The organism is Streptomyces sp. NPDC057623, assembly GCF_042800355.1.
In the GTDB taxonomy this organism is placed as follows: domain Bacteria; phylum Actinomycetota; class Actinomycetes; order Streptomycetales; family Streptomycetaceae; genus Streptomyces.
The window spans coordinates 1-57,671 of record NZ_JBHVGZ010000051.1 but is presented as its reverse complement, the minus strand read 5'-3'; the positions used below and the strand labels follow the sequence as shown (position 1 = coordinate 57,671).

Below are 57,671 nucleotides of genomic sequence, written 5' to 3'. Positions count from 1 at the left end.
CCGCAACGGCTATGGCTACCCCATGGGCCCGTTCGCCCTCCTCGACACGATCGGTCTCGACGTCTCGCTGGCCATCCAGCACCAGCTGTACGACCAACTCGCCCAGCCGGAACTGAAACCGGCCCCCCTCCTGGAAGCCCTCGTCGCCACCGGCGCACTCGGCCGCAAGAACAGGAGAGGCTTCCGCACCGCGGGTCGGCGTTGATCCGCCACGGCGGAGCCGGTCCGGGCGTCGGTCGGCTTCTCGATGAACGACGCGGTCGGCGAGCACCCGTGCACGGACCGTGCCTCCCGCCCGTGGACCACTGCTGCGGCCACAGCCCGCTGTCGCCACGACCAGTTGGATAGGAAGAGACGCGATGAACAAACAGCTCGCACGGGGATCCCGTCCCGGGCACGCCGCCCTGACCGACGTGGTCGTCGTCCACGCCGACGTGGCGGCCCGATGAGCACGCCGCGTCAGACCGTGACGGTCGGGGCCGGGCCGCTCTCCTTCACTCATGTCGCCGCCGTCGCCAGGGACGGCGCGACGGTCTCTCTCGGCGACGACGCCTTCTCGGCGCTGGACAAGGGCAGGGCCGTGGTGGAGGAACTCGCCTCGGCGTCGAAACCGTCGTACGGGATCTCGACCGGATTCGGCGCGCTGGCCACCCAGCACATCCAGCCGGAGCTGCGGGCCCAGCTCCAGCGGTCCCTGGTCCGCTCCCACGCGGTCGGCTCCGGGCAGGAGGTCGAACGGGAGGTCGTCCGCGCGATGATGCTGCTGCGGCTCTCCACGCTCGCGACCGGGCACACCGGCGTGCGCGCCGAGACCGCGGCACGGCTCGCCGCCATGCTGTCGGCCGGGATCACCCCGGTGGTCCGTGAGTACGGCTCCCTCGGCTGCTCCGGCGACCTGGCACCGCTGGCCCACTGCGCGCTGGCGCTGATGGGGGAGGGCGAGGTGCGCGACGCGGCGGGCTTACTCGTCCCCGCCTCCCAGGCGCTCGCCGCCGTCGGCCTCGCCCCGGTCGAGCTGTGCGAGAAGGAGGGCCTCGCCCTCATCAACGGCACCGACGGCATGCTGGCCCAGCTCGTCCTCGCGATCACCGATCTGCGGCGGCTGCTCAAGACCCTGGACGTCGCCGCCGCCATGTCCGTCGAAGCGCTGCTCGGGACCGACAAGGCGTTCGCGCCCGAGATCCAGGCCCTGCGCCCCCACCCCGGCCAGGCCGCCTCCGCGGCCAACCTGGTCGCGATCCTGGCCGGTTCGGATGTGGTCGCCTCCCACCGGGGGCCGCACTGCACCCGCGTGCAGGACGCCTACTCCCTGCGCTGCTCGCCCCAGGTGCACGGCGCCGCCCGCGACACCGTCGAGCACGCCGCCACGGTGGCCGGGCGCGAGCTGGCCGCGGCCGTCGACAACCCGGCCGTGCTCCACAGCGACGGACGCGTGGCGTCGAACGGCAACTTCCACGGCGCACCCGTCGCCTACGCACTCGACTTCCTGGCCATCGCGACCGCTGACGTCGCCTCGATCAGCGAACGCCGCACGGACCGGTTCCTGGACACCGCCCGCAACCACGGCCTGCCGGCGTTCCTCGCCGACGACCCCGGCGTGGACAGCGGCTACATGATCGTCCAGTACACCCAGGCGGCGATCGTCGCCGAGCTCAAGCGCCTGGCCGCACCCGCGTCGGTCGACTCCATACCGACGAGCGCCATGGCGGAGGACCACGTGTCCATGGGCTGGGGCGCCGCCCGCAAACTCCGGCGTGCCGTCGACGGCCTCACCCGCGTCGTCGCCATCGAGATCCTCACCGCCGCCCGCGCACTCGACCTGCGCGCCCCGCTGGCACCGGCGGCCGCCACCGGCGCGGTCGTGGCGCTGCTGAGGTCCTCCGGCGCGGGCGGCCCCGGACCGGACCGGTATCTGGCGCCCGAGGTCGACCGTGCCGTCGAACTCGTCGGCTCGGGCGCGGTTCTCGACGCCGTCGAGCCGGTGACGGGAGCGCTCTCATGACCGCATCGCGAGAAGGGGCGGACATGTCCGCGACCGACCGTGCCGACCTGATACGACCGCTGCCCGAGCTGCTGCGCACCCACGCGGCGCTGCGCGGCACCAAGGTCGCCTACTCCGACGTACGGCGGGAGGTGACCTACACGGAGCTGGAACGGCGGACCGCCCGGCTCGGCGGCCACCTGGTCGCCCTCGGCCTGCCCCGGGGCGCCCGGGTGGCGATCCTGCTGGGCAACCGTGTGGAGATGGTCGAGAGCTACCTGGCCGTCAACCGCGCCGGCGGCGTCGGGGTGCCGGTCAACCCGCACTCCTCCGACGCGGAACTGCTGTACGTGCTCACCGACAGCGACGCCCACGTGGTGATCACCGACGCCGCGCACGCCGAGCAGGTGCGCGCGCTGCTGCCGCCCGGACCACGCCACCTCGTCGTGGCCGGCGACGCCCGGGGCACGCTGTCGTACGAGGACCTGGCCACCCGCGAGCCGGACGTCCCGGCCCGCGACGATCTCGGCGTGGACGAGCCGGCGTTCCTGCTCTACACCTCGGGCACCACGGGCCGCCCCAAGGGCGTGCTGTCCACCCAGCGCGCCGCACTGTGGAACGTCGCCAACTGCTACGTCCCGATGGTCGAGCTGTCCCCGGCGGACACGCTGCTGTTTCCGCTGCCGCTGTTCCACACCCTCGGCCACCACCTGTGCGTGGTCGGCGTGACCGCGGTCGGCGCCACGGCGCACCTGATGCCGGGACTCTCCGCCGCCGAGGTCCTCGACGAACTGCGCTCCCAGCCCTACACCTTCCTGGTCGGTGTGCCGACGATCTACCACAACCTGGTTCAGGCCGCCGGTGCGGAGGGACTCACGCTGCCCGCGCTGCGCGTGTGCTTCATCGCGGGCGCGGTCAGCACGCCCGCGCTCGCCGAGGCGTTCGAGGCCGCCTTCGGGGTCCGGCTCAGCGACAGCTACGGCAGCACCGAGACCAGCGGGACGATGACGGCCACCCGGCCGGACGGCGAGCGGGTGCCCGGCTCGTGCGGTCAGCCGGTGCCCGGCCTCGACCTGCGGGTGACGGACCCGGACACCGGCGCCGAGGTGCCCGTCGGCGAGGAGGGCGAAGTCTGGGTCAGCGGCCCGAACGTGATGCTGGGCTACCACAACCAGCCGGAGGCCACCGCGGAGGTCCTGCGCGACGGCTGGTACCGCACCGGTGACCTGGCTCGCCGCAACGACGCCGGCTACCTCTGGATCACCGGCCGGCGCAACGACGTCATCATCCGGGGAGGGGAGAACGTCCACCCCACCGAGATCGAGGCGGTGCTCACCCGGGTGCCGGGCGTGCGTGACGTGGCGGTGACGGCGGCGGCGGACGAGGAGTTCGGCCAGGTCCCGGTGGCGCTGGTCGTCCCCGAAGGCGACGGCCTCGACTGCGCGGAGCTGTTCGCCCGGTGCCGCCGGGACCTCGCCTACTTCAAGGTGCCGGTGGAGGTCCGGGCCGTGGCCGCCGTGCCGAGGACGGCCACGGGCAAGATCGCGCGCAAGGCGCTCGCCGAACTGCCCGGCCGGCTGCTCGCGGTCGCCGGCCCCCACCCCGGCCTGCACCTCATGGGCGCCGGCGGTGCACTGAACCCGGTTCCGGGTACGGCGGCGCCCGCCGGAGCCGGCCCGCTCGCCGACCGTGACGTGGTCCTGGCGGGAGATGCCGGGGACCTCGCGGACCTGATAGCCCGTCACCTCTTGGCCGGTCACGGGGCCCGGCTCGGGGACCTGACCGGCTCGGAGCCCGGCGCCACCGTCACGGTCACCGGTACGACCGTGACGCTCGCCGTCGCCGGGGCCGCCCCCACGACGCTGGTGCTGGCCGAGGGGCTGACCGACCACCGGGTCCGCAACGCCGTGGACGTCGCGCTGACCCGGCCGGGCAGCACCCTGGTCGCGGCCGGGTGGTCCGAACCCGCCGCCCCGTCGGACCGGCTGCCGGCCAGGGCGGATCTCGCCGGGATCACCGGCAGCGACCTCTCCAGAACGCTCGTCGACCTCGTCGCGGGCGAGGTCGGCGAGGTCATGGGCGGTATCGACGGCGTCGAGCCGGACCGGGCCCTGCGCGACCACGGGCTCACCTCGGCGGACGCGGTCCGGCTGCGGGACCGGATCGCCGCCGCCGTGGGGCTGCGCCTTCCCACGACCCTCGCCTTCGAGTACCCGTCGGTGCGGGCGATCGCCGGGTACCTGCAAGCCGAACTCACCGGTCGCCACGAGCTCACCGGCTCGTCCGAGCCGCGGGCGACGAGCACCGACGACGACCCCGTCGTGGTGGTGGGCATGGGATGCCGTTATCCCGGCGGGGTCACCTCCCCCGACGAACTGTGGCGGCTGGTCGCCGACGGCGTCGACGCCACCTCCGAGTTCCCCGACGACCGCGGATGGGACCTCGACCGACTGTTCGACCCCGATCCCGGCCGACGGGGCACCTCCCGCACCCGGCGGGGCGGATTCCTCCGCGACATGGCCGACTTCGACCCCGAGTTCTTCGGGATCTCGCCGCGCGAGGCGCTGGCAATGGACCCGCAGCACCGGCTGCTGCTGGAGACCTCCTGGGAAGCTCTGGAGCGAGCCGGCATCGACCCGGCCTCCCTGCGCGGCGCGCGAGCCGGGGTGTACGCGGGGCTGATCCACCACGACTACGTCACCGATCCGGACCGGGTGCCCCCCGAGTTGGAGGGCTACCTCGGCACCGGCACGGTCGGCGCCGCCGCCTCCGGGCGGATCTCCTATGTGCTGGGGCTGCGTGGTCCCGCGCTCACCGTCGACACCGCGTGCTCCTCCTCCCTGGTGGCCCTTCACCTCGCGGCGCAGTCGATCCGCCGGGGCGAGTGCGAACTCGCGCTGGCCGGTGGAGTGGCCGTCATGGCGACGCCGCAGACGTTCGTGGAGTACAGCAGGCAGGGCGCGCTGTCCGTGGACGGCCGGGCCAAGGCGTTCGCCGCGACAGCGGACGGCACCGGCTGGGCGGAGGGCGTCGGGATGGTCGTACTGGAACGGCTGTCCGCCGCCCGTCGCGCCGGGCACCCGGTGCTGGCCGTGCTGCGGGGCTCCGCGGTGAACCAGGACGGCGCGTCCAACGGCCTGACGGCGCCCAGCGGTACGGCACAGCAGCAGGTGATCAGGCTCGCCCTCCAGGACGCCGGTCTGACCCCGTCCGACGTGGACGCGGTCGAGGCCCACGGCACCGGCACCCGGCTCGGCGACCCGATCGAGGCCGGCGCTCTGCTGGCCACCTACGGGCAGCGCCGCGAGACACCGCTGTGGCTCGGCTCGCTGAAGTCCAACATCGGACACACCCAGGCCGCCGCCGGGGTCGGTGGCGTCATCAAGATCGTCCAGGCCATGCGGCACCGCACCCTGCCGAAGACCCTGCACGTGGACGAGCCGTCGCCGCACGTCGACTGGGCGTCGGGAGACGTCCGGCTGCTCACCGAGAGCATGCCGTGGCCGGAGCTGAGACGGCCGCGGCGCGCGGCCGTCTCCTCCTTCGGGGTCAGCGGCACCAACGCCCACCTGATCCTGGAGGCGCCGCCGGAGGAACCCGCACCGGCGCCCGCCACCGCATCGCCCGCCGTCGCCTGGACGCTGTCCGGCAAGACCCCCGAGCGGCTGCGGGACTGGGCGGCCCGGCTGCTCCCGGTCGCCCAGGACGCGGCACCCGCGGACCTCGCGCACGCGCTCGCGACCACCCGCGGCCACTTCGCCCACCGTGCCGTCGTGGTCGGCGGCGACCGCGACGAACTGCTCGCCGGGCTGCGGGCCGTCGCCGAGGGGAAGCCCGCGCAGAACGTCGTCGCTGGAATGTCCGAGGTGGACGGGAAAGTGGCGTTCGTCTTCCCCGGGCAGGGCACGCAGTGGGTGGGTATGGCCGCTCAGCTGATGGGCGAACCCGTGTTCGCCGAATCCGTCCAGGCCTGCGAACGAGCGCTCAAACCCCACGTGGACTGGTCACTCACCGAGCTGCTGGCCGGTGACGACCCGCTGGAAGGGCCGGACCGCATCCATCCCGCGCTGTTCTCGGTGATGGTGTCGCTGGCCGCCCTGTGGCGCTCCCGCGGCGTCGAACCCGACGTGGTACTCGGCCACTCCATGGGCGAGGTGGCCGCCGCGTACGTCGCGGGCGCGCTGTCGCTGGAGGAGGCCGCCCGCGTCGTCGTGGTGCGCAGCCAGGTCATCGCCGAACTCGCCCCCGGGGCTGGCATGGCGTCGGTGTCCGCGTCGCGCGCACAGCTGGAGTGGCTGCTGGAGCGCTGGCCGGACCGGCTCTGGATCTCCGCGCTCAACGGTCCGTCGTCCAGCGTGGTCTCCGGTGACGACCTGGCGGTCAGGGGACTGCTCACCGAGTGCGCGCTGGACGGTCTGCACGCCCGCCGCATCCGCGTCGACGTCGCCTCGCACTGCCCGATGATGGAGCCGCTGCGCGAGGAGCTGGTGGCCCGCCTCGGAGAGGTGCGCACCGGCGCGCCGTCGGTGCCGATGTACTCCACCGTGGACCTGGACTGGGTCGGCGACTCCACGCTGACCGGCGAGTACTGGTTCCGCAACCTCCGCCAGCCCGTGCTCTTCCAGCCGGCCGTCGAGCACCTCGTCGAGCAGGGTGTCCGGGTCTTCGTGGAGCCCAGCCCGCACCCGGTGCTGACCTCGGGGATCGAACAGACGCTGGAGGAGAGCGGCAGGGTCGGGGCCGTCACCGGAACCCTGCGCCGCCACGACGGCGGCCCCGCACGACTCCTGATGTCCGCCGCGGAGCTGTACACGCGCGGTACACACGGCGTGCGCCTCACCACCGGCAGCGGGCGGCCGATGCCCCTGCCGACCACCCCGTTCCAGCGGCGGCGGTTCTGGTTCACGTCCACCGCCACACCCACGGCGGGCACCGGCCACCCGCTCCTCGGCACGGTGGTCGACTCCGCCCGCAGCGGCGAACTCGTGGCCGGCAGCCGCATCTCGCCGGCCGACCAGCCGTGGCTGGCCGACCACGCGGTGAACGGCACCTGCATCCTGCCCGGCACCGCCCTGCTGGACCTCGCGGTGCGCGCCGCGCACGCGGGCGGCGGCACCGGACTCGCCGAACTGGTCATCGAGGCACCCCTGGCCCTGTCCCGGCAGGGCACGACGCAGCTCCAGGTCGTGGCGGACCCGGCCCGGCGCACCGTGGAGGTTTTCAGCAGGCCCGAGCGGGCCGGCAGCCCGTGGCGACGGCACGCACAGGGCACGATCGACGACACGTGCGACGAGCCGTCCGCCGCGGCACCGCGCCCGGCCGACGCCGAGGAGATCGCCGTCGACTACGCGTCCCTGGCCGGGCGCGGCAACGAGTACGGTCCGGCGTTCCAGGCCCTGCGCAGGCTGTGGCGGCGAGACGGTGAACTCTTCGCCGAACTGCGTCTGCCCGAGGAGGCACCGGGCAGGTTCGCCGGCCCCGGACTGCACCCCGTGCTCGGCGACGCCGCCCTGCACGCCCTCGCCCTGACCCAACCGGTCCCGGAGGGCCACACAGCGCTGCCGTTCGTGTGGCGCGACGTGTGGGCCGGCGACCGTCACGCCACCCACGCCCACGCCCACCTGGCACCCGCCGGCCAGGACGAGTTCACCGTGACCCTCACCACGGCCGAGGGCGAACCGCTGTTCCGGGGAACGCTGGGCACCCGCACGGTGGCCCTGCGCGAGCTGTCGGGCACACTGCCGACGGACTCGGTGTACCGGACACGGTGGAGTGACATTTCCGCCACGGCGGCATCCGCACCGGAGTGGGCCCTGCTGGGCACCGACCATCTGGGGGTCACCGCCGACCTGGTCGACCTCGCCGACGCCGACGCCGTCCTGTGCACCCCCGCGCCCGGCGACGTCCGGGAGGCGACGCTGGACGCGCTGTCCCACGTCCAGCACTGGCTGGCGGCCGATCATCCGGCCGACGTCCCCCTCGTCGTGCTGACCCGCAGCGACGACCTGGCGCACGCGGCGGCCCGCGGCCTGGTGCGGTCGGCGCAGTCCGAACACCCCGGACGACTCCTCCAGATCGAGACGGACGACGACCCCCGCTCCTCGGCACGGCTCGCCGACGCGCTGGCAGCCGGACGGCCGTACGTGCGGATCAGCGCGGGGCGGCTCCAGGCACCGGAACTGGAGCGGGTCACCCCGGGGCGCGGCGCCCGGCCGGACCTCAGCTGCGGCACAGTCCTGATCACCGGCGGCACCGGCACGCTCGGCTCGCTCCTGGCACGGCACCTGGTGACCGAATACGGCGTCCGCAGCCTCCTGCTCACCAGCCGCAGGGGCGCCCGCGGCGCCGAGCCGCTCATCGCGGAGCTGACCGGGCTGGGCGCCGAGGTCACCGTCGCCGCCTGTGACGTCGCCGACCGCGGCAGCCTCGCCGACGCCCTCGACCTGGTGCCCGACGCGCACCCCCTGGTCGCCGTCGTGCACGCGGCCGGGGTGCTCGCGGACGGGGTGGTCACCGGGATGACCCCCGACCAGGTGGAAGAGGTGCTGCGCCCCAAACTCGACGGCACGCTGCACCTGCACGAGCTGACGAAGGGCACCGAGCTGGCCGCCTTCGTGCTGTTCTCCTCACTGGCCGGTGTGCTGGGCAGCCCGGGACAGGGCAACTACGCCGCCGCGAACGGGTTCCTGGACGCCTTCGCCGCGCACCGCAGGGCAAGCGGGCTGCCCGCACAGTCGCAGGCGTGGGGCTTGTGGGAGGAGGCGTCCGGCATGACCTCCGTGCTGCGCGAGCGCGACCAGGACGGCACCCTTCCGGACTCCACCGTGCCCATGCCCACCACGTTCGCCCTGGCCCTCTTCGACGAGGCGCTGCGGCAGGACGACGCCGCCCTCGCCCTCACCCGGTTCGACGTCGCCAGGCTGCGCACCCGCGGGGCGCCCCCGCTGCTGCGCGGCCTCGTACCCGCCGGACCGGCCCCCTCCGCACCAGCCCTGCGCCTGCGCGACCTGCCGCCGGCCGACCGGGCCGAGCGGCTGCTGGCCGAAGTGCGCGCGGCAGCCGCCGAACTCCTCGGCCACCAGGGCGCCGAGGCCGTGCCTGCGGACCGGAGCCTGCACGAGGTCGGTCTGGACTCCCTGACCGCGGTCGAACTGCGCAACCGGCTGGGCGCGCTGACCGGTCTACGGCTGCCCGCCAGGCTGGTGTTCGACCACCCCGCGCCGCAGGCCCTGGCCGATCACCTCCACCAGGTGCTGACGGCCCCGGCGGAGCCGGGCGCCTGAAGGCAGGGGCGACGGGTGCGGTCCCCCAGGCGCGGGGCTACCCCCACCACCCCACCGACCGGCGATGCCTCGGCCAAACCCCCAGAAACTCTCCATGGAGGTTGTGATGTCTCAAGACACGATGGACCTGAGCGGCCTGCGGGTCCTGGTGACCGGGGCGGCCGGCGGCCTCGGCCGGGCCCTCGCCGAGGCCGTGCACGCGGCGGGCGCGCACCTCGTGCTCACCACGCGGACCGCCGACTCACTGCCCGGCGCCGCCGCGGGTCTCGACGGGGCACCCGAGGTTGTCACGGCCGTCGCCGACGTCACCAACGACGCCGAACTGGCCGCTGCCGTCAAGCTGGCCACCGAACGGCTCGGCGGCATCGACGTCCTGGTCAACAACGCCGGTGTGCCGGGACCGGTCGGACCGGCCTGGGAGAATGCCCCGGCCGAGTGGCGGCACACCCTGGAGGTCAACCTGGAGGGCCCGCTGGCCGCCTGCCGGGCGGTGCTGCCCGGCATGATCGAGCGCGGCCACGGGCGGGTCGTCACGATCTCCAGCCACGCCGGGCACACGCGCTGGCCGTACGTCAGCGCCTACTCCGTCTCCAAGTCGGCGGTGAACAAGCTCACCGAGAACCTTGCCATCGAGCTGCTGCCGCACGGGATCACCGCGTTCAGCTACCACCCGGGGATCGTGAACGTCGGCCTCGGAGCACCCGCACCCGAGATGCGGGACAGTGACGACCTCTGGCAGCGCCGCCTCTCGTCCTGGTTCGACGCACAGCGCGAGGCCGGCCGCTACGTCCCGCTCGACGAGGCCATCGCCAACCTGCTGCGCCTGATCCGAGGAGACGCCGACCACCTCACCGGCCGCTACCTGACCTACGAGGACGACATCCCGGCCCTGGCGGCAGCCACCGGACACGCCTGAAGCCGTACCGGGCGGCTGCCCCCTCGCCCCAGCCGGTCTGGGGCAGATCCGCACCACCCACCAGGCGTTCACGCCGCCGGAATGTGCACGTCCTTGGTGATCAGCACGGCGCGGCAGCGTGCCTACTCACATTCGGCGGCGAGCGGTGATCATTTGGACGGCCCCCGCTGGAGGTGATGTGGGCCTCGTCGTCCCACCGCCGTACAGCCGGGGGTGCCCGTCCTGGGGGCGCAGAGCAGTCGTCGTGAGTTTCACGCCGCCGCCGAGGACGAACGACGGGTGCGCGACCTGCCCTGGGGCCACGCGGTGCTCGCGACCCTGAACAGCACGCGCGGGGCCGCGCCTTACCGCGCGGACGGCCGCGCCACTGGTGATCACGCGGACCGGGAGGCGCCCCGGAGCCGGGTCCACGCGCGAGTGGCGTCCCGCAGGCAGGAATCGCGTGTCCTCAGTTCAAGCCCGCAGCGTGTCCGAATCCACACCTGCGTTTCTCCTCGCCGCCCGAACCCGTAGAAAGCGATTTCCGGTGCGTGGCTGTTGCATCGAACCAGCGGACCCGGTGCGGTACGGATGCGCTGAAGTGGGCCTGTATTCGATGTTCGCGGACCGGCGCACGCCGGCGGTACGGCTTCTGCCCGGGCCGTCAGAACGCCTGCCCAGGAGTGACGCGGCGGCTGCGCAGTCATTCTTCGGCGTTGTGCGCTCTGTTCATGACGACGCGCTCGGTGACGGAGGCGAAGGGCGGTCCGAGAGGCGGCTCAACGGAGTGTCGGCGACTCAGGGCCGAGGCGTCTGTGTGCAGATGAGTGGCAAGTCCCTTTGCTGCGTACCAGGCGTGGGCAAAGGCGGCTGAGCCCGGGAGGCGGAAAAGCGGAGCATTCCAGCGTGAGCGCTGTCCGGGTGAGGGATCGGTGCCCGTAACGGACAAAGCTCGCGGGCTGTTGCGAAAAATGATTGAGCTCTCAACTCCTGCGCGTGGAAGGGCTGTTGACTTCTCGTCATGCCGCACTCGTCCTGGCGCACTCGACCTGCCTCGCGCGCCGGTCGAACGGGGGCGCATCGTCGCCTCGGCGGGCGACCGTCGTCCAGGCTCCGATCACGCCCGCGTGCGCCTGTTCGGCCGCTCTACCTGCGCCGACTCGTCCCCGCCGTGCCGATCGCGGCCGGCTTCGGCACCTCCGTCGGGGCTTCCCGCGCCTGAGCGACGGCCGCCGTCAAGCGCTCGCCTCCGGCACGTCCGGGAACGCCGTCCGGCGGGACGTAGTCGGGATCGGCTGCGCGCAGAACACGTAATCGAATGGGGCCGATCTCTGCGGTGAACCTCACCCTGGAGTGGCAACGTGGAAAAGGCTCGATCAGTCGAATGACTGAAAACCGCCCTTGCCCGCGGATGTGCACCGACCTGACCATGGATGGATAACCGACATCGCTCCATCGCGTCCAGTATCGAGACAGAGGAAAATTCGCCCGATCGAACTGGCCTTCGGCGTGATCGGCGTGATGGGCCGGTCTGGCGGTGCCCTGCCGGGCACCTTTTGCTCAAGGGGGTGAGCTGCGATGACGTGCGGATGACGAGAGTTGTCCACTACGTTGCCGATGCCCCTTCAAGGGTGCAAGTGACTACTTTTTTGAATTTTTCCAAAATGCGAAAATCGACCAGGGTTTCTCCGTTGAGATCCATTTGGTCGACGCATCTGGTTCGCCGCGCAAATGGCGCGTCGACCTACCGCCGGAGACCGCCGGAATGGCGCCTTCGGCAAGGGCAATGAACACACGGGGTGAAAAATTAAGATGAAGAGCGCAAGAAAGTCTCTTCAGCCAGTGGTAGCCATCCCTGACCCGGTGGCTACCGCTCGGGCTGTGGTCGCCGTCCGGGACCAAGGCACGCTCGATGAGCGTGGCCATCGCGAGGTGTTGGACCTCGCCGCCGGATCGCTCAGTCGACCAGCCGCCTTTTCAGCCAACTGACATGTCCTGTTTCGGACAGCCCGATAGATCGCCCGAGCCGGTGATCCAATCAGGGATTTCTCAGTGACGCCGTCGCGTCGACTGCTCGGGATGAACGCGTAGCAGTCAGCAGACGCCGGCGTTTCAAGATCGTCTCGGCAGGCAGTGTGCCTGAGGTGAGCGGTGGGTGGCCGCGTATCCGGAGCCGGGACGACGCGGGCTCGATCGAGCCCGCCCAGGGGGCGCGCGTGATCGACCGTGCGCTCGTGCACCGCGAGTGAAATGGACGGTCGAGGGAGGCGACCGATTTCGCAGCGAGGCAAAAGGCTGGCTGGAGATCCGGTATTTCCCGGCTACTCGCCGGATGCGAATCCGCAGGAGGGTATCCAGATCCTCCTGAAGGGCTCCATCTCCTCTTTTTCCTCTTTGCAGTGTCAACGGACATGCTGATCGGCACCGGGTCCGCCTTGAAACCCCCACAAGTGGTCGAGGAAGACAGGAAGACGCTCTTCATGCACACCAAGATCGAAGCCGATGTAGAAGTGATCGTGACCTGGCGGAACAAGACCCGCCATCCTGGCGGACCCAGCGCCAAGGAAAGGATCAATCTGAAGGTCGGCGATCGACTGGACTTCGGCATATCAAGCTACACCGGAGAATTCCAGCCCGGCGCTACGCCCAGCATCGGCGCATTCGAGGTTTCCGACCATCATCTCCTCTTCTCGAACTTCACGACGAGTACCACTTTCGTCATCGAGAACTTGGAGGGCGGCACCGAACTGGTCAAGGCACGCCCCCGTCAGCTGGGCATGGTGATCCCGTTCGAGATGTCGCGCGTTCTGATCCCGTCCGGCGCGAGCATCAGCGAACTCACCGTCTTCACTCCGCCGCCGCGCCTGCTCGGGCCCGACGAGGCCGCCACGGTGGCCGAGTCCGCAATGTCGAGGCTGGACCCGGCGAGCAAATACTTCGCCGTTCTCGTCGCGTTGTGCGAGCCGCGTCTGCGCGGTTCCTCCATGGCCGCCGTGCCCTCCGTGCAGGAGGTGGTCGAACGGCTCAAGGGGATCAAGCAGTTCAGGGGTGCGAACCGCAGCAGCATCAATTACCACATCGACTACCTGACGGATCAGAAGCTTCCGGTCAGTCAGTGGGCCAAGTACGTGGACGAAGGCCGCATGCACTCCAAGCGCGAGGCCCTGGTGGCGTTCTCGCTCCGGTTCGACCTGGTGCGGGAGGAACACCTCGGTCTGCTTCCCGACCTCAAGCGTTCGAGGCCGCAGCCTTCGTGACGCGATGGCATCCCGCCGTGCGGCCCCTTCTCCATGGCTGCCGGCGGGTACCAGCCGCCCCGGTCCTATGATCCGCTGTGGGCGAGCCGCTTCGTCTCGGCCCTGCTGAGGACCCCGCCGTACAGGTTCTCGAACACCGCTCCCCGCAACGCCTTCGGTGTCTCCGTCTTGGAGCCGAGACGAATGTGGTCGATCCCTCGAGCCCGCGCGTACTGGATGGGCAGGTGGAAGAGCAGGTTGAGGTACAGCGCAAAGCGCTCGTCGCTCTCTTCGCCGGTCAAGGCGATCTCGTAGACCTCCAACTCGTTGCCCCAGAGCAGGATCGTCTCCACACCGCGCAAGTCGGCCGTCCGGGCCGTGAACGCCATCAGGCCGATATCGGGATTGTCCTGCCAGCCGGAGTACCGGAAACTCACGAACTCGGGGTGTTCGTGTGCTCCCTTTCCGGAGTTGTGCTCGGCGATCAACCCGGAGGCCCAGGCGTCGACTTCGTCCCAGGATTCTTCGCCCACCGTCATCGGTACCGCTGCGATCCTGCGCTGATCCTGGCGGAGCCTGTACCGGGTCTTGGATGACAGAGTGCTCTCCCACCCAGGGTCGGACAAACCGAGAAGGTGGGCTTCACGCGCCAGTTCGGCCCAGATGACGCGGTCATCGGTCGCGGCGGCCAGCGCGCTCTTCGCGTCGGCGTACATGTAGGGGAACGTCAGACACATATCCTCGTCGGCGGCGTACCTGGCTATTTCGACGAGAAGCTTCCGCAACTTGCCGGGCGTCCTTGTTTCCGCGTCGACGTGGAATCCGGTGCGTCGGTCGATGCATCCGCCGACCATCAACGAGGCCCTGGGGGAACACTCGTCAGCGATGCCGCCCGGAAGACCCCATGAACGGGGGTCATATGACGGGTCGGGCCACGATCGCATGCGGTACCGATAGACCGGAATGGCCGCCCTGACCTCGTCGCCGTCGAATTGTCCGAGGTAACGACCGGTCCACCTGGCGTCCTGTTCAAGCTGACGCAGTCGGCTGTAGGAGGACGCGGCACCGGCCGTTGTGTCGAGAGCGTCGAACTGCTTCTGGTCGAAGTCCGCGATGCCCGAGGTGAAACCCATAGCCATGTATCAGCCCTCATGATCTAGTGTCGAACCAGCGAGTGCCGAGGAGCGCCAGACGGTCGCTGAAGCTGTCGGCGCCGCCCCGACTCGCAGGCCGTCGGCCACGAGCCGTTCGCCGGAGCGGGGTTCGGGGCAGCCGAGGTGGTCCTGCTCGCTCCGAAGGCAGCGGCGCGCTCGTCAGAAGGCGCGCCGCAGGTCAGTCGACGACTCCTGTCGGTGACAGAGACTCAGCGCCGATCGTGACCGTGCGAGATCACGTGCTCATCGTCAACCCGCGGTGGTCGGGGGGATGTCGCGCATGTGGCGGAGCGGGGAGAAGAACACGAACCAGCCGGCCGCCCAGGAGCCGATGAAGGCCACCAGGAGGGCGGGGCGTACGCCGATCAGCGTGCCGAGTGTGCCGCCGAGGACGCTGCCGAGCGGCAGCGTGCCCCACACGACCCAGCGGACTGCCGCGTTCATCCGGCCCATCAGCTCGGGCGGCGTGACCGATTGCCGGTAGCTGACCTGGGCGACGTTGTAGACCATGAAGGCGAAGCCCGTGACGCCCCAGCCCAGCGGGAACAGCAGCACTCCCCAGCCCTGCCAGGCGGCCGCCGCGATGACCTGCGGCGCGCTGAAGACCAGCATCGACATCCAGATGACGCGCGCCGAGCCGATCTTCCTGGCGAGCTGGCCGGCGAACAGTCCGCCGGCCATCGCGCCGATCGCGGAGCCCGCCATGATCAGGCCGGTCAGCGCGGGACTCACGTGCAGGACACGGATCAGGAACACCATGGCCAGCGCCGAGGTCATACCGGAGAACAGGTTCCCGGCGCCGGTGCAGATCACGACCCGCCGTAGGATCGAGTGCCCGAAGACGAAGCGCAGGCCCTCGGTGATCCGGCGGCGCAGCGGCTCGTCCGCCGGCGGCGGGGGCGGTGGCTCCTCCCGGCGCCGGATGCCGAGGATCGCCAGCATCGAGACGGCGTACGACAGGGCGTCGGCGATCACCGCACCGGCGGCGCCCACCAGCCCGACCAGGCCGCCGCCCAGGCTCGGTCCGCCGAGCTGCGCGAACGCCTGGGTGGTGCCGAGCTTGCCGTTGGCGGCCATCAGGTCCTCGGTGCGGACCAGGGAGGGAAGGTAGCTCTGGTAGGCGACGTCGAAGAACACGGTGCACACACCGGCCGCGATCGCCACCAGATACAGCTGACTCATCGTCAGGACGTCGAACGCGCCCGCCACCGGGATCGAGCCGAGGATCAGCAGGCGCAGCAGATCACAGACGATCATGATGGACCGCTTGGGGCGGCGGTCCACGATCGCGCCGGCCGGCAGCGCGATCACCGCGAACGCCAGAGTGGTGGCGGCGGTCAGCAACCCGACCTGGAACGTGCTCGCCTTGAGTGCGACGACCGCGACCAGCGGCAAAGCCACCCGCGTGACAGCCGATCCAATCTCACTGACGGTCTGACCACTCCACAGCAGGAGGAAATCCCGCTGCCGCCATAGGCTCGGACCATCTGTCTTCGACTCTACATCCGCTAAATCCCTCGCTACTTCAGTCACGGCGCCAACCTAGCAGGGCCGGTTCAACCGAGTCAGACCTCCGGTCCTGTTACTTGTTAGGACTTCGGAGAGCCAAGGTCCGTGCAAACTGAGTTCAAGTTGCAGCGGGCAGGAGTGTGGTGCTGCGGTTATTCCACCTCCCGTCGTATAACGACAGGCCCGCTGACCGGCCGGTAGTAGTCGGCCGCCTTTCTGGATTCTCAGCATCGAGCCAGTACGAGGCCGCAGAACACGACTCACGGCCGAAACGGGGGGAGACCGTATGACCGACAGGCTTCCCTTGCTGAGCGCACAACTGACCTTCGGCCTGGACGCGCAGCGCGCGGGTCGGAGAGGCACCGTCACCTTGATGTTCCGTGCGTCGCCGGCTCAGCTGTCGACGGCAGACGTACGTCAGGTCCTGCAATCCGTGCTGCTCAGCAACCCGGCACTGTCCTACCGGATCAGGTTCTCCCGCGGCGCCGCCTACCAGGAGTGGTACCCGGGCGAATGCGACTTCGCCGAACTCCACGCAGCGAGCGGGGATGCCGTGCCGGGCTGCGTGGCGGAGGTGATCGAGGAATTCGAGACCTCCCTGGACGGTGCGGCAATGGCGGCGCGTCTCATACGCTCGCCCGAGAGTGACAACCTGCTGCTGGTTCTCGATCACGCGTTGGTCGACGAACAGTCGATGCTGCTCATCAAGCGGCAACTGGCCGCCCCGTCGGCCCCTGACGACAGCCAGCCGGCGCGTTATCAAGCCGCCATCCACGACCGGAAAGCATTCGAGGACGCGGCCGCGAACGGACCCGGAATCAAATTCTGGGCCGCCCGTCTGGAAGCCGCCGGTGAATTCCCCCGGCCGCCTGGGAGGTCCACCCGGGTCATTCCCATCGATACGCTCCCGGGCGTCGCTGTCCCACGTTCCTTTCGCGGCTCCTTGTTCCCCTACGTTCTCTTCTCGATCCATCGCGCCCTGCGAGACGTCGCGGAGCCGGGTCCCAGCGTCATCGGCTACCCGTGGGGCGGAAGGAACGCCGCGTACGCCGACGTTGTCGGGTGTTTCATGAACACCGTCATCTCGCTCGACCCGCCCGGGGCGCGGCGGGCACCGGACGCCGCGGACGACTTCGTCAGGAGCTGGTACCGGGAGATCGACCACGCGGACGTGCCGTTCCCCGCGGTCACCGCTCTCGGCTCCACGTTCTCCGGCTCGGTCACGGCGCTGCTCAGCTACACGCACGCCGCGGAGCGCACGGTGCGCATCGCGGGGGTCCCGGCCGTCGAAGTCACGTCGACCCACAGCCGCCCCCCTGAGGTGTGCTCGTTCATGGCCGCCGCACAGGTCCGCGACGAGGAACTTCAACTCCGGCTCCTCCTCGACGAGAAGACCGCCGGCTACGGAGCCCAGGAATTCGGCACCCGCTGGCGCCACTGGCTCACCACGGCAATCTCGAGCTTTCCCGAGCGGAAATTTTGAAGACCCGACGACTGGTCCCTGGAGAGTTGACACATGCACAGTTCCACTTCAACGAGTTCACTGTGGCGACCTTGGACGCCGATCACCCAGCAGGCGGGCTCGCTGCGGATCGTCGAGGCACGGGGCAACCGCGTCCGCGACGCGGAAGGCAACTGGTACCTGGACGGAATCTCCGGTGTTCTGAACGCGTCCTGCGGGCACGGGCATCCGCGGCTGATAGAAGCCGCGACCCGACAGTTCGAGCAACTGGTCCACTACGACCCCATGGTGTCGAGCCACGATCCCGCTGAGACGCTGGCAACGCGGCTGGCCGAGCTCCTGCCGGGCGAGCTGAACGAGACCTGCCTGCTCAACAGTGGCTCGGAGGCCACCGAGGCGGCCCTCAGGATCGCGCTCCAGTACTGGCGCAACATCGGTGAGGACCGCAACCGGGTCATCACCTTCGAAGCGGCCTACCACGGTACGACCTACCTGGCTCAGCAGCTCTCGGGCCTGCCGTTCACCGCCAGCGAATGGGCCCCGCCCTTCCCGATCGAGCACATCGCCCTGCCCGCCGCACCGCGCGCGATGCGGACCGAGGAGAGCGCGGACGCGTTGATCGCGCTGTTCGCGAAGGCACTTGAGACCGGACCGCCCGCCGCGGCGGTCATGGTCGAGCCGCTCCTCGGCCTCGGCGGCTGCGTCGTGCTTCCGGCAGGATTCCTCGCCAGGCTCCGTCAGCTGTGCGACCGGCACGGAGCGCTGCTCATCCTCGACGAGGTGTTCTGCGGATTCGGCCGCACCGGCCGGATGTTCGGATTCGACCATGACGGGATCACGCCGGACATCGTCACCATGAGCAAGGGAATCAGTGGCGGGTACCTTCCGCTGGCCGCGGTGACGGTCACCTCGTCGATCAAGGAGACGTTCGTCCGGGAGCCCATCGCCCAGGGCCTGCGCTACGGGCACACCACGGGCGGCCACGCCGTCGCGAGCAATGTGGCGAACGCCGTGCTCGACGTCATGGCCGACGAGAAGCTCGTCGAGAACTCCGCGACCCAGGGCGCCACGCTGCTGGAGGGTCTGCGCAAACTCGAGTCGAGCCCGCTGATCACCGATGTCCGCGGTCTCGGACTGGTGGTCGCCGTCGAGGCCGACAGCCCGGAGTCCGCAGCCGCCGTCGCGACGGCCGCGGCCCAGGCGGGAGTGATGACGCGTCACGAGCGCGGGGTGATCCGGATCGCGCCCCCGCTGACGATCACCGACGAGGACACCGCGGAAGCGCTCCAGAAGTTCAGCGACGCCGTCGAGATCGCCGCCGCGGCACATCGCTGAACCGAACGGCTGAAGCGGCGGGCCGCAGGGGCCGGCGGACCTGTGGTGTCGAGCGGGATCTTCCGGCGCGTTCGGACATCGGCCGACGGTCGCCTCACCGGGGTCCCGACAGTCAAGTCAAACAGGAGGAGATCAAGTGAGCGAGACCGTCCCCATGCGGCAGGAAGCGGTCGTCTCTTCCTTCGATGCCCCGGGCGACGCGCCGTTCTCGTGGCTGCACGACATGGCGGCGACCCTTCGTGACCACATGCTGGTCCGGGGAGCGGTTCTCGTCCACGGCCTCCCCCTGGACGGACCGGACAGTCTCGCCAAGGCGCGAGAGGCCCTGGGTATCGCCGGCCACACACCCACCGAGGCGTTCAACAACCGCAGCGACTTCGGAAACGGCATCCTCTCGCCGATCAACTGGCCGAACGACCGGGTCATCTGCCCTTTCCAGGAGAGCTCGTTCAGCAGGACGTTCCCCTCGGTGGTACTCACCGCGTGCATCACCCCGCCGGACGGCGCCGGGCAGTCGTACCTCAGTGATACCCGCCGGATTGCCGACCATCTGCCGGCGCACCTCGCCGATCGTGTCCGGGCGGGCGGCTGGACCATGGCCCGGTCCTTCCACGAGGGGTTCGGCATCACCTGGCAGGAAGCGTTCTCCGTGGCGGACCGCGCGGCACTCGACGAGCTTTTCGAGGCCACGGGAATCGAACCCGAATGGCTCCCCGACGGAACGCTGTACACGGTGCGCCACCGGCCCGGCTTCATCGATCATCCGGCGACCGGGGAGGAGTGCTGGTTCAACCAGATCTCCTTCCTCAACGCCGGCAATCTGGATCCGGTCGAGCGGGACATCATGACCGACGCGTTCGGTGAGTACCTGCCGATGAACACCTTCTTCGGTGACGGATCGCCGCTGTCCGAGGAGGACTTGACCGCCATTCAGCACGCCTACGACTCGGTGCGGACCGGTGTCCCCTGGGATCGCGGCGATCTGCTGATCACCGACAACATCATCATGGCCCAAGGCCGATCGAAGTTCGAAGGCTCCCCTGAATTCCTGATCGCCCTCGGCGGGGAGTAGCCCCGGATCGGTTCGCAGGCCCCCGAAGCAGAAGGCGACCGTCGCACAGGGTCCTGCCTTTCCACACCCACCAAGTCGCTGGATCGCCAGCACCCAGAAAGGGAGACTCAGGTCATGGCGCAGGTTCTAACAGAGGCGACCCTGCAAGAAATCAAGGACCACCTGGAAGTGGTCATGGACAGCGGGCGCGGCACGACTTTCCAGGGGTCGGAGTCGGTGGTCCGCAATCTTGCCGAACCGAAGGAACTCCGGTCCCTGATCGGCCAGATCATCTCTGACGAGGCCGCCCTCGCCGACATAGCCGCCCGCTCGTACTACCACGCCAACAACTTCCTGAAGCTCGTGCTGCTCGCCGGTGACAAGAAGCCCTGGCGGCTGCGCCTGCACATGTGGCACCCGCAGCCGAACGCTTCGGGGACCATCACGGAGGACATCCACTCGCATCGCTGGGACTTCACGACCGCGCTCGTGGTCGGCGAGTACTTTGCCCAGGAGTTCAAGATCGGCCCTGGCACCGAGTACCACCACTTCAAGTACCTGCCGATCGGGCAGGGGAAGACCTTCTCCCTGGAAGCGCAGGGCAAGGAGCAACTGGCCAGCGTGTTCGAGGCGCTTCTGCCGGCCGGAACGGTCTACCACATCGATCACGAGGTGCTGCACTGCATCTCCCGATCCGCCGGCAAGGCGGCGGCGTCGCTCGTCCTGCAGCAGCCCGCCGTGGAGGACTTCACGAATGTCTACCGGACGGCCCCTGTCGGTGAGCGGGCCAAGACCGAGATCGAGGTGCAGCGGCCGTCCGTCGCTCAACTGCGGGAAGAGCTGGAGCACTTCCTGACCTGGCTCGACTGATTCCGGTCGGCCTCACAGCCAAGGACAGGTGTCTAGGAGAGTGCGCAGGTGCGGCAATCTCATGAGGTTTCACCCCTTCCACGCGCGCTTGCTGCCGGTGGATCCGCGGTCCCGGTTCGTGCGAGTACCAGCGAAAACGATCGGGGTGCGATAGAGGAGCTCGGACGGGCGCCTACCGTTGAATCAGCTCGATTGTTCAAGAATGCCGCGCAGCGACGGAACCTCCCCGGAGACGATCTCGCTCTGGTCCGTGCGGCGCGAGAAGAAATCAAGCAGCGCGCACGCGGCGTGGCCGCACTGATCGAGAGGGTGGAATGCCTCTCGCTCACCGCAGACGAGTGTTCCATCCTGCAACCACCCTACGGTCGCGCCAAGCACCTTCCCAGTCCCGATCGACCGTATGTCCATCTGGCCGTTCACACCGGACACGGTGGCGTGAGCGTCACGCCGGTCTGGGCGGCCGCGGTCGGCGGGAACGTGGTCATGAGCACGGTGGAGAACAGGATCAAGGCAAGGGCCACAGCTCTTGATCCGATGGTCGCGCTCTCCGTGCCGGCCGGGATCGGAAGCCAAATATCCTTCGAAGTGGGCGGCTTCGTAAAACAGTCGCCGGACCCCGAGCGCAAACTGATCCGTACTCTGGCCGAGATGTACAGCACGCGAAAGACCGGGGAACAGACAGACGGCAACTATACGAGCTGGGACCAGCGCGAACGGAACGAGCGGATTCGACTGGAGGTCCTGGCCTACCACATTCGTAACGAACTCGGGGATGAGCCCGTATCCCGATCGGCTTCCTACGTCCAGGAGCTGGCACCGAGGTACAGCAGTGACGACCTGCCTCAGCCGTCCGGACGAAACGCGCACGACGGCTTCTGGGGGCCGGACGAGAAGTACACGGAAGACGAGCCGGAGCTGCGCGAGGCCCGTGACGAGCTGGTGATCCTCGGCATGGCGCGGCAGGCCACGAGGAGCGGATATCGCTCTGTGACTGCCACCTACGGACACGTCGCCTGCTTCGGCCACCAAGGTCTCCTGCGCTGTCGCCAGATCGGGTTCGATGTGATCGACATCAAGGGAGAGGCCAGAATTTCGTTTCTTGTCGACAGGCGCGACTGTGATGTGCTCCAGAGGAACCCGACCGCTGCGATGTCCGCGGCAAAGTACCGCAGCGGGAGTGTTTGGCTACAGTCCCAGGGGCTGATTCAGCTGCATGACGATCCTGGTCCGGTCCGGGACGCGATCCGGCGTCTTGAGAGCCGGTACAACCGCGTTCACCATCGATTGGCACTCGACCTGAGCACGGGTGAGCGCACGCCTGGGGACTTTGTGCTGGCGACCCTTTCTCATCAGCGGCTCAGCAGTCGATTCCGTGAGGCAGAGCGATCGTTGCGTTCAGCCAAGACGTCCGGGAAGCGATAAATGACCTCCCTCTCTCCACAGGATGCATTCATGAGCCCTACACTCCTGAAGCTCGCCACCTGGAACATCGGAGGCGGGATCCTCGGGGAGTCTCATCAGCGCGGCCGAAGTCCGTCGCTCGAATACTATGCCTCGCTACTGAAAGAGCACGCGCCCGACGTGGTATGTCTGCAAGAGGCTCATGATTATCACGGACACCGGGAGGGCCAGTCGGAATATCTGGCGCGATGTGCCGGGTATCCGTATGTGGGGTCATTCCCCACCAGTGAGTCACATATGGCCGAGAACGCTTCCCTGTCGCTCGGCATCCTGTCCCGTTTTCCCATCGAGGACATGGTCTACAGGCAGTTTCCCAATCCCCGGCTGGAGGGGGTCAGCCCGAGTGGTGAGCCCTGGAACCTCCACGACAAGGGCTATGTGGTCGCATCGATAGATCTGGGTGATCAGAAGCTCGGTCTCATAAACGGGCACTGCTTCCCCCTGCATCACTTCGGAGCGAGCCCCACCGAACCGGTATTCGCACGGATGTGGGACATGCTCACGGCAGATCTGTTGGAAATCGGCGGCGCCGGTACAGCATGTGCTGCCCTTGACGCGAACCACGGGCGGATAGAAGAGGTACTCAAAGAAGTCCTGCTCACCGGTAGTTATCTGAGTGCGTTCGAGGGAACTCCCACGACGCCCAGGGGTGTTCAGAAGGACCACATCCTCTACGGGCACTCGATGCGGCTGATCACCACGACGGTGGCGGCGACCGAGTCCGACCACTCCTATTGCCAGGTGAGTGTTCTGGTGTAATTCCGCCGGTGTCGGCGAGGGGCAGGAGCGCGTCACGCGAGGGCCGGCCACACGTCCCACTGCCCCACGCTGTGCCGTGGCCGCAGCGGGCGCGGGCATGTCGGCATGATCCTGACCGATGTCAGTACAGGCGCGTCGTGTCGATCGGTAGCTTAAGTTTCCGCCGCAACCTGCACGTTGTCGTACCGGAAAAACGCGAAGAAGTCGTGAGGAGATCCCGACATGAACCTACAGGATCAAAAGGCGCCGGATCGTGTTGAGGTCCTGACCGATATCTGGCGGAAGGTTCTTGGCAAACCGGACCTCGACGAGAACTCTGATCTCTTTGAGAACGACGGGTCGTCGTTGCACGTCCTTCAGATCACCGGCATGATTCATGATGCTCTCGGTGTCGATGTGAAGCTGCGTCACGTTTTTTCCTACACTTCGCCGCGAAGCCTCTCGGATTTCCTGGAAGGTGAGCTGGGGCAGGTGGGCACCGGTGCGGAAGGCGCCAATCGCTGAACCCGGTAAGTGTCGCGTGCCCGGAGGCAGTAAATGACAGCATCCCAGGTCAAGACCTCCCGGGGTCCGACTTCGCTCACGGAAATGGCCCGGCTGACCGGAGAGTTCGCCGACTGGCACAACCTGCATTACATGGCGATGTGGCTCACCGGTGAACTGAATATTTCCGCGGTCCGCGATGCCTGGCGGCGGGTCTGCCTGCGGCACGACGTCCTGCGCCGGACCTACGTTTCGGCGGATGAAGCATGCACGCATGGCGACGCGCTGAGCGAGGTGGAATTCCACACCGCCGAAACGGACGCGGATGCTGTCGAGCTGATGCGCCGGTTCCTCGGCACCCCCTTCAGCCTGGACGGCCCCGGGTTCTCGCGCATCGCCATCGTGCAGCGTGGGGAGCGACGGCATCTCTTCGGGATCGCGATGGACCACATCATCAGCGATCAGGCATCCTGGGCCCGCATCCGGGCGGATTTCACCGAATTCTACGATCGTGCTCTGGCCGGCGATTCCGGAGATGTCGACGACGCCGGCGACGTCGCGAACGTCAGCAGCTACCAGAGTTTCGCCTCGGAGGAGCGCCGGTTGTTCTCCGGCAGGTGGGGGGAGGAGCGCAGAGCGTTCTGGCGCTCCTACGTCGGGGAGTTCGGGACGGCTCCTCCGCCCTTCTCGGTCGGCGCCGAGCACACGGGCGCGTATCGACCCAGGCGAGTCACCCGTGAACTTCCGGCGGACGCGAAGTCGCGAGTGCACAAGTTCTCGCTGGAGGCTCGGGCGACCCCGTTCGCAGTGGTCACCTCCAGTGTGCTCGCCGCCATGCGGGAGGTCACCGGCGCTTCGCCGGCGGGCATCTCCGTGAACCAGCACGGCCGTATGCTGCCGGGCACGTCGGAGACAGCCGGGCTGTTCGTCCAGACCGTCCCGCTGCACCTCGGACGGCAGACCAGGAGCCCGCTAGAAACGGTTCGGGAGGTGTTCCTCCGCACCCATGACGTCTTCGAGTACAGCGTTCCGCTTCTCGTCGCCGGAAGGCACTGGAACGAGACTTTGATGGCGGTGGACCGGCAAGCGGGACTGTACGTCAGTCTCAACGACCAGCCGCCGTCCACGTACAACCTGCGGGCCTTCACCGGAACCGAGGGGGAGTACGTCGAGCTGGACTTCCCCGGCGGGAAGCGTTTTGTGGAGACCGTGGTCGTCGCGTGGAACCTGTACGAGACGGGGCCGGAACTCGTCGCGCACTGCAACGAGAACTACTTCCCCGGCGCCGCCGTGGAAAAGCTTCTCGAGGCGGCCGAACGGTTCGCGCTGTCGGCAGACAGCTAGAGAAGCCATCGGACCGGGGCCGACGGGGCCGCGAGAACCGCTCGCAGGTACCGGTGCCGGCCACGGGAAGCTTAAGGAGTGGCATGTTCGATGACGAGGGGCGCGAGTTCCGCGTAGTGCGGAACGGCGAGGAACAGTACTCGATCTGGCCGGTCGGGCGGGAGCTGCCCGCCGGCTGGGTCGAGGCCGGGACGCGGGGCCCCAGGGCCGAATGCCTCGCCCACCTCGACCGTACCTGGACGGACATGAGGCCCGCGAGCCTGCGCCGAAGCCTGTCCGCCGACGAGGGATCAGCCGCCGTCTGACGGTCTGAACTGCCTATCGGTCGCGCCCTGGAGCAGCCCGAAGGTGTGCCTACTGATCTGCACGGCGTGCAGACCGACTTGGGGATCGCGTACTGATGACTGCTTTCACCGGGGCCTTCTGGCGAAGCGGCGACACCGGGTTCGCCGACGCCTCGACCTCGCGCGTCTTCAACCACCGGCGACCGTCTCGCCGGCCGGCGGCGGTGCTGCGTGCCGCGAACGCCGCCGACGTGGCGGCAGGAGTGAAGCTGGCGGCGGCGGAGGGCCGGCAGGTCGCCGTCCGCTCCGGCGGGCACAGTTGGGCTGCCTGGTCGCTGCGCGAGGACACCCTGCTCATCGACCTGGCCCTGTTCACCGGCATGTCCTACGACCCCGCCGACGCGACCGTGGCGGTCGGTCCGGCGGTGCGTGGCGGCCTGGACCTGGACCCGTATCTCGCCGGGCACGGCCGGTTCTTCGCCGTGGGGCACGCACCCACCGTGGGCATGGGCGGCTTCCTGCTGCAGGGCGGCATCGGCTGGAACTGCCGCGGATGGGGCTGGGCCGCGGAGTCCATCGAGTCCATGGACGTGGTGACCGCCGCCGGTGAGCTGGTCCGGTGCTCCGAGACGGAGAACGCCGACCTGTTCTGGGCGGCGCGTGGGTCGGGCCCCGGCTTCTTCGGTGTGGTCACCGAGTTCCGGCTGCGCACCCGCCCCCGCTTCCGGGAGCTGACCCAGTCCACCTACGTCTACCCCGCCGAGTTCGCCCCGGAGGTCCTGACCTGGTACCACTCGGCGCGTCACGAACCGCCGCCGTCCGTCGAACTCGCCGCCGTCGGCTGCACCCCGCCCGGGTCCGACTCACCGGTGCTGATCATCGACGCGGTCTCGTTCGACGGCGGCCCGGCCTCGCTGGCCGCGCTCGACACCTGCCCGGTGGCCGGCAAGGCCCTGGCGGCCAAGGTCGCGCAGCCGGTGGCGTTCGCCGACCTCCAGGCCGCGCAGCTGCGGTCCAACCCCGACTACCACCGCTACTTCGCGGACAACGCCTTCCTCGCCGGTTCCGCCTCCGAACTGGTCCCGGCGCTGGTGCCCGCCTTCACCGACCTGCCCACGTCCAGGACGTTCACGGTCCTGGGCGACTTCACGCCCCTGGTGTTCCGCCGCCCGCCGGACATGGCCCTGTCGGTGCAGACCGACCTGTACTTCGCCGCGTACGTGATCGGCGAGACCCCGGAGGAGGACGCCCGGTGCCGCTCCTGGCTGGAGGGGACCATGGATGGCGCGGCACCGTACTCGGCCGGTTGCTACCTGGGCGACAGCGACTTCACCGTCCGGCCCGACCGGATCATGTCCGACGCGGCCTGGGCGAGGTTCCAGCAGATCCGCACCGCCCGTGACCCCGAAGGCCGCTTCCCCGGCTACCTCGGCGACCCCGTGCAGTAGGGCGCGCCCGCCGCCAAGGTTCTGCTGCTTCCCTCATGTGCGGTCACGGTCCCACCAGGACCGTACCGCCCAAGGCGCCGCCCCGACCGGGCGGCGCCTTCTGCACGTCAAACGCCAGGAGGGCGACCGCACTTGAACGCGGTCGCCCTCCGCGCCGAACCGTGAGGGGAGGAGGCCGTCACGGGCGCGGCACGAGGTCAGAGCATCGCCGCGAGCTCAGCGACGGTCGGATTCCGGACCAGTACCTGCGCCTTGAGGTGCACCCCGAGGTCCGTACGGATCCTGCTCCTCAGCCGGGCCGCCAGCAGCGAGTCCCCGCCCAGCGTGAAGAACCCTTCGTCAACGCTGACTCGATCGAGGCCCAGAATCTCGGCGAACATGTCGCACAGCCGTTCCTCACCGGCCGTGCGGGGGCCGCGGCCGGCACCGCCGCCGTAGTCCGGCGCCGGCAAGGCCGAACGGTCCAGCTTCCCGTTGGCCGTCAGCGGAATGCCGGCCAGCGTGACGAAAGCGGAGGGCACCATGTACTCGGGCAGCGTCCTCCCCATCTGTTCGGCCAGCGCTGCCGGGTCCAGTGCCCGCCCCGCGTCCGGCACCACGTACGCCACCAGGCGCTCGTCGCCCGGCTGGTCCTGCCTGACGATCACCGCGACCTTCCGGACGCCTTCCTGCCGGGCCAGGACGGTCTCGATCTCGCCCAGCTCGATGCGGTACCCCCGCACCTTGACCTGGTCGTCGGTCCGGCCCACGAACATCAGCAGGCCGTCCCGCGTCCAGCGGCCCAGGTCGCCCGACCGGTACATCCGCGCACCCACACCGTGGAACGGATCCGGGACGAACCGCTCCGCGGTCAGGGCCGGGTTGCCGAAGTAGCCGCGGGCCAGGCCCGCGCCGCCGAGGTACAACTCACCGACCACGCCCGGCGGTACCGGATTCAGGTGCTCGTCCAGCACGTAGACCCGCCTGTTGTCCATCGGCCTGCCGATGGGGACATCTCCCGGCACCTGCTCTGCCCGCTCCAGGCAGTGGTAGGTGACGGCCAACGTGGCCTCGGTAGGCCCGTACTGGGGACGCACGACAAGACCGGGAGCCGCGTCGAGCGCCTTGCGCAGGGCGACCGGCGAGAGCACCTCCCCGCCCGTGTACACATCGTTCATCCCGGCGAACACGTCTGCCGAATCATCGACGAGCATCCGGAACAGACCGCCGGAGAAGATGGCACCGGTCACGCCGTGGCGCGCGATGAGCTCCTTCATGCCCTGCGCATCCAGGTCGCACGGCGGGGCGATCACCAGCTGCCCCTTCCTGAGCAGCGGAGACCAGATCTCACCCGTCGACGGGTCGAACGCCAGGGGCGACTGCACCAGCATCCGTTCCAGCGCCGAGTCCTTCATGGAGGTGTCGAGAGCCAGGCACACCGCGCTCCGGTGGGACACCTGAATTCCCTTGGGGACTCCGGTCGAGCCCGACGTGTACAGGATGTAGGCGGCCTGCTCGGGCAGCGGCTTGCGGTCGAGGTTGCCCGTGGCCACGCCGTCCGCGCTGTCCACCGTCACGAGGAACGCCTCCGTGGCCCCTCGCACGGCTTCGTGGTCGGCATGCGCGGCGTCGGTCAGCAGTAGCCGGACGTCTGCGGCCGCCATGATGCCGAGCATGCGTTCCGCAGGATGTGCCAGGTGCAGCGGAAGGTAGCAGCCGCCTGCCTTGAGCGTTGCCAGGACCGCGACGATGAGCTGCGCGGAGCGGTGCATCACGAGGGCCACCGGCTCTTCGAGCCGGATACCGGCCCCGACCAGCCGGCCGGCCAGCTCGTTGGCCCGGGAGTTCAGTTCGGCGAAAGTCAGCGAGACCTCGCCGCACACCACCGCCACCGCGTCCGGCGTCGCCCGGACCCGTGCCTCGAAGAGCTCGACCAGCGAGTGCTCGCCGAGCGCGTACTCCGCGCCGCTGGAGGTTTCCAGCAGGTCCCTGAGTTCCTGGCCGGACAGCAACTCCACACGGGACAGCGCGGTGTCCGGTTCGGTGGCGAACGCCGTCAGCAGCCGGACCAGACGATCCGCCAGCGACGCGACCGTCGCACGGTCGAACAGATCGGCGTCGTACGCGATCTCACCGACGACCCCCGCTGGTTCACGACCGCTCTGCTGACGCTCCGTCAGGGTGATGGAAATGTCAAACCTGGAGGTGCCCGTCGAGCCGGTCCCGGGTGTGGCCTCGTCGTTCACGAGAACGCTCACCTGGACCAACGAGCTCCGCCCGGCGTACTGCGCCAGGTCGACGACCTCGGCCAACCGCTCCACGGACAGGTCGTGCAGCGCGCGAGCCGAACGATCGGCCTCGCGCGTCCGCTCCACCAACTCGCGCAGGCTCGGATCGCCCGAAGTGTCGATCCGGAGTACGTGGTGATGCGCGAAGAAGTCCGCCGCCTCGCCCTGCGGATCGCCCGGCCGCGCTGCTGCCGGAGCTGCGATCGGGATGTCGGCACCGGCCCCCAGCCGGGTCAGCAGGGCGGCCACGGCGGCGCTGACCACCGTCGACATCGACGCCCGGGCCTTCTCGGCGGCCGTGAGGACGGCCAGGTGGGTCTCGGGAGCGACTTCGAACCGGTGCAGCTCCGTGCCCGACGAGGCGTGAGCCGGCCTCGGACGGTCCGTCGGCAGTGCCAGTTCGTTCGGCAGCGAGGCCAGAGTGCGCGAGCACTGTTCAGTGAGCGGTGCGGTGTCATCCGTGGTCGACATGCCATCCTCCATCCAGCTGGTGATGATGCCCGCCCCATGAGGAATAGGGCATTAGTAAGGGCTCTCGCTTTCACTGATGAACCTGACATGCCGTTCATCTTCTTCATGGAATGCAGGTGCCACGGTCAGAACCATCTCCATCGACCCGAAGTAGTGTATTCGGGTGTTCGGCGGGGCCGTGATCAGATCAGTGGCGCCGACGGTGACCGCCTCGCCGTTCAGGTAGAACACTCCCTGACCGCTGACGACGTAATAGACATAGGAACTTCTCACGTTGCAGAATTCCTGAAAGTGCCCGCGCTCGACATTCACGCGAACGACTGTCGCCGACGGATCATCCTGACCGTAAACAGTCAGGTCGATGCCATGCTTGTTGAATCTCTCCGCTTCTTCGACCGTGTATTTGTACCTGGTCATCGTGGAACTCCTCCGGGCCGCTCGGTGCATCCCTCGACAGCTCGGGCGCCACGGGCGCGGGCAGCGCGGTGCTGCTCACGTCGTGGCGCCCGGCGTGATCGCCACGGACAGTCGGCTCGTCGTCAACGCTGGAGGTCGGGGGTCAGCTCACGGCGCGCCGCCGACGCCGCCTCGAGCTGGAGCGGCGACGAGAACTCGAAGAGCAGGCTCGTCGGGGGCCGCCAGCCCGAGAGCGACTCGTAGTGCGCCAACAGCACCGGTACGAGCAGCGAGTAGCCCCCGGCCCGGAAGAAGTCGGTGTCGTCGTCGATGTCGTCGCGCTCCAGGATGTCGCGAAACGCCTGGAGCCACAGCGACTCCGCATACTCTCCGCGGTCGGCCGCGTCGGCGGCCGAGGGGGCCTCGTCGGCCGTCGGGACAACCTCGTGCTCGTCACGGGTGGCAGGCACCGCCGGCGCGACCACGGCCGGCGCCAGGGTGCCGATCGGCGCGGACGGGTGCGCGACAAAAGCCCGGAGAAGGTCCTCGAACTGCGTGGCGAGCAGTTCCACGTCCTCTGGGCCGAACAACTGGGTGGAGTATTCCCAGACCAGTTCGTAGGCGCGGTCACCGCTGTCCCCGTGAAGGACCTTGTCGGGCATGACGACGACGCTGAGGTCGAACTTGGTGCTGTTGGCGCTCAGGGCAACCTGCATGTCGACCGACAGGCCGGGTACGTCCACCGTCGGGCACGGCCCGTCATGCATGCCGAACATCATGTTGAACAGGGGGTTGACCAGCCCCCTGCTGCTGAGCTTGAGAGCCTTCACCAGGTCCTGGGTCGGCGCCGACTCGTGATCGATCGCGTCGAAGATCGCCGTCATGGCGCCCGCGGCGACCTCATGGCCCGGGCTGCGGGGATCGATCACCAACCGGAGCGGAACAGCGCTGACCATCATGCCGACCGTGCGCTCGAATCCCGCCGGACGGTTGGCGACCGGCAAGCCGATGACCAGGTCGTTCTGGCCGGAGTGCCGTCGACAGAGCTCGGCGTGGACGGCCAGCAGCGCGGAGAAGACGGTCTGGCCGCTCTCCCGGGCGAGTGCGCGCACCGAATCCATGAGCTCGACCGAGAGCGCCTGTCGGTACTGCCCTCCGCGGTGGTCGAACAACGCTGACCGTCGAGAACCCAGCCCGGGAAAGTCAACGCTGAAGTCGGCTCCGTCGAGCTGTTCCTTCCACCATTCGACGTCGGCGGCAATAGTCGCGCGGTACTCGCTGGAAGCGGTATACGCCACGTAGTCCTCATACGAAGGGGCGGCGTCCGGGGAGTATTGCCTGCCGGACACCTCCGCCGAATACTGCCCGAGTACGTCGCTGAGAAACTCTACGGTGGACCTGCCGTCATGCACCAGATGGTGTTCGGTGACGAAGAGCTGCCAATGGCTCTCCGCCAGGCGAACCAGCGTCCAGCGAGCCAGTGGAGCGGTCCGCAGGTCGAATTCGGCGTGCACATGTTCCCGGAGGAGATCCGCCCTTTTCCCTGCGAGATCATCAGCGCCTCGCAGGTCGTGCTCAGGAACTTCCACGCGGAGGTTCTCCGCGACTTCCTGGCGGGCGACCGCGGAGTCCTCATCGCATATCTGAACCCGCATCGCGTCATGTCGTCCGACCGCGTCGGCAATGCACTGGCCGAGCACCGTGGGGTTGATTTCACCGTGAAAGTCAATCACCGCGGTGGCGTGATAGGCGCGACTATCAGGAACCACCTTCTGCTGTAGCCAAACGATTTGTTGTGAGGCGCTCAGCGGGAACACACCGGGTCTCCTTTTTGATACGACTGGCGTCGAGTATGCAGGCGCACAGGTGGTAATCCGGTACTGGTACCTGTCAGTACGTCAGCGGGCAGTGCTACCCGATCCAACACCAACGCGAGGCCCCGGTCTCCTCACCACTGTCAGGACGAGCGCAGCTTCGCGCTACGTAATCTGGCGCTTGATAAGAGCGTCGTAGTCATCGCGCCCGAAGATTGCACGCCAGCCGAGGAGGGCGCTGCCCAGTGCCCCGGTCAGGCCGCGAGGCTCCTCCGCCTGTCCGACGGCGGCCCACAAGCGGCGCCGGGAGCGTCGGGCCATCCTGAAACTCTGAGAGGCAAACCTATGCGCGATGCGGTAACCACTGCTCAGCAGCGGTCCTATCTCGATGAGGCCGTCTCCCTGCCTGATCTGTTCCGCAAGGTCGCGGCGATTCGTGGCTCCGGTCCGGCGCTGCGCGACAACGGGCAGACGCTGAGCTACCACGAACTCGACCTCGTCTCGGACCGGCTGGCCGCCCGACTAGCGAGGGACGGAGTTCGGCCGGGCGACCGAGTCGGGCTGCTCCTGCACCGTTCAGCCGCAATTCCGATCTCCATCCTCGCCGCCCTGAAGGCGGGAGCCGCCTATGTGCCGCTCGATCCCGCCTACCCGGCCGAGCGGCTGCGCTATTTGGTTCGCGACGCCGGGATGAAGCTGGTCATCGGCGACCGGGAGCAGATCACCTCCGCCGGGCTCACCGATATCCGCGTGGTCTCACCGGACGGCGACGGAGAGGACGTTCCGCCGCTGCCGCACATCGACCTCGATGGCAGCGAACTGGCGCACATCCTCTACACCTCCGGTTCGACCGGCACCCCCAAAGGCTGCATGATCACGCACCACAGCGTGCTTGAACTGCTGCGCAGCGCGGTGTCGATATTCGACGTAGGCACCGAGGACCGCGTCACGCTCTTCCACCCGTACATCTTCGACCTGTCCGTCTCCGAGTTCTGGCTCTCGATGGCCGCCGGGGCCACATCGGTCGTCGTTCCACTGCGGATGGCGCAGTCCGCGTCCGACCTTCTCGCCCTGCTCCACCGGGAAGCCGTGACCGTGATCAGCCAGGTCCCCACGTCCCTTCGAGCACTCGCCTACGCCTACCACGAGGCCGACCGGCCGCAACTCGCCCTGCGCTATGTCGTGGTCGGCGGAGAGGCCGTGGAACTCAACGTGATCTCCGCCTTCCTGAAGGCTTACCAGGGCACCCGGCCGAGGGTCGTCAACGTCTACGGCCCCACCGAAGCCACGTGCTACGCCACATGCCAGGTGCTGACCCAAGCCGACCTCGACGGCCCCGTGCGCACGCCGATCGGCACTGCGCTGCCGCACCTGCTCGTCGAGGTGCGCGGCGAGGGGATGGAACTCCTCCCGGACGGCGAGGTCGGAGAACTAGTGATCGCCGGTCCGGCGGTAGCGGTGGGGTATCTGGGGCGGCCCGAACTGACAGCCGAACGCTTCGTCGTCCTCGACACCCCGACCGGACCAGTGCGCTACTACCGCACCGGGGACCTGTCCAGGCGGCTGCCGGACGGCTCCTTCGAATACCTCGGCCGCAACGACCAGCAGGTCAAAGTACGTGGCGTCCGAGTCGAACTAGGTGAGGTGGAGGCATTCCTGCGCGCCCACGAACTGGTCAAGGACGCTGCCGCCACGGTCGTCACCACCGCGGCCGGCGCCCAGTTCCTCGTCGCATGCATGGTGCTCGCGGACCAGGCCCCGGAAAAGCCCGAGGCGGAGCTGCGACAGCACATGCTCGAATCCGTACCGCCTTTCATGGTGCCGGATCGCTATCAGTTCGTTCCTGAGCTGCCGTTGACGGGATCAGGAAAGGTGGACCGCCGTGCCGTACAAGACATGGCGACTCCGCGCCGAACTCGGCGCCCTTGAAACCCGGCAGTACTTCGACCGGAACGCGGAGACCGGCGGCACTGGCGGCCGCCCGCTGGAGCCGCTGTGCGACAGTGGCCCTCGGCGCCCGCGCCGGTCTCGATCGGGGCGCCGGCACACCGCCCGCGGCCGAGCCCTGACCGATGTCAGTACGGGTGAACCCCGCAGCTCACTAGCCTGTTTCACATGAGAGGCCAATTGCCGCCGGGCATCGATTCCGATCGACTACGAGGCTTATGGAAAGGTCGCCCCGACAGCGGGCACCTCCGAAGTCCGGCGGCCCCTCTCACCGGACTTCCATAACACTCCACAACACGTTTCATTGTTCGGGTCAGTTACGTTCTGGAATCCAGGCCGCCACTACGTTCGGCCGGAAAGGCTGGCACTGTGACGGAGCAGATCGAGGCAGCCCGCGATCAGCAGTCGCGCGGAGTCGGGCCGCTGCGGCCACTCCCTGATCGCCGTGCGCACGAGCTCTTCGAGGAGTGCGCACGCAACGCGCCGTCGGCCACCGCCGCCGTGCACCGCGGCACTCGCTGGACCTACGCGGAACTCGACGCAGCCGCGGACCGCGTGGCCGGGGCGCTCCTTACGGCCGGACTCCGGCCCGAGGGCGTCGTGGCGGTCATCAGCCATCGCTCGCTCGACTGGCTGGCCGCGATCCTCGGCATCTTCAAGGCGGGTGGCGTCTACCTGCCCATCGACCCGGCGTACCCCGACGAGCGCATCGCCGACCTGCTGCGCCGCAGTGGGAGCCAACTGGCACTGGTCGAGGACGAGGTGTCGGCGCACCCCATCGAGGCCGCGGCCGTCCACGCGCTCCCCCTGGTGCCGGTGGCGGCCGCCGCAGCACGGCCGAGCCGCGTCCCGGAGCAGGCGCTCGCCTACATCTACTTCACCTCCGGCTCCACGGGCGCGCCGAAGGGAGCCGCCTGCGAGCATGCAGGCATGATCAACCACTTGCTGGCGAAGGTGGACACGTTCGGCCTCGAACCGGGCACGGTCGTCGCACAGACCGCGTCCCAGTGCTTCGACATCTCGCTGTGGCAGGCGATCGCGCCGCTCATCGTCGGTGGCAGCACCGTGATCATCGATCCGGAAGTGATGCTCGACGTCCCCGCGCTCCTGCGGCTGCTGGCCGCGGAGAACGTCGGCGTCCTCCAACTCGTCCCGAGCTACCTGGACGTGATCGTCACCAGGCTGGAGCGGGGGGACCGCGCGCCCGGCTCACTGCGGATGCTCGGCGTCACCGGCGAGGCAGTGAGCCGGCAGGTACTCACCCGCTGGTTCAAGCAATGCCCCGGGGTGCCCGTGGTCAACGCCTACGGCGCCACCGAGGCGTCGGACGACACCACGCACGAGGTCATCCGCACCATGGCGGACGGCGACCAGGTCACCGTGGGTGTACCGATCGCCAACGTCCTCGTGGACGTCATCGGCGCGGACGGACTGCCGGTGCCGGACGACACGATCGGGGAGATCACGTTCTCCGGTGTCTGCGTCGGCCGGGGCTACATCAACGATCCCGAGCGCACGGCGGAGGCGTTCGGCGAGGACCCGGTCCGGCCCGGCCTGCGTCGCTACCGCACCGGGGACTACGGGCACTGGCTGCCCGACGGACGGCTGCGGTTCGTCGGCCGGCGGGACGAGCAGGTGAAGATCAGCGGGGTCCGGGTCGAGGTCGGCGAAGTCGAGGCCCAGCTCCTGCGGGTGCCGGGGGTCCGGTCCGCGTGTGTGATCGTGATGCCGGACGGCGCGAGCAAGCGCCTGGCGGGCTTCTACACCGCCACGGGGCCGATCCCGGCCGTCCGTGACCTGCTGGCCGAGCTGCTGCCACTCCAGCTGGTCCCGCGGACGCTGCGCTGGCTGCCCGAACTCCCCCTCACCGACAACGCCAAGGTCGACAAGCGGGGACTGGCGGATCTCGAGACCAACAGCGCGAGCGGCAACAGCCCGACGCCGCCACGGACCGCCACCGAACGGCGGATCGCCACCGCGTGGGCGGAGGTGCTGGGCCTGCCGCTCGACGAGGTCGGCCGCAACGACGACTTCTTCGCACACGGCGGCGGCTCGCTCGCGGGAGTCCGGCTGGTCGTGCAGCTCGGCGGACTCATCTCGCTCGTCGATCTCATGGCGCACCCGGTGCTGGCCGACCTGGCGGCGGCGGCCGACGGAGCAGACGCGGGAGATTCCCCGCTGCTGCAGGCACTCTCGGTGCCGGACCACGCGACCGTGGCGCTGGTGTGCGTGCCGTACGAGGCGGGCAACGCGCTCAACTTCGAGGCCATGGCACGGGCGCTGTCCGCGTCGGACGTGGCGGTGTACGCGGTGGAGCTGCCCGGCCACGACATCGCCCGGCCGGACGACGAGCTGGTCGGAATCGACCGGATCGCCGACCGGTTGAGCCAGGAGATCCTCGACCGCGTCGAGATCCCCGTGGCGCTCTGGGGGCATGGCGCCGGCGTGGCACTCGCGCTGGAGACCGGCCGATCGCTGCAAGCCGCCGGAACGCCTCCCCGGCACCTGTTCCTGGCCGCGGCCGAACAGCGGGAACCCGCCGACCGCGAACCGGCCGACGCCGACTCCGCCGACATCGGCGCCTGGCTGCGCGACGCCGGCGCGCTCACCGACGTAGACCAGGGGCGCTCGACCCGCGGCAAGCTGATCGAACGCGCCTTCCTGCATGATCTCGGCGAGGCGGAACGCAGTCTCGGCGCTTTCGCCGGAACCCTCGACCTGCCCGCCACCATCGTCACGATCCCGCGCGCACCGGGCGAGAGCGATGTCGCGGCACGCTGCGCGGCCCTGCTTCCCACGGCGCGGATCACCCGGTTCGAGGACGCGGACCGCTATCTGGTCCGCAGTCACCCCACCGCGGCGGCGGACCTCGTCACCGCGACCATCAAGGCAGAGAAGGGCGGCACCCGTTGAAGCTGACCGGTCGGCTTGCGGCAGCGCCGGACGATTTCATCAGGCAGGAGTTTCTCGAGCCGCAGTTCCGGCACGAAGTCGCCCACCTGCTGCCCTGGTACGTGCTGATCGAGAAGGCGCTCCTGCGCGAGTACCACCGGCTCGGCGTCCTGTCGGCCCGTCAGGTGGGGCACCTCGCCGAAGCGCTCGACGGGCTGACCTCGCAGGAGCTCACCGCCGACGCCGGCGCCGCGCTCTCCGACATCGCGCTGGCGATGGAGACCCGCGTCGCCAAGGCCCTCCCCGAGCCCGTGCCGGCCTGGCACGTCGACCGGAGCCGCAACGACCTACAGGCCTGCGCCCAACTCCTCTACGGCCGTGAACAGGTGAGCGGGATCGCGGCCATGCTCGGCGAGCTGGCCGAGGTCGCGCACGAGCGGGCGGCCCATGACGTCACCTCCCCGATGCCCGGGTACACGCACCTGCAGTCGGCGCAGATCATCACTCCGGGGTTCTATCTCAGCGCCGTGGTGGAGCACGCGCTGCGCGCCTCGTCCAGGCTGCTCGGCACCTACGACCGGATCAACTTCTCGCAGCTCGGTGCCGGACCCATGGCCGGCCAGGAACTGGCATGGGACCGGGACTGGTTGGCGCAGGCGATCGGCTGTGCCGGCCCGGTTCCGCACGCACTGGCCGCGGTCGCCTCGCGGGAGTGGCTGCTCGACGTCGCAGCCGACATCGCCTCCGCGGGCGTGGGATTCAGCCGCTTCCTGACCGACCTCATGGCCTGGTCGTCGAGCGCCTACGGGTTGGTCGAGCTGCCGGACGAACTGGCCGGCATCTCCGCGGCCATGCCCCAGAAGAAGAACTACCCGCTGCTGGAACGCCTGCGCGGCCGCACCGGCCACCTGACCGCCTTCTACGTCGACTTCGCCACCGGCCAGCGGAACACGCCCTACAGCAACATGGTGGAGGTCTCCAAGGAGGCGGGCCTGCACGCGAGCAACATGTTCGGTGCGATCCGCGCGGTGCTGACCGGATTCACCCTGGTCGTCGACAGGCTCCAGTGGCGCACCGACCGGATGCGCGCGGTCTGCGAAGAGGACCACTTCGGCGGCTTCAGCCTGGCCAACGAACTGACCCTGCGGGCCGGCGTACCGTGGCGCACCGCTCAGGTCATCGCCGGCCGGTACGTCACCGCCGTACTGGCCGAAGGCGACGGCCGCGCCGGGCACAGCAGCCCGGCCGCACTCGGCTCGGCGGCCCGCGAGGCGGGCCATCCGCTGGACGACCCCGCCTCCTTCCTGACGAACTCCGTGGACGTGGACGCCCAGCTGCGTGCGAAGGTGTCCGCGGGCTCGGCCAGCCCCGACTCCGTGGTGGCGCTGCTGGCCGAGCAGCGGGAGCGACTCGACGCGCTGACAGCGCAGTGGAACGCGCGCCGGGCCACCGTGCGGGACGCGATCGCGGCCACCGACGCCGCCGTGCGGCCCACGGCCGGGGGAGTCGTATGACGAGCCGACAGCTCATCCAGCCACCGGCCAGGGAGCACGGGTCCCCCGCCCGTGCCGTCGCCGTCAGCTCCGCCTTCGGCACCTTCGGGGAGCTGTTGCAGGGCGCGTTGCCCGACGACGGGCCCGACTTCCTCGTCACCCTGCCCATCGCCCGATGGGCCACCGCGACGTTCGCATACGAGAGCGCACACGACGGCGTCGAGGTGTTTCCGCCCACGAAGACGAAGGCCCGCAAGGTCGCCGAGGCCGTGCTCGCCCGTCACTCCGGCGGCGGCGGGTCCCTGAGACTGAGCGGCTCGCTCCCGGAGGGCAAGGGCCTGGCGAGCTCCTCGGCCGATCTCGTGGCGACGGCGCGGGCGGTGGCGAGTGCGGTCGGCGTCGACCTGCCGCCGCGGGACATCGAGAACCTGCTGCGGCAGATCGAGCCGACGGACGGCGTCATGTATCCGGGAGTCGTCGCGTTCGAGCACCGCAATGTGGCGCTGCTGGCCCGGTGCGGCGTCCTGCCGCCGATGACCATCGTGGGCATCGACGAGGGCGGCACCGTGGACACCGTCGCGTTCAACCGGATCCCCAAGAACTTCACGGCAGCGGAGCGGGAGGAGTACGCCCGGCTGCTGGACGAGGTCCGGACGGCGGTGCGGGCCGGTGACCCGGCGGCGATCGGCCGGGTGGCGACCCGCAGCGCCCACCTCAACCAGCGCCTGTGCCGCAAGCGGACGCTGAACGCGATGACCGCCCTCAGCGCCGAGATCGGCGGGGTCGGTGTCGTCACCGCGCACAGCGGGTCGACGATCGGGCTGCTGCTCCCGCATGACGTCCCGGGCTATCGGAGCCGACTGGCCGAGGCCATCAACCGGTGTGGCCAGCTCGTCCACCGCGAACGGGTGCTCTGCTACCAGACCCTGGGTTTCGAGCGGACAGGAAGCGGAACAAGCAATGATCTTCAATGACCTTGTCGACGCCGTCGGGCACACGCCCGTCGTGCGGCTGCGGGCGGCGCCCGCGGACGTCACGGTGGCGGCCAAGCTCGAACTGCAGAACCTGTTCGCGATGAAGGACCGGGTCGCCCGCCAGGTCGTCCGCGAGGCCCGCGAGAACGGAGTGCTGGCCCCCGGCGCGCCGATCATCGAGAGCTCCTCGGGCACCATGGCGCTGGGGCTCGCGCTGGCGGGCCAGGCACTCGGCCATCCGGTGCACATCGTGACGGACCCCCGCATCGACGCGATCACCCTCGCGAAGCTCAAGGCACTCGGCTGCTCGGTGCACGTGGTCGACGGAATGACCTCGAACGGGTGGCAGAGCGCCCGGCTGGAGCGGCTGGCCGGCCTGCGGGAGGAGTACCCGGGGGCGTTCTGGCCGCGCCAGTACTCCAACCCCCAGAACCCGCTCGCCTACGCCGCACTGGCCGAGGAACTGGTGGCGGACCTGGGCGGGATCGACGTGCTCGTCGGCGCGGTCGGCAGCGGCGGCTCGCTGTGCGGCACCGCCCGCGCGCTGCGCCGGGCACTGAAGGCCGCGGGGGAGTCCGGTCCGCTGCGGGTGATCGGCGTCGACGCCGTCGGCAGCGTCCTCTTCGGCCAGCCGGACCAGCCGGGACGCAGGCAGAGCGGAATCGGCAACAGCCTGATCCCGGGCAACCTGGACTACGCGCACATCGACGAGATCCACTGGCTGAACGACCGGGAGGCCTTCGTCGCGACCCGTGAACTCGCCCGCGACGAAGGCATCTTCGCCGGGAACTCCTCGGGATCGGTCTACCGGGTGCTGACCCACCTGGCCGGCACCGTCGCACCGGGTACGCGCGTCGTCGGCATCTTCCCGGACCGGGGCGACCGGTACGTGGACTCGATCTACGACGACGGCTACTGGGAGCGGGCCGGTCTGGCCGAACTCCCCGTCCGCACCGAGCCGTTGCTGGTGCGTTACGGCACCGAGGTCAGCAGCTGGGCGCGGGCCGAGGTGCCGTCCACGCCGCGCGGGCGCCTGGTGTTCGTCGAGTCGAACACCACGGGCACCGGCATGCTCGCGCTCGCGCGCGCCAGGGACCTCGGCCTGGCACCTGTGCTGCTGACCGGCCGGCCCAGCCGGTATCCCGGCGTCGGCGAAGCCGACTGCGAGATCATCCGCTGCGACACCAACAGCGCGGACGCGCCTGCGGCCGCCCTGCGTGCCCACTTCGCCCCCGACGAGGTGGCCGGCGTCACGACCACCAGCGAGTTCTACCTGGAGGCCGCCGCTTCGCTGGCCGCATCACTCGATCTGCCCGGCAACCCGCCCGCGGCCGTGGGCGCGTGCCGCCGCAAGTCCGCGACCCGCCGGCTGCTGGCGGACGCGGGACTGCCCCAGCCGGTCTCGGTGCCCGTGACGCGGGCGGCCGAGGTGCCCGAGGCGGTCGCGGCCACGGGCCTGCCGTGCGTGGTCAAGCCGGCCTCGGACTCGGCGTCGACGGGAGTGCTGCTGTGCACCTCCGTCGAGCAGGCCCGGGAGCACGCCGCGAAGCTGCTCACGATCACGCACAACGTGCGCGAGCAGGCCGTCCCGCCGGAGGTGCTGGTCGAGGAGTTCGTCCAGGGACCGGAGTTCAGCGTGGAGACGATCTTCGTCGACGGCGCGCTCCACCTGGTGGGCATCACCCGGAAGTCGGTGTCGCCCCCTCCCTCGTTCGTCGAGCTGCGGCACGCTTTCCCGGCGCCGCTGGACGAGGCGGAGTCCCGAGAGATCGAGCAGGTGGTCCGGGCGGCCATCACGGCGATGGGGCTGCGTCACGGCGCCTGCCACACCGAGTTGCGCCTGACCGCGGCGGGGCCGACGGTCATCGAGATCAACGCCCGGCTCGCGGGCGGCATGATTCCCGAGCTGATCAGGCTGGCCGGCGGGCCCGACCTGCTGACCCAGCAGCTGCGCGCGGCGGCCGGGATGGCCGTCGAGCTACCGCGGGGGGCGCTGACCCCGACCGGAGTCGCCTTCATCACGAGCTCCGAGGAGGGACGGCTGGCGAGCCTGGACGGCGTCGAGTCGGCCCGGCTGCCGGCCGGTGTCGCCGACGTACGGATCGCGCGTCGGCCGGGTGATCCGGTACGTCCGGCCACCGACGCCTACGACCGGATCGGTTACGTCATCGCCACGGGCGACTCGGTCTCGCAGCTCGACCGGTCGCTCGACTCGGCGCTGGCCCGCATCACGGTCCGGTTGACCAACGACTGAGCGAGGGCGAGCTGACATGGCTGACATGATCGAGATGAGAAGCGACACGTTCACGCTGCCCACCGAGCAGATGGTGTCGGCGATGACCCGGGCCGTACTCGGTGACGACGTGTACGGCGAGGACCCGACCGCCAACCGGCTGGAGGAGCTCGCCGCGAAAAGCGTCGGCAAGCCCGCCGCGTGTCTGATGCCCAGCGGAACGATGGCGAACCTCGCCGCCCTCCTGGTGCACGTGCCGCGGGGCGGGAAGGTCCTCGTCGGCAACGAGAGCGACATCTACCTGTACGAGGCCGGCGGGGCGAGCGTGTGCGGCGGCATCGTGTACGAGCCGGTACCCACCCAGCCGGACGGCACCCTCGCGCTGGACGACCTGGCCGCGGCCTTTCCGCCCGACCCGGACGACCCCCAGTTCGCCCTGCCGGGGCTCATCTGTGTGGAGAACACCCACAACCGGATGGGCGGCCGGGTGCTGAGTCAGACGTATCTGGCCGAACTCAAACGCTTCGCCACCGGGCGCGGCATCCCGGTGCACATGGACGGCGCCAGGATCTTCAACGCCGCGGTGGCGACGGGCGTGGCCGCGGAGCAGATCGCCGCCCACGCCGACTCGATCCAGTTCTGCCTGTCCAAGGGCCTGTCGGCACCCATCGGCTCGATCCTGGCGGGTGAGGCCGACTTCATCGAGAAGGCCCGGCGCGTCCGGAAGCTGCTCGGTGGCGGCATGCGGCAGGCCGGTGTCTTCGCGGCGGCCGGGCTGGTCGCGCTGACCTCCATGATCGACCGGCTCGCCGAGGACCATCAGCGCGCGGCACAGCTGGCGGCGGGCCTGGCGGAGCTGGACGGGATCGACGTCGACCCGAACTCGGTCACCACGAACATCGTCCTGTTCCGGGTCACGGCCGACGGGCTGGACGACAACCGCTTCCTGCACGCCGTCAGGCAACGCGGGCTGGTGATGGGCGAGTTCGGCCACGGCCGGATCAGAGCCGTCACACATCGCGGCCTCAGCTCGGCAGACGTCAGTGCCGCGGTGGCGATCGTGGCGGACGTGGTGCGCGAGGCGAGCTGAACCGCCGTCGGCAGGTGCGGCGATTTTGTCGATCGGTAATCTATTGGGGGGTCGCAAGGTTCATGTCTCTCACACTGACCGAGCGATTCCTGCGCGGACTGGAGCTGTCCCCGGAACGTCCCGCCGTGCGAATCGGACCGGACGTCGTCACCTATCGAGAGGCGCACGAAACGGCCTTGCGCTGGGCGGGGTCGCTCATCGCGGACGGGGCACCCCGCGCGGTCGGAGTGCTGGCGAGCAAAAGCGCGACCTCCTACGTGGGTCTATTGGCGGTGCTGTACGCGGGCGCCACCGTTGTTCCGCTGCTGCCGAACTTCCCCGCCGCCCTCACCCGTTGGATGATCAAGCTGGCCGGGGTGGACACACTGATCGTCGACGAACGTGGTCTGGCGGTCCTTCCGGAGGTCGTCGATCAGGAAACCGCCGTTCGCGTCCTCGACACCGGCGGCTTTTCCGACCGGTTTCCCACGATCCCGGTGACTTCACATCCGGAGATCGCGGCACCGGTCCAGGTGTCGCCTTCGGATCGGGCGTACATTCTCTTCACGTCGGGTTCTACCGGGATCCCGAAGGGGGTTCCGATATCGCACGGAAGTTTCACCCACTACTTCGACCTGCTCGACAAGAGGTGCGACTTCGGTCCGGATGACGTGATCTCCCAGACATTCGATCTGAACTTCGACTGTGGCATACACGTCGTGTTCTCCGCGTGGGGTGCGGGCGCGACGGTGCAGGCCGTGCCGCCGTCGGCGTACCGGGATCTGCCCGCATTTCTCGCCGAGCACGGGATTACCGTGTGGTACTCCACGCCCAGTGGTATCTGGATGGCCCGGGAGATGGGCGGACTGGAAAAGGGCGCACTCGGCGGCTTGAGATGGTCGTTCTTCGCGGGGGAAGCGCTGCGCTGTCAGGATGCCGCGGACTGGCAGGCTGCCGCACCGGGAGCGAAGGTGGAGAACCTCTACGGGCCGACCGAGCTCACGATCACCGTCTGCTGGCACCGTTGGTCGGGCGAGGAGTCGGAAAGGCGTGGCGTCAACGGCACGGTGCCGATCGGGCGGGTGCATGAGGCCCACGACTTCCGCCTGGTGACCGAGCAGGGGCAACAGTCCTCGGTGGAGGGCGAGTTGTGGGTCAGCGGTCCGCAGATGGCAACCGGGTACCTCGACCCGGCGGACGACGAAGGCCGGTTCGTCGCCCTTGACGGCCGGCGCTGGTATCGCACGGGCGACCGGGTGCGGGCGCGTCCCGACGGCGAACTCGTCTACATCGGCCGCCTGGACTCGCAGGTGAAGGTGCACGGGTGGCGCGTCGAGCTGGCGGAGGTCGACCACGTGGTGCGCGAATGCGACGGGGTGCGCGACGCGGTCACCGTCACCAGGCCCGCGCCGCACGGGACGGAGCTGGTCGTGTTCTACACCGGCGACGAAGTGCCGGAGACGGTGTTGGCCGACGGCGTGCGCGCCGTGCTGCCGGACAGCGTTCTGCCCCGCCGGTACGTGCACCTGGTCGGTTTCCCGTTGAATTCCAACCGGAAAGTCGACCGGCTCGCGCTACAGGAGCAGGCAGCGGAGTTGACCGATTGAGCAAGGCGCCGGCATCAGCAAGGCGACGGGAGACCGAGCGGATGCCGGCCGGCCTGTGGGGAAGAACTGCTCGGTCTGCTGACTCGAGCGTCGGCCGCGACGACGACTTCTTTGATATTTCATCGAGAAAGGGTGGCGGGATGTCGGACAACGATCCTCGGGCAAGGCTGTTGCGTGCGATGGAGTACCGTCAGGAGTTCGACGAGCGGCTCGGCCGGATCGAGCGGCAAACGCCGTTCGACTCGGTTCATGAGGTCGACACCTCGGAATCGGTCGAACTGTGGGAACTCCCTGACGCGGATCAACTGTGGGTAGGGCGAAACGCCAGGTACTCACCAACGCCGGTTCGCACCGTGCGTAACGCACTCGGCAAATGCGACGTCCGGCATGAGGAGGTGACGTTTGTCGACGTCGGTTGCGGCAAAGGTCGGGTCCTGTTGCTGGCGGCTGAGCTTCCGTTTCGCCGCATTGTCGGAGTGGAGGCGTCGAAGGCTCTCTGCGACATTGCTCGGAGCAATGTGGAGAAAGCCGCGGGGACCCGCGACGGCTTCGACCGTATTGACGTGGTGCACGCGGATGCCACGAAATTCGACATTCCGGACGATGCGGGGCTCTTCTATTTCTACGAACCGTTCTCCGTGGACGTGTCGCTGGCTGTTCTGGAAAGAATCGAGGATTCGATCCGACGGCACCCGCGCGGCGTGGTTCTCTGCTTCACCGGCAGGGGCCAGCCGGATGGGCAGGGCAGCGAGGCCGAGACGACCCCGGTGGCGGCTTCGGCCGCCGAGACGCGGGCCCAGTGGAATCTGATCGAGATCGTGCCGTCTCCCGACGCGGAGTTCTATGATTCATTCTTGTACGAGTATGTGGAGGGTGGTTCTCCACAGGCATAGCATGTCGTAGCAGGTCAGGGCCTTGTTCCCAGGTGGTGGGACGAGGCCCTTGATAGTGGGGACGGGCGGGGGCCTCGATGCGAGCGATACCCATGAAGACGGCGCTGGTGTGTCTGCTCACGGCAGCCGCGCTCACCGGGTGCGGGGCAGGTGACGGCGGCGCGGAGAAGTCCGCGGCGGACCTGCTCGACGAAGCCAACGACACGATGAGCGCCCTGCGTTCCGTGACCGTCGACATGAGCAACACCCCGGACAACGGCACCGGCGGCATCACGATGCGCCTGAGGACCGACCTCGAGGACCGCTGCACGGCGAAGACCACCTGGGCCACGAACGGCAGCATCGAACAGATCAGGATCGGCGAGACCGACTACGTCCGCCCGGACGAGACGTACCTGAAGAACTGGAGCGGCAAGCCGGTCGCCGACGTCCGGCCCAAGCAATGGGCGAAGGTGCCCGCCGCGGACGCGCGGCCCGGTACCGGACTGGCCGCGTGCACCTGGACGTTCGAGTCGTTCGGCACCCCGAAGAAGGGTGCGGCCGCCCGTGTCGGCGACCGGGAGGCGATCGCCTTGCACGTGAAGGACAAGGCGGACAAGGCCAAAGGGACGTACACCTTCTATGTGGCCACCGAGGGCAAGCCGTACCTGCTGAGGACCGTCTACAAGGGCGGCGGGAACGTCACCACCACGTCGTTCAGCGCCTTCGACGAGCCGGTGGACGTCCGGCCGCCCGCGTCGGCGCAGGTGGTGGACAAGGCGGACGTCGAGGACTGAAGGATGGTAGAAGCGGGCCATGACCAACTCGCTCATCCAGCCGGCCGGCGCCCGATGACCGCCGGCATCGACACCCCCGACCGCCGTGGCCGCACCGGACTCGACCGGGTCGGCCGGGACCTGACGGGCAATGCGCGGGTCAGGGTGCGGGACGTACAGCTGCTGTCCAGCCACTGGTACGTCGAGCGCGCGACGACCTTCGACTTCCAGCACGCCGACGGCACCTGGAGCACCCAGCAGCGCGAGACGCACGACCGCGGCAACGGGGCCACCATGCTGCTGTACGACGCCGAACGCGAAACCGTCCTGCTCACCCGTCAGTTCCGCTTCCCGGTGTACGTCAACGGCCACCCCGACGGGATGCTCGTCGAGACGCCGGGCGGGCTGCTCGACGACGATGACGAGCACCCGGAGATCGCGGTGCGGCGCGAGGTGGTGGAGGAGACCGGGCACACCATCGGCGACGTGCGGCACGTCTTCGACGTCTATATGAGCCCGGGCTCGGTCACCGAACGCGTCAGCTTCTACGCCGCCGCCTACGGCCCCTCGACCCGCACCCACGAGGGCGGCGGCCTGGACGAGGAGGGCGAGGACATCGAGATCGTCGAACTGCCCTTCCGCCGGGCCCTGGAGATGATCCGCAGCGGGGAGATCGCCGACGCCAAGACCATCATGCTGCTGCAGTGGGCGGCGCTGGAGGGGCCGTTCGCGAGCTGAGCGGACGGACCGGTCGGGCCGATCCGCCGCGAACACCCTTGACTTCAAGTGCGCTTGAAGATGAAGACTCCCGTTCGTGCCCCGGACCGGGCGCACGAACGGGAGGGGACGCACCCATGAAGTACCGCACCATCGGCACCGACCCGAACACCCGCCGCGAGGTCAGCGTCCTCGCGCTCGGCGCGATGCTGTTCGGCTCACGGACCGACGAGGAGACCTCCTTCGCCGTACTCGACCGCTATGCCGAGGCCGGCGGAACCTTCGTCGACACGTCCGACAACTACGCCTTCTGGACCGACGGCGGCCAGGGCGGACAGAGCGAGGAACTGCTCGGCCGCTGGCGCCGCAGCCGAGGCGTCGGCGACGAGATCGTCATCGCCACCAAGCTCGGCGCCCGCCCGCTGGCTCCCGGAACCAGCTATGTCGACAACCCGGAGGGGCTCTCGGCGAAGGTGATCCGTGAGTCCGCCGAGCGCAGCCGCGACCGGCTCGGCGTGGCCAAGCTGGACCTGCTCTACGCCCACATCGAGGACCAGCGGGTTCCGTTGCGGGAGACCGTCGAGGGATTCGCCGAGCTGGTCGCCGAAGGCACGGTCGGCCTCCTCGGCGTCAGCAACCACGCGACCTGGCGGGTCGAGCGGGCCCGCGCCCTCGCCACCGCGGCGGGCCTGCCAGGCTACGAGGTCCTCCAGTACGCCCACAGCCATCTGCGGCCCCGCCTCGACGTCCCCGACGGGCTGTTCCCCGACGGCAGCCTCGGCCACGCCGGCCCCGACCTGCTGAGCTATCTGCGGGCCGAGCCCGGGCTGACCCTCGTCGCGTACTCGCCGCTGCTGAAGGGCGCGTACACCCGCTCGGACGTCGAGCTGCCCGGCGACTTCGACCACCCGGGAACCCCGGCCCGGCTGAAGGTGCTGCGCGAGGTCGCCCAGGAGACCGGGGCCACCGTCAACCAGGTCGTCCTGGCCTGGCAGATCGGCGCCGAGCTGCCGATCGTCCCGCTGGTCGGCGCGTCGTCCGTGGCCCAGCTGGAGGAGAGCCTGGCCGCCGTCGACCTGGAGCTGACCGCCGACCAGCGGGCCCGGCTCGACGCGGCCCACTGACCGCCCGGCCGACCGAACGCTCCGGGAGTACGCTCCGAAGAGGAGTCGAAGGAGAGTGGCCATGCCTCTGTTCCCCAACGAGCGGTCCGTCCGTACGACCCCCGAAGGGCTCCTGTGGGAGCCCAGCGAGCGCTGGGTGCGCGGCCGCAAGGGCGACGTCACCGTCGTCGACAGCCGGCACCCCGTCCTGGTCTGGGAACCCGATCTGCCCGTGCCGTGCTACACGTTCCCGCGCGAGGAGGTCCGCACGGACCTCCTGCGCCCGGCCAGGAATCCGTCCCCGGGCAAGCACACCGGCTCGCAGATCTTCTACGACCTCGAAGTCGACGGACAACACGTGGAGAACGCGGCGTGGACCTTCCCCGCCGCCGACCTCGCCGGGCACGTCTCCTTCGAGTGGTTCCGGCGCTGGGGGAGCGGCCTCGACCACTGGTACGAGGAGGAGGAAGAGATCTTCATCCACCCGCGCGACCCGCACAAACGGGTGGACGCCATGCCGAGCAGCCGCCATGTACAGGTCGAGATCGAGGGCACGGTCGTCGCGGACACGCTCCGGCCGGTGCTCCTGTTCGAGACCGGGCTGCCGACCCGCTACTACATGCCCCGCGAGGACGTCCGCCTGGACCTGTTCGAGCCCACCGACCATCGCACCGGGTGCCCCTACAAGGGCACGGCCCAGTACTGGAACTGGCACGGCGCGGGCGAGGTCCCGCGGAACATCGTCTGGAGCTATGCCGAGCCGCTGGCCGCGGTGGCCCCCGTCCAGGGGCTCGTGGCCTTCTACAACGAGGCGGTCGAGATCACCGTGGACGGGGAACGCCTGGAGCGGCCGGTCACGCCCTTCACCGCGAGCCTCAAGGTCTGACCAGCAGCTGGAAGTCGAACGCGTACCGGGACGCGCGGTAGATGTGCGTCCCGTACTCGACCGGCCGGCCCGTGTCGTCGTACGCCGTGCGCTGCATGGTCAGCAGCGCCGCGCCCTCCTTCTCGTCGAGCCGCTCGGCCTCCTCCGCGGTGGCGCTGCGGGCGCCGACGGTCTGGCGGGCGCTGTGCAGGGTGATGCCGACCGCGCGCAGCATCCGGTACAGGCCCGTCGACTCCAGCCGGGCGGTGTCCAGGTCGAGCAGGCTCGCGGGCAGGTAGTTGCAGAGGATGGCCACGGGCTGTCCGTGCGTGCAGCGCAGCCGCTCCAGCAGGGTGACCTCGCTGCCCTCCGCGATGCCGAGCGCGGCCGCGACGTCGGCGGTCGCCGGGACACGCTCGTTGCGGACGACCTCCGTGGTCGGGCCCTGCCCGGCCGCCTCCAGGTCGTCGTAGAGACTGCTGAGCTCCAGCGGGCGCTTCACCTGGCTGTGCACCACCTGGGTGCCCACGCCGCGCCGCCGGACCAGCAGCCCCTTGTCGACGAGCGACTGGATGGCCTGCCGGACGGTGGGCCGGGACAGACCCAGCCGCACCGACAGGTCGACCTCGTTGCCCAGGAGGTTGCCCGGAGCGAGCACCCCGTGCTCGATCGCCGCCTCCAGCTGCTGGGCGAGCTGGTAGTACAGCGGCACGGGACTGCCCCGGTCCAGGGCGAAGTCCACCGAGTCCAGCGCGGAGGCGGACACGGCACGTGTCGAGCCGCGGGTCCTCGCCATGGGACGACCTCCCTGTCAGGTGTCAGGAGTTGCTGGGGAACCCGAGGTTGATGCCACCGTCGGACGGGTCCGGCCAGCGCGTGGTGATCACCTTGCCCTGGGTGTAGAAGGCGATGCCGTCGTTGCCGTAGACGTGCAGGTCACCGAAGAGCGAGTCCTTCCAGCCGCCGAAGGAGTGGTAGCCGACGGGCACCGGGATCGGCACGTTCACGCCGACCATGCCCGCCTTGACCTCCAGCTGGAAGCGGCGGGCGGCGCCGCCGTCCCGGGTGAAGATCGCGGTGCCGTTGCCCCAGCGGGAGTCGTTGATGAGCTTGATGGCCTCCTCGTACGTCTCCGCGCGGACCACGGCCAGCACCGGGCCGAAGATCTCCTCCCGGTACGCGTCCGCCGTCAGCGGCACCCGGTCCAGCAGCGAGACACCGAGGAAGAAGCCGTCGGCGCACTCGGGGTGTCCCTCGACCGAGTAGCCGGTGCCGTCGACGACGACCTCGGCGCCCTGCTCGGCGGCGCTCGCCACGTACGAGGCGACCTTGTCGCGGTGCTCGCGCGTGATCAGCGGGCCCATCTCGGAGGCCGGGTCGTTGCCGGGACCGATGCGCAGGTTCTTCGCGCGCTCGGCGATCTTGCCGACCAGCTCGTCGCCCGTGTCGCCGACCGCGACCACGACCGAGACGGCCATGCAGCGCTCGCCCGCCGAGCCGTACGCGGCGTTGATCGCCTGGTCGGCGGCGAAGTCCAGATCGGCGTCCGGCAGGACCAGCATGTGGTTCTTGGCGCCGCCCAGGGCCTGCACTCGCTTGCCGTGCTCGACCGCCTTGAGCTGGATGTACTTCGCGATCGGCGTCGAGCCGACGAAGGACACCGCCTCGACGTCCGGGTGTTCCAGGAGCCGGTCCACGGCCACCTTGTCGCCCTGCACGACGTTCAGCACACCCTCGGGCAGACCCGCCTCGGTGGCCAGCTCGGCCAGCCGGTACGACGCCGACGGGTCCTTCTCGCTCGGCTTGAGCACGAAGGTGTTGCCGCACGCGATGGCGATCGGGAACATCCACATCGGCACCATGGCCGGGAAGTTGAACGGCGTGATGCCGGCGACCACACCCAGCGGCTGCCGGATCGAGGCCACGTCGACGCGGGTCGAGACCTGGGTCGACAGCTCGCCCTTCAGCTGCACGCTGATCCCGCAGGCCAGCTCCACGATCTCCATGCCGCGCGCGACCTCACCGAGCGCGTCGGAGTGCACCTTGCCGTGCTCGGCGGTGATCAGCTCGGCGATCTCGTCGCGGTGCGCGTCCAGCAGCTCCCGGTACTTGAACAGGATCGCGGTCCGCTTGGCCAGGGACGACTGGCCCCAGCTCTCGAACGCGGCCTTGGCGGAGGCGACGGCGGCGTCCACCTCGTCGACGGTCGCGAAGGCGACCTGCTTCTCCTGGGCGCCGGTGGCCGGGTTGTAGACGGGGGCGAAGCGGCCGGAGCCGCCCTCCACGGGCTTGCCGTCGATCCAGTGGGTGATGGTCTTCATGGTGCGCAAGGGCCTTTCAGCTGCGGGTCGGGTGCGGGGAGTTCAGAGGTGGTGGCGACGGTCGGTGACGTGCTGGTCGTACCGTTCGCGGGCTTCGACGGCGGCCTCGCGGGAGGCGACCTCGGCCACGGGCACGTCCCACCATGCCTCGGCGCCCGGCGCGTTCGGGTTCGTGAGGTCGGTCTCGACGTACACGCAGGTCGGCCGGTCGGAGGCACGGGCTGCGGCCAGCGCCTCGCGCAGCTCGCCCACCGTCTTGGCGCGCAGCACGTCCATGCCGAGGCTGGCCGCGTTGGCGGCGAGGTCGACGGGGAGCGGGGCGCCGGTGAAGGTGCCGTCGGCGGCCCGGTAGCGGTAGTCGGTGCCGAAGCGCTCGCCGCCGACCTCGGACGACAGTCCGCCGATGGAGGCGTAGCCGTGGTTCTGGATCAGGACGACGTTGACCGGCAGGCCCTCCTGGACCGCGGTGACGATCTCCGTCGGCATCATCAGATAGGTGCCGTCGCCGACCAGCGACCACACGGCCGTGTCCGGGGCGGCCTGCTGGATGCCGATCCCGGCCGGGATCTCGTAGCCCATGCAGGAGTAGCCGTACTCCAGGTGGTACTGGCGCGGCGAGCGGGACCGCCACAGCTTGTGCAGGTCGCCCGGGAGAGAACCGGCCGCGTTGATCACCACGTCGTCGTCGCCGACGACCGCGTCCAGGGCGCCGAGCACCTGGGTCTGCGTCGGTACGGCACTCTCGTCGTCGGCACGGTAGGCGGCCTCGACGACCGCGTCCCAGCGCTCCTTGCCGGCGCCGTACTCGGCCTCGTACGCCGCGTCGACCCGGTGGCCGGAAAGTGCCTCCGTCAGGGCCGTGAGCCCTGCCCGCGCGTCGCAGACCAGCGTCCGGGCGGCCAGCTTGTGCGCGTCGAACCCGGTGATGTTGAGGTTGACGAAGCGCACGTCCGGGTTCTGGAAGAGCGTGCCGGAGGCGGTGGTGAAGTCGGTGTACCTCGTGCCCACGCCGATCACCAGGTCGGCGGCGCGGGCGATGTCGTCGCTGACCGAGGTGCCGGTGTGGCCGATGCCGCCGAGGTCGCGGGGGTGGTCGTACCGCAGCGATCCCTTGCCGGCCTGGGTGGAGGAGACCGGGATGCCGGTGGCCTCGACGAACGCCTGCAACGCGTCCTCGGCCTCGCTGTGGTGGACACCGCCGCCCGCGACGATCAGCGGGCGCTCGGCGGCCCGGATCGCCTCGACGGCCGCCGCCAGCTCGACCGGGTCGGGCGCGGGACGCCGTACGTACCAGACGCGCTCGGCGAAGAACTCCCGCGGCCAGTCGTACGCCTCCGCCTGGACGTCCTGGGGGAGGGCCAGCGTCACCGCGCCGGTCTCGGCCGGGTCGGCGAGTACGCGCATGGCGTTCAGCGCGGACGGGATCAGGGCCTCGGGGCGGGTGATCCGGTCGAAGTAGCGGGACACGGGGCGCAGGGTGTCGTTGACCGACACGTCCGCCTCGGTCGGGTGCTCCAGCTGCTGGAGCAGCGGGTCGGGGGCGTGCGAGGCGAAGTAGTCGCCGGGGAGCAGGAGGACCGGCAGGCGGTTGATCGTCGCCAGGGCCGCGCCGGTGACCAGGTTGGTGGCGCCCGGACCGATCGACGTCGTCACCGCCTGCGCGGAGAGGCGGTTGAGCTGGCGGGCGTAGCCGACGGCCGCGTGCACCATGGACTGCTCGTTGCGGCCCTGGTGGTACGGCATGACCTCCTCGCCCGCCTGGACGAGGGCCTGACCGATGCCGGCGACGTTGCCGTGGCCGAAGATGCCCCAGGTGCCGGCGACCAGCCGGTGCCGTACGCCGTCGCGCTCGGTGTACTGGACGGACAGGAACCGCACCAGCGCCTGGGCGACGGTCAGGCGGACGGTGGATGGGCTCATCGGGGACCTCACTGGGACGGAGCGGTGTAGAGGGGCAGACGGGGGTCGACGGGCTGGTCCGGCCAGGTGCCGCGGACCCAGGCGTGGTCGGGGTGGTCGCAGATCAGCCAGGCGCGGTCGGCCTCGGGGCCCGCCATCACGTTGAGGTAGTACATGTGGTGCCCGGGCACGGCCATGGAGGGCCCGTGCCAGCCGTCGGGGATCAGCACGACGTCGCCGCCGCGCACCTCGGCCAGGACGTCGGTGTTCCGGCCCTGGCCGGACGGGGAGACACGCTGGTAGCCGAGGCCGGGGGTGCCCTCGTGGTCGGCGAACTCGAAGTAGTAGATCTCCTCCAGCACCGACTCCTCGCCGGGGCGGTGCTCGTCGTGCTTGTGCGGCGGGAACGACGACCAGTTGCCGCCCGGGGTGATGACCTCGACCGCGATGAGCTTGTCGCACTCGAAGACCCCGGCCGCGCCGAAGTTGTTCACCTGACGGCTGCTGTTGCCGGTGCCGCGCAGCTCCACCGGCACCGACGACGCCGGACCGTACCGGGCGGGCAGCCGCCGTCCGCACCGGGCGCCGGTCAGCGCGAACCGCCCGCCGCCGCTCGACGAGACGGTCGCACGGGCATCGCGCGGCACGTAGGCGAAGTCGGTGACGGCGCCGAACACGCTGTCGCGGCCGGTGAGCCGGAAGGTGTCATGGCCGAAGTCGTCGGTGGACTCGACCGTGCAGCCGCCGTTCAGCGGCAGGACGATCCACTCGCTGTCGCCGGTGTCGAAGCTGTGCGAGCCGCCGGGCGGCAGCTCCAGGATCCGCAGGCTGGAGTAGCCCCAGCCGGCCTTCTCGGGCGTGACGTCCACGACGTAGGGGCCGCCGAGCGCCTTTCCCGCGGGAAGGTGGTACGTCATCGTGTCTCTCCGCCTCACAATCCGGGTCACAACAGGCCGACGGCCGTGTCCACCGCCGTCTCCACGCTGCCCTCCGCCGGGTAGAGCAGCGAGCGGCCGACGACCAGGCCCTGGACGGTGGGGAGCCTGAGCGCCTTGCGCCAGCGCTCGTACGCGCCCTCCTGGTCGCCCCCGACCTCACCGCCCAGCAGGACGACGGGGAGCGTGGACGTCTCAAGAACTTCGGCCATGTCGTCGGGGTCATGGGTGACGGGCAGTTTCAGCCAGGTGTAGGCCGAGGTGCCGCCGAGTCCGGACGCGATGGCGATCGACCTGGTGACGGCCTCGGCGGACAGGTCGTTGCGCACCTGGCCGTCGATCCGCCGGGAGATGAACGGCTCGACGAAGAGCGGGAGCTGCCGCGCGGCCATGTCGTCGATGGCGCGGGCCGTGGTCTCCAGGGTGGTCAGCGAACCGGCGTCCTGGTAGTCGATGCGCACCAGCAGCTTGCCCGCGTCGAAGCGCAGCCGGGCGATGTCCTCGACGCGGTGGCCGGTGAAGCGGTCGTCCATCTCGAACGACGCCCCGGCCAGGCCCCCGCGGTTCATGGAGCCCATGACAACCTTGTCGTCGAGGACGCCGAGGAGCAGCAGGTCCTCCAGGATGTCGGCGGTGGCCAGCACACCGTCGACGCCGGGCCGGGACAGCGCGACGCAGAGACGTTCCAGCAGATCGGCCCTGTTGGCCATGGCCAGCCGTCGGTCGCCGACGCCCAGGGCGCCCCGTGCCGGGTGGTCGGCGGCCACGATCATCAGGCGGCCGCTGTCGCCGATCAGCGGGCGGCGCACCCGGCGGGCCGCGGCCTCGGCGATCGCCTCGGGGTGCCGGGCTCTGACCGCGGTGAGGTCGGTGATGCTGATGCTCAAAGGAAGCTCCGTTCAGGGATGGCTCGGTAGGCCCTCACGACGCCTGTGCGAGGAGGCCCTCGACCTCGGACTCGGTGGGCATCGCGGACGAGCAGGCCAGGCGGGAGGCGACGAGGGCGCCGGCGGCGTTGGCGTACCGCATGGTCTGCTCCAGCTCCCACCCGGACAGCAGCCCGTGGACCAGCGAGCCGCCGAACGCGTCGCCCGCGCCGAGGCCGTTGGCCACCTCGACCGGCACCGGAGGCACCTCGGCCTCCGTCCCGTCGCGGTGCACCGCCAGCACGCCCTTGGGGCCCTGCTTGACGACCGCGAGCTCCACTCCGGCCGCCAGCAGTGCCTCGGCGCAGGCGCGGGGCTCGCGGACGCCGGTGGCGACCTCGCACTCGTCGAGATTGCCGACCGCGACCGTGGTGTGCCGCAGCGCCTCGGCGTAGTACGGGCGGGCCTCGTCCGGGTCGCGCCAGAACATGGGGCGCCAGTCGAGGTCGAAGACCGTGGTGCCCGCCTTGTCGCGCGCCTTGAGGGCGGCGAGGGTGGCGGAGCGGCTCGGCTCCTCGCTCAGGCCGGTGCCGGTGATCCAGAAGACGCGGGCCGAGCGGATGGCCCAGTAGTCCAGCTCGTCGGAGTGTATCTCCAGGTCAGGGGCCTTAGGCTGCCGGTAGAAGTACAGCGGGAAGTCGTCCGGCGGGAAGATCTCGCAGAACGTCACCGGCGTCGGGTACGCCGCGACGGGCGTCACCCAGCGGTCGTCGACGCCGAAGTCCTTCAGGGCCTCGTGCAGGTACGCGCCGAACGGGTCGTCGCCGGTGCGCGTGATCACGGCGGTGGCACGACCGAGCCGGGCGGCGGCGACGGCGACGTTCGCGGCGGAGCCGCCGAGGAATTTGCCGAACGTCTCCACCTGCGCCAGAGGTAGGCCAGACTGCAGGGGGTAGAGATCGACTCCTATCCTTCCCATCGTGATCAAGTCGAAGGACTTGGCTGACTCGGCCATGCGCAACGCTCCTAGAGCTGGACAGGGGGTGTGGGTCCCATCGGGCCTGCCGCCTCCCAGGTTTAGGTCGTGGAGGCCGACGCTGTCAATAGTTTGTACTTACATTCGGACCTGAGTGTGAAATGATGTCTTAACAAAGTATTGACAGCGGGCGCATCCAGGGATTGGATCCCGTGTCAGCGAACCGCAGTGTTCTACGGCACACGACCCGGACTTTCCCAAGGGTTCGGGCCACGGATCCAGTGATCATTCCTTTCCCCCCGTCGCACACCCCGTCGCACAGTGAGGTGCTGGAAAGATGGACCGCTACACCCCCCGCTCCCGCAAGCTGGCCCCCATGGTGGCCCTGGCTGCCGCGGTCACGCTGACCCTCGCGGGCTGCTCCAGCAGCTCTGGCGGCAAGCAGACCGAGGAGGGCGGGGAGAACGCCTCCGCCGGCAAGGCCAACACTCCCCGCATGACCGTCGCCCTGGTGACCCACCAGGCGCCCGGTGACACCTTCTGGGACATCGTCCGCAAGGGCGCCGAGGCCGCCGCCGCGAAGGACAACATCAAGCTGATCTACTCCGCCGACCCGAACGCGGGCAACCAGGCCAACCTGGTGCAGAACGCGATCGACCAGAAGGTCGACGGCATCGCGATCACCCTTGCCAAGCCGGACGCCATGAAGGACGTCGTCAGCAAGGCGACGAAGGCGAACATCCCGGTCGTCGGCCTCAACTCCGGTGTGAGCGACTGGCAGAAGCTCGGCCTGATGGAGTTCTTCGGCCAGGACGAGACGGTGGCCGGCGAGGCGCTCGGCAAGCGCCTGAACGAGGAGGGCGCCAAGAAGGCCGTCTGCGTCATCCAGGAGCAGGGCAACATCGGCCTCACCCAGCGCTGTGACGGAGTGAAGAAGACATTCGAGGGCACGACCGAGACCCTGAACGTCAACGGCACGGACATGCCGTCCGTGAAGTCCACGATCACCGCCAAGCTCAAGACGGACAGCGACATCGACTACGTCGTCGCCCTCGGCGCCCCGTTCGCGCTGACGGCCGCTCAGTCCGTGGACGAGACGGGCAGCAAGGCGAAGGTCGCCACCTTCGACCTCAACAAGCAGCTGACCGGAGCGATCAGCAAGGGCGACATCGAGTTCGCCGTCGATCAGCAGCCCTACCTCCAGGGCTACCTGGCCATCGACTCGCTGTGGCTCTACAAGAACAACGGCAACTACATGGGCGGCGGCGAGGCCCCGGTGCTGACCGGTCCGGCCTTCGTCGACAAGACGAACGTCGAGAAGATCGACGCGTTCGCCGCGAAGGGCACTCGGTGATGAGCATGACCCAACAGGCTGAGCCGGCGGTGACCACACCGCCGGCCTCCGGCCCCGGCAAGGAATCCGACGGGCGGACCAAGGAGCGGCCGCTGGCGCTGCGCCTCCTCGCCCGTCCCGAGGTCGGTGTCTTCCTGGGCGCCGTCGCGGTACTGATCTTCTTCCTCATCACGGCCCCCACCATGCGTGACGGCAGCTCGATGGCGAACATCCTGTACCAGTCGTCGACCATCGGGATCATGGCCCTGCCCGTGGCCCTGCTGATGATCGGCGGCGAGTTTGACCTCTCGGCCGGTGTCGCCGTCATCACCTCGGCCCTGACCGCGAGCATGGTCGCCTACCAGCTGAGCATGAACGTCTGGGTCGGCGTGATCGTCGCCCTGGTCGTGTCCCTCGCGGTCGGTCTGTTCAACGGCTGGGTGCTGGTCAAGACCGGGCTGCCCAGCTTCCTGGTCACCCTCGGCACCTTCCTGATCCTCCAGGGCGTGAACCTGGCGGTCACCAAGCTGATCACCGGCAATGTCGCCACGGACGACATCAGCGACATGGACGGCTTCGACCAGGCCAAGGCGCTCTTCGCTTCGTCCTTCGACGTCGGCGGGGTCAACGTGAAGATCACCGTCGTCTGGTGGCTGGTCTTCGCGGCGCTGGCCACGTGGGTGCTGTTGCGGACCAGGTACGGCAACTGGATCTTCGCGGTCGGCGGCAACAAGGAGTCCTCCCGGGCCGTCGGTGTGCCGGTGAACTTCACGAAGATCTCGCTGTTCATGCTGGTCGGCTTCGGCGCCTGGTTCGTCGGCATGCACCAGCTGTTCTCGTTCAACACCGTGCAGTCGGGTGAGGGCGTGGGGCAGGAGCTCATCTACATCGCCGCGGCCGTCATCGGCGGCTGTCTGCTGACCGGTGGTGCCGGCTCCGCGATCGGCCCGGTCTTCGGCGCCTTCATGTTCGGCCTGGTGCAGCAGGGCATCGTCTACGCCGGCTGGAACCCCGACTGGTTCAAGGCGTTCCTCGGCGTGATGCTCCTCGGCGCCGTCCTCATCAATCTGTGGGTCCAGCGCACAGCGACCAGGAGGTGACCGAAATGACCACCGAAAAGACCGGCACGCACGGTGCCATCCTCCAGGACAAGGCCCCGGAGAAGGACGCCCCGATCGTCGAACTGCGCGCGGCGGGCAAGTCCTACGGCAACATCCGTGCCCTGCACGGTGTGGACCTGAAGGTGTTCCCCAACCGGGTCACCTGTGTCCTGGGCGACAACGGCGCCGG

General features: G+C 69.4%; 41 protein-coding genes and 1 pseudogene (1 of these 42 running past the window's edge). 30 read left to right on the top strand and 12 right to left on the bottom strand.

Annotation, left to right across the window (positions count from 1 at the left end):
* From ACFU95_RS35950 to ACFU95_RS35935, 4 genes are all read left to right on the top strand, one after another.
* Positions 1–205 carry the 3' portion of a 3-hydroxyacyl-CoA dehydrogenase family protein gene (locus tag ACFU95_RS35950; protein WP_383836881.1) on the top strand. 1,517 nt of this gene lie to the left of the window's left edge, so only the last 205 of its 1,722 coding nucleotides appear in the window; the start codon falls outside the window, past its left edge; it ends in the stop codon at positions 203–205.
* Between the two features lie 240 nt (positions 206–445).
* On the top strand, positions 446–2,002 hold the full coding sequence (gene hutH / locus ACFU95_RS35945) for a histidine ammonia-lyase (RefSeq protein WP_383836878.1): 1,557 nt from the start codon (positions 446–448) through the stop codon (positions 2,000–2,002).
* Positions 1,999–9,264, top strand: coding sequence for an SDR family NAD(P)-dependent oxidoreductase (locus ACFU95_RS35940; RefSeq protein WP_383836875.1), 7,266 nt, complete (start codon positions 1,999–2,001; stop codon positions 9,262–9,264). Before hutH ends, ACFU95_RS35940 begins: the two co-directional genes overlap by 4 nt.
* 106 nt (positions 9,265–9,370) lie before the next feature.
* On the top strand, positions 9,371–10,180 hold the full coding sequence (locus ACFU95_RS35935; protein WP_383836873.1) for an SDR family oxidoreductase: 810 nt from the start codon (positions 9,371–9,373) through the stop codon (positions 10,178–10,180).
* 1,620 nt (positions 10,181–11,800) lie between these two features.
* Here the strand turns inward: ACFU95_RS35935 and ACFU95_RS35930 are convergent.
* Positions 11,801–12,085 carry a hypothetical protein gene (locus tag ACFU95_RS35930; RefSeq protein WP_383836870.1) on the bottom strand — a complete coding sequence of 95 codons (285 nt, stop codon included), beginning with the start codon at positions 12,083–12,085 and terminating at the stop codon, positions 11,801–11,803.
* A gap of 485 nt (positions 12,086–12,570) precedes the next feature.
* On the opposite strand from ACFU95_RS35930, the gene ACFU95_RS35925 reads away from it, so the two are divergent.
* Positions 12,571–13,416 carry a hypothetical protein gene (locus tag ACFU95_RS35925; protein WP_383836867.1) on the top strand — a complete coding sequence of 282 codons (846 nt, stop codon included), beginning with the start codon at positions 12,571–12,573 and terminating at the stop codon, positions 13,414–13,416.
* A gap of 65 nt (positions 13,417–13,481) precedes the next feature.
* Here the strand turns inward: ACFU95_RS35925 and ACFU95_RS35920 are convergent, their stop codons facing one another.
* Together ACFU95_RS35920 and ACFU95_RS35915 are read right to left on the bottom strand one after the other, a co-directional pair.
* Complete coding sequence (locus ACFU95_RS35920; RefSeq protein WP_383836864.1) at positions 13,482–14,534, bottom strand: hypothetical protein; 1,053 nt, start codon at positions 14,532–14,534, stop codon at positions 13,482–13,484.
* A 264-nt stretch (positions 14,535–14,798) separates the two neighbouring features.
* Positions 14,799–16,082: an MFS transporter gene (locus ACFU95_RS35915; protein ID WP_383836861.1), complete on the bottom strand. Its 1,284-nt coding sequence runs from the start codon at positions 16,080–16,082 to the stop codon at positions 14,799–14,801.
* 262 nt (positions 16,083–16,344) lie between these two features.
* Between ACFU95_RS35915 and ACFU95_RS35910 the strand changes: the two genes are divergently transcribed.
* From ACFU95_RS35910 to ACFU95_RS35865, 10 genes are all read left to right on the top strand, one after another.
* On the top strand, positions 16,345–17,541 hold the full coding sequence (locus ACFU95_RS35910) for a hypothetical protein (protein ID WP_383836858.1): 1,197 nt from the start codon (positions 16,345–16,347) through the stop codon (positions 17,539–17,541).
* 33 nt (positions 17,542–17,574) lie between these two features.
* Positions 17,575–18,855 (top strand): aspartate aminotransferase family protein, encoded by a 1,281-nt coding sequence (locus ACFU95_RS35905; protein ID WP_383836855.1) that lies wholly within the window; start codon positions 17,575–17,577, stop codon positions 18,853–18,855.
* Positions 18,856–18,991: 136 nt separating this feature from the next.
* Complete coding sequence (locus ACFU95_RS35900) at positions 18,992–19,927, top strand: TauD/TfdA family dioxygenase (protein ID WP_383836852.1); 936 nt, start codon at positions 18,992–18,994, stop codon at positions 19,925–19,927.
* 114 nt (positions 19,928–20,041) lie between these two features.
* Positions 20,042–20,776, top strand: coding sequence for a hypothetical protein (locus tag ACFU95_RS35895; RefSeq protein ID WP_383836849.1), 735 nt, complete (start codon positions 20,042–20,044; stop codon positions 20,774–20,776).
* Between the two features lie 192 nt (positions 20,777–20,968).
* Positions 20,969–22,198, top strand: a complete 1,230-nt coding sequence (locus ACFU95_RS35890; protein ID WP_383836846.1) for a hypothetical protein — start codon at positions 20,969–20,971, stop codon at positions 22,196–22,198.
* Between the two features lie 30 nt (positions 22,199–22,228).
* A complete protein-coding gene (locus ACFU95_RS35885) occupies positions 22,229–22,996 on the top strand; it encodes an endonuclease/exonuclease/phosphatase family protein (protein WP_383836843.1) in 768 nt (255 codons plus the stop codon).
* Between the two features lie 222 nt (positions 22,997–23,218).
* A complete protein-coding gene (locus ACFU95_RS35880; RefSeq protein ID WP_383836840.1) occupies positions 23,219–23,500 on the top strand; it encodes an acyl carrier protein in 282 nt (93 codons plus the stop codon).
* An 84-nt stretch (positions 23,501–23,584) separates the two neighbouring features.
* Positions 23,585–24,823 (top strand): condensation domain-containing protein, encoded by a 1,239-nt coding sequence (locus ACFU95_RS35875; RefSeq protein WP_383836838.1) that lies wholly within the window; start codon positions 23,585–23,587, stop codon positions 24,821–24,823.
* A gap of 83 nt (positions 24,824–24,906) precedes the next feature.
* Positions 24,907–25,128, top strand: a complete 222-nt coding sequence (locus ACFU95_RS35870) for an MbtH family protein (protein ID WP_383836835.1) — start codon at positions 24,907–24,909, stop codon at positions 25,126–25,128.
* Between the two features lie 95 nt (positions 25,129–25,223).
* A complete protein-coding gene (locus ACFU95_RS35865) occupies positions 25,224–26,555 on the top strand; it encodes an FAD-binding oxidoreductase (protein ID WP_383836832.1) in 1,332 nt (443 codons plus the stop codon).
* A 197-nt stretch (positions 26,556–26,752) separates the two neighbouring features.
* Here the strand turns inward: ACFU95_RS35865 and ACFU95_RS35860 are convergent, their stop codons facing one another.
* The 3 genes from ACFU95_RS35860 to ACFU95_RS35850 all read right to left on the bottom strand — a co-directional run bounded on the left by ACFU95_RS35860 (position 26,753) and on the right by ACFU95_RS35850 (position 31,506).
* Positions 26,753–29,293, bottom strand: coding sequence for an amino acid adenylation domain-containing protein (locus ACFU95_RS35860; RefSeq protein ID WP_383836829.1), 2,541 nt, complete (start codon positions 29,291–29,293; stop codon positions 26,753–26,755).
* Between the two features lie 51 nt (positions 29,294–29,344).
* Complete coding sequence (locus tag ACFU95_RS35855) at positions 29,345–29,710, bottom strand: cupin domain-containing protein (RefSeq protein ID WP_383836826.1); 366 nt, start codon at positions 29,708–29,710, stop codon at positions 29,345–29,347.
* A 122-nt stretch (positions 29,711–29,832) separates the two neighbouring features.
* Positions 29,833–31,506, bottom strand: a complete 1,674-nt coding sequence (locus ACFU95_RS35850) for a condensation domain-containing protein (RefSeq protein WP_383836823.1) — start codon at positions 31,504–31,506, stop codon at positions 29,833–29,835.
* A gap of 342 nt (positions 31,507–31,848) precedes the next feature.
* Between ACFU95_RS35850 and ACFU95_RS35845 the strand changes: the two genes are divergently transcribed.
* The 12 genes from ACFU95_RS35845 to ACFU95_RS35790 all read left to right on the top strand — a co-directional run bounded on the left by ACFU95_RS35845 (position 31,849) and on the right by ACFU95_RS35790 (position 48,072).
* On the top strand, positions 31,849–33,432 hold the full coding sequence (locus tag ACFU95_RS35845) for an amino acid adenylation domain-containing protein (RefSeq protein ID WP_383836820.1): 1,584 nt from the start codon (positions 31,849–31,851) through the stop codon (positions 33,430–33,432).
* Positions 33,433–33,819: 387 nt separating this feature from the next.
* Complete coding sequence (locus ACFU95_RS35840; protein ID WP_383836817.1) at positions 33,820–36,363, top strand: amino acid adenylation domain-containing protein; 2,544 nt, start codon at positions 33,820–33,822, stop codon at positions 36,361–36,363.
* A complete protein-coding gene (locus ACFU95_RS35835; RefSeq protein WP_383836815.1) occupies positions 36,360–37,856 on the top strand; it encodes an argininosuccinate lyase in 1,497 nt (498 codons plus the stop codon). The genes ACFU95_RS35840 and ACFU95_RS35835 overlap by 4 nt, the downstream gene beginning before the upstream one ends.
* The gene (locus ACFU95_RS35830) at positions 37,853–38,809 is read left to right on the top strand and encodes a kinase (RefSeq protein WP_383836812.1); all 957 of its coding nucleotides are present in this window, start codon (positions 37,853–37,855) and stop codon (positions 38,807–38,809) included. The genes ACFU95_RS35835 and ACFU95_RS35830 overlap by 4 nt, the downstream gene beginning before the upstream one ends.
* Positions 38,796–41,063 (top strand): pyridoxal-phosphate dependent enzyme, encoded by a 2,268-nt coding sequence (locus ACFU95_RS35825; protein ID WP_383836809.1) that lies wholly within the window; start codon positions 38,796–38,798, stop codon positions 41,061–41,063. Before ACFU95_RS35830 ends, ACFU95_RS35825 begins: the two co-directional genes overlap by 14 nt.
* A 25-nt stretch (positions 41,064–41,088) precedes the next feature.
* Entirely contained in the window at positions 41,089–42,132 is a 1,044-nt protein-coding gene (gene ltaE / locus ACFU95_RS35820) for a low-specificity L-threonine aldolase (protein ID WP_383836806.1), read from the top strand.
* Between the two features lie 62 nt (positions 42,133–42,194).
* Positions 42,195–43,718 carry an AMP-binding protein gene (locus tag ACFU95_RS35815; protein WP_383836919.1) on the top strand — a complete coding sequence of 508 codons (1,524 nt, stop codon included), beginning with the start codon at positions 42,195–42,197 and terminating at the stop codon, positions 43,716–43,718.
* Complete coding sequence (locus ACFU95_RS35810; RefSeq protein WP_383836803.1) at positions 43,715–44,611, top strand: class I SAM-dependent methyltransferase; 897 nt, start codon at positions 43,715–43,717, stop codon at positions 44,609–44,611. Before ACFU95_RS35815 ends, ACFU95_RS35810 begins: the two co-directional genes overlap by 4 nt.
* Before the next feature lie 77 nt (positions 44,612–44,688).
* Positions 44,689–45,387: a hypothetical protein gene (locus tag ACFU95_RS35805; RefSeq protein WP_383836800.1), complete on the top strand. Its 699-nt coding sequence runs from the start codon at positions 44,689–44,691 to the stop codon at positions 45,385–45,387.
* A 54-nt stretch (positions 45,388–45,441) separates the two neighbouring features.
* Positions 45,442–46,104, top strand: coding sequence for an NUDIX domain-containing protein (locus ACFU95_RS35800; protein ID WP_383836797.1), 663 nt, complete (start codon positions 45,442–45,444; stop codon positions 46,102–46,104).
* Between the two features lie 116 nt (positions 46,105–46,220).
* A complete protein-coding gene (locus tag ACFU95_RS35795) occupies positions 46,221–47,207 on the top strand; it encodes an aldo/keto reductase (protein ID WP_383836794.1) in 987 nt (328 codons plus the stop codon).
* Between the two features lie 61 nt (positions 47,208–47,268).
* Positions 47,269–48,072: a DUF427 domain-containing protein gene (locus ACFU95_RS35790; RefSeq protein WP_383836791.1), complete on the top strand. Its 804-nt coding sequence runs from the start codon at positions 47,269–47,271 to the stop codon at positions 48,070–48,072.
* Here ACFU95_RS35790 and ACFU95_RS35785 read toward each other — a convergent pair.
* Genes ACFU95_RS35785 through iolC form a run of 6 tightly spaced genes read right to left on the bottom strand, consistent with a single transcriptional unit; the run spans position 48,062 to position 55,087 of the window.
* Positions 48,062–48,847, bottom strand: coding sequence for a GntR family transcriptional regulator (locus ACFU95_RS35785; RefSeq protein WP_383836788.1), 786 nt, complete (start codon positions 48,845–48,847; stop codon positions 48,062–48,064). The two genes, ACFU95_RS35790 and ACFU95_RS35785, sit on opposite strands and share 11 nt — an antisense overlap.
* A 22-nt stretch (positions 48,848–48,869) precedes the next feature.
* On the bottom strand, positions 48,870–50,372 hold the full coding sequence (locus ACFU95_RS35780) for a CoA-acylating methylmalonate-semialdehyde dehydrogenase (protein ID WP_383836785.1): 1,503 nt from the start codon (positions 50,370–50,372) through the stop codon (positions 48,870–48,872).
* Between the two features lie 42 nt (positions 50,373–50,414).
* A complete protein-coding gene (iolD, locus tag ACFU95_RS35775) occupies positions 50,415–52,292 on the bottom strand; it encodes a 3D-(3,5/4)-trihydroxycyclohexane-1,2-dione acylhydrolase (decyclizing) (protein WP_383836782.1) in 1,878 nt (625 codons plus the stop codon).
* Between the two features lie 8 nt (positions 52,293–52,300).
* Positions 52,301–53,188: a 5-deoxy-glucuronate isomerase gene (iolB, locus tag ACFU95_RS35770; protein WP_383836779.1), complete on the bottom strand. Its 888-nt coding sequence runs from the start codon at positions 53,186–53,188 to the stop codon at positions 52,301–52,303.
* Positions 53,189–53,214: 26 nt separating this feature from the next.
* Positions 53,215–54,093, bottom strand: coding sequence for a deoxyribose-phosphate aldolase (locus ACFU95_RS35765; RefSeq protein WP_383836777.1), 879 nt, complete (start codon positions 54,091–54,093; stop codon positions 53,215–53,217).
* A 34-nt stretch (positions 54,094–54,127) separates the two neighbouring features.
* The gene (iolC, locus tag ACFU95_RS35760) at positions 54,128–55,087 is read right to left on the bottom strand and encodes a 5-dehydro-2-deoxygluconokinase (protein ID WP_383836774.1); all 960 of its coding nucleotides are present in this window, start codon (positions 55,085–55,087) and stop codon (positions 54,128–54,130) included.
* A 298-nt stretch (positions 55,088–55,385) separates the two neighbouring features.
* Here iolC and ACFU95_RS35755 point away from each other — a divergent pair, with 298 nt between their 5' ends.
* The 3 genes and pseudogenes from ACFU95_RS35755 to ACFU95_RS35745 all read left to right on the top strand — a co-directional run.
* The gene (locus ACFU95_RS35755; RefSeq protein WP_383836771.1) at positions 55,386–56,402 is read left to right on the top strand and encodes a sugar ABC transporter substrate-binding protein; all 1,017 of its coding nucleotides are present in this window, start codon (positions 55,386–55,388) and stop codon (positions 56,400–56,402) included.
* Positions 56,402–57,481: an ABC transporter permease gene (locus tag ACFU95_RS35750; RefSeq protein ID WP_383836768.1), complete on the top strand. Its 1,080-nt coding sequence runs from the start codon at positions 56,402–56,404 to the stop codon at positions 57,479–57,481. The genes ACFU95_RS35755 and ACFU95_RS35750 overlap by 1 nt, the downstream gene beginning before the upstream one ends.
* A gap of 5 nt (positions 57,482–57,486) precedes the next feature.
* Positions 57,487–57,671: pseudogene (locus tag ACFU95_RS35745) on the top strand (sugar ABC transporter ATP-binding protein); the annotation flags it as partial.

Coding starts and splice junctions, on each gene's coding strand:
- hutH (WP_383836878.1), top strand. CDS start 446: ATGAGCACGCCGCGTCAGACCGTGACGGTCGGGGCCGGGCCGCTCTCC.
- ACFU95_RS35940 (WP_383836875.1), top strand. CDS start 1,999: ATGACCGCATCGCGAGAAGGGGCGGACATGTCCGCGACCGACCGTGCC.
- ACFU95_RS35935 (WP_383836873.1), top strand. CDS start 9,371: ATGTCTCAAGACACGATGGACCTGAGCGGCCTGCGGGTCCTGGTGACC.
- ACFU95_RS35930 (WP_383836870.1), bottom strand. CDS start 12,085: ATGGCCACGCTCATCGAGCGTGCCTTGGTCCCGGACGGCGACCACAGC.
- ACFU95_RS35925 (WP_383836867.1), top strand. CDS start 12,571: ATGCTGATCGGCACCGGGTCCGCCTTGAAACCCCCACAAGTGGTCGAG.
- ACFU95_RS35920 (WP_383836864.1), bottom strand. CDS start 14,534: ATGGCTATGGGTTTCACCTCGGGCATCGCGGACTTCGACCAGAAGCAG.
- ACFU95_RS35910 (WP_383836858.1), top strand. CDS start 16,345: ATGACCGACAGGCTTCCCTTGCTGAGCGCACAACTGACCTTCGGCCTG.
- ACFU95_RS35905 (WP_383836855.1), top strand. CDS start 17,575: ATGCACAGTTCCACTTCAACGAGTTCACTGTGGCGACCTTGGACGCCG.
- ACFU95_RS35895 (WP_383836849.1), top strand. CDS start 20,042: ATGGCGCAGGTTCTAACAGAGGCGACCCTGCAAGAAATCAAGGACCAC.
- ACFU95_RS35885 (WP_383836843.1), top strand. CDS start 22,229: ATGAGCCCTACACTCCTGAAGCTCGCCACCTGGAACATCGGAGGCGGG.
- ACFU95_RS35880 (WP_383836840.1), top strand. CDS start 23,219: ATGAACCTACAGGATCAAAAGGCGCCGGATCGTGTTGAGGTCCTGACC.
- ACFU95_RS35875 (WP_383836838.1), top strand. CDS start 23,585: ATGGCCCGGCTGACCGGAGAGTTCGCCGACTGGCACAACCTGCATTAC.
- ACFU95_RS35870 (WP_383836835.1), top strand. CDS start 24,907: ATGTTCGATGACGAGGGGCGCGAGTTCCGCGTAGTGCGGAACGGCGAG.
- ACFU95_RS35865 (WP_383836832.1), top strand. CDS start 25,224: ATGACTGCTTTCACCGGGGCCTTCTGGCGAAGCGGCGACACCGGGTTC.
- ACFU95_RS35860 (WP_383836829.1), bottom strand. CDS start 29,293: ATGTCGACCACGGATGACACCGCACCGCTCACTGAACAGTGCTCGCGC.
- ACFU95_RS35855 (WP_383836826.1), bottom strand. CDS start 29,710: ATGACCAGGTACAAATACACGGTCGAAGAAGCGGAGAGATTCAACAAG.
- ACFU95_RS35845 (WP_383836820.1), top strand. CDS start 31,849: ATGCGCGATGCGGTAACCACTGCTCAGCAGCGGTCCTATCTCGATGAG.
- ACFU95_RS35830 (WP_383836812.1), top strand. CDS start 37,853: ATGACGAGCCGACAGCTCATCCAGCCACCGGCCAGGGAGCACGGGTCC.
- ACFU95_RS35825 (WP_383836809.1), top strand. CDS start 38,796: ATGATCTTCAATGACCTTGTCGACGCCGTCGGGCACACGCCCGTCGTG.
- ltaE (WP_383836806.1), top strand. CDS start 41,089: ATGATCGAGATGAGAAGCGACACGTTCACGCTGCCCACCGAGCAGATG.
- ACFU95_RS35815 (WP_383836919.1), top strand. CDS start 42,195: ATGTCTCTCACACTGACCGAGCGATTCCTGCGCGGACTGGAGCTGTCC.
- ACFU95_RS35805 (WP_383836800.1), top strand. CDS start 44,689: ATGCGAGCGATACCCATGAAGACGGCGCTGGTGTGTCTGCTCACGGCA.
- ACFU95_RS35800 (WP_383836797.1), top strand. CDS start 45,442: ATGACCGCCGGCATCGACACCCCCGACCGCCGTGGCCGCACCGGACTC.
- ACFU95_RS35795 (WP_383836794.1), top strand. CDS start 46,221: ATGAAGTACCGCACCATCGGCACCGACCCGAACACCCGCCGCGAGGTC.
- ACFU95_RS35790 (WP_383836791.1), top strand. CDS start 47,269: ATGCCTCTGTTCCCCAACGAGCGGTCCGTCCGTACGACCCCCGAAGGG.
- ACFU95_RS35785 (WP_383836788.1), bottom strand. CDS start 48,847: ATGGCGAGGACCCGCGGCTCGACACGTGCCGTGTCCGCCTCCGCGCTG.
- ACFU95_RS35780 (WP_383836785.1), bottom strand. CDS start 50,372: ATGAAGACCATCACCCACTGGATCGACGGCAAGCCCGTGGAGGGCGGC.
- iolD (WP_383836782.1), bottom strand. CDS start 52,292: ATGAGCCCATCCACCGTCCGCCTGACCGTCGCCCAGGCGCTGGTGCGG.
- iolB (WP_383836779.1), bottom strand. CDS start 53,188: ATGACGTACCACCTTCCCGCGGGAAAGGCGCTCGGCGGCCCCTACGTC.
- iolC (WP_383836774.1), bottom strand. CDS start 55,087: ATGGCCGAGTCAGCCAAGTCCTTCGACTTGATCACGATGGGAAGGATA.
- ACFU95_RS35755 (WP_383836771.1), top strand. CDS start 55,386: ATGGACCGCTACACCCCCCGCTCCCGCAAGCTGGCCCCCATGGTGGCC.
- ACFU95_RS35750 (WP_383836768.1), top strand. CDS start 56,402: ATGAGCATGACCCAACAGGCTGAGCCGGCGGTGACCACACCGCCGGCC.